Raw genomic sequence first — 57,671 nt, 5'->3', positions numbered from 1 at the left:
CTCTTCGGTGAAGCCGAACCTGCGGTAGAAGCCCGCCGCGTAGGTCTGCGCGCCGAGCGTCACCACCGCCTCCGGGCCCAGGAAATCCATCGCGGCACCGAACACCTTGGCGCTCAAGCCCGTACCGCGCGCGGGCAGCGCGCAGCAGACCCTCCCGATCTTCCAGCCGTCGCCGTCCCGCAGCACCCGCACGCACGCGACCGCCTCGGTCGGCGTCTCGCCCTCGACCCAGAAGTGCACGGTCTCGGCGTCCAGGTCGCAGTCGTCCAGATCCGGGTAGGCGCACGCCTGCTCGACCACGAACACCGCCTGCCGCAGCCGCGCCAGCGCGAACACCGTCGCGCCGTCCAGCTCGGCGAACTTCCCCCGCTTGATCCCGCTCATCTACACGCCTGCCCTTCCCGATGCGCTCCGCCGGCTACGCATATTCCTCCGCGATCTCCCGCGCCCGGTCCCGAGCGGCCTCGATCGCGTCGGTCACCGCCGAACGCGCCCGGTGATTCTCCAACTGCCGCACCGCACTGATGGTCGTGCCCGCGGGGGACTCCACGGCCTCCCGCAGCTCCACCGGCGAGGCGTCCGTCTCCCGCAGCATCCGGGCCGCGCCCAGCGCGGTCTGCGTGACCAGCTCCTTCGACACGGCCCGCGGCAGTCCCATGAGGACGCCCGCTTCGGTCATGGCCTCGGCCAGGTAGTAGAAGTACGCCGGTCCCGAGCCGGAGATCGCCGTGACCGCGTCCTGGTGCTTCTCGTCCACCACGAGCGTGCGCCCGAGCGGCTTGAACAGCTCCTCGACCGCGGCCAGGTGCGCCTCGCTGGCGTGCGTCCCGGGCGAGAGGACGGTCATCGCCTCGTCGACGAGCGCCGGCGTGTTCGGCATCGCCCGGATGACCGGGGTCGCGTCGGGCAGGCGCTTCTCGAAGAACGCCACCGGAAGCCCCGCGCAGATGCTCACGAGCGGCGTGCCGCCCTCGAACACCCCGGCCAGCTCCTCCAGGAGCGCCCCGGCGTCCTGCGGCTTCACCGCGACCACCACGACGTCGGCGTGCCGCACCGCCTCGGCGTTCGGCTCGACCCTGATCCCGTACGTCTCGCGCAGCTCGGCGGCGCGCTCGGCGCTGCGCGCCGTCGCCGTCACCGAGTCGCCCGACCAGCCGGCCCGCAGCAGGCCCGACACGATCGCCTGCCCCATCTTCCCCGCACCCAGCACCGCGACAGTCCGCATCAGTACCCCTCTCCCGTTCGACGGCCTCGGCAATTGTCCCTCGCGTTCCCCGAACCCGAAAAACCCGTGCACTCTCGCGTTTCAACCCGCTGAGACCAGTCGAAATGGCACGATAAGCGCACTCAGGCTCTCACGCGCGAACCATTGGGGCGATATGGACGTTCTCGACTTGGCCCGGATGCAGTTCGGAGTGACGACCGTCTACCACTTCCTCTTCGTACCCGTCACCATCGGCCTCTCGCTCCTCGTCGCGATCCTGCAGACCCTGTGGCGCACCACCCGCAAGACCTCCTACCTCCGCGCGACCAAGTTCTGGGGCAAGCTCTTCCTCATCAACATCGCCATGGGCGTCGTCACCGGCATCGTCCAGGAGTTCCAGTTCGGCATGAACTGGTCGGCCTACTCCCGGTTCGTCGGCGACGTCTTCGGCGCGCCGCTCGCGTTCGAGGCGCTGGTCGCGTTCTTCCTCGAGTCCACGTTCATCGGCGTGTGGATCTTCGGCTGGGACCGCCTCAAACCCTCCCTCCACCTCGCCTGCATCTGGCTCGTCGCCTTCGGGACCCTGGCCAGCGCCTACTTCATCCTCGCCGCCAACGCGTTCATGCAGAACCCGGTCGGCTACCAGCTCAACGAGACCGCCGGACGCGCCGAGCTCACCGACTTCAGCGCCGTGATCACCAATCCGGTGGCGCTCGCCGCCTTCCCGCACACGATCTTCGCCGCCTGGCTCACCGCGGGCACCATCGTCGTCGCCGTCTCCGGCTACCACTTCATGCACCGCCGCGACCTCGACGTGCACCGCCCGGCGATGCGACTGGGCATCCTCACCACGCTCGTGGGCGGCCTCGGCCTGATCCTCTCGGGCGACTCGCTCGGGAAGGTCATGACCGCGACGCAGCCGATGAAGATGGCCGCCGCCGAGGCGCTCTACCAGACCACGTACAACGCGCCGTTCTCCGTGCTCACCATCGGCACGCTCGACGGCAGCCACGGCACCCCGATCATCGAGATCCCGGGCCTGCTCTCGTATCTCGCCACCGGTTCGTTCAACGGCGAGGTGCAGGGCATCAACGACCTGAACGCCGAGTACCAGGCGCTGTACGGGCCCGGGCAGTACATGCCGTACATCCCGCTCACCTACTGGTCGTTCCGGGCGATGATCGGCTTCGGGATGCTCGCGGTCGCCATGGCCGTCATCGTCTGGTGGTTCACGCGCCGCGGCCGCCTGCCCCGGCACCGCCTGTTCTGGCCGGTCGCCATGTGGATGGCCGTGACCCCGTTCCTCGCCAACTCCGCCGGGTGGATCTTCACCGAGATGGGCCGCCAGCCGTGGGTGGTGTTCAGCCTCTACGAGACGAGCGAGGCGGTCTCGCCGCGCGTCGGGCTGCCCACCGTCGCCGTCTCGTTCATCGGCTTCACCCTCGTCTACCTGGTGCTCGCCGTCGTCGCTCTCAAGCTCTTCCTGAAGTACGCCAAGGCGGGCCCGCCGAGCGAGGAGGCCGCGCTCGCGGGCGTCGGCCCCTCGGACGACCCCGACAAGCCCATGGCCTTCGCCTACTGACCACCATCGACTGAGGACGCTCATGGAATTGACGACGATCTGGTTCACGGCCGTCGCGGTCCTGTTCACCGGGTACTTCATCCTGGAGGGCTTCGACTTCGGCGTCGGGACGCTGCTCCCGGTGCTGGGCCGCGACGACCGCGAGCGGCGGGCGCTGATCAACACGATCGGCCCGGTCTGGGACGGCAACGAAGTCTGGATCATCACCGCGGGCGGCGCCATGTTCGCGGCGTTCCCGCACTGGTACGCGAGCCTGTTCTCCGGGTTCTACCTGCTGCTCTTCGCGATCCTCCTCGGGCTCATCGTCCGCGGCGTCGCGTTCGAGTACCGCGGCAAGGGCGACACGGCCGAGTGGCGGCGCCGCTGGGACCGGTGCATCGTGTTCGGCTCGGTCGTGCCCGCGTTCCTGTGGGGCGTCGTGGTCGCGAACATCGTGCGCGGCGTCCCGCTCGACGCGGGCTTCGACTACACCGGCTCCGTCTGGGGCCTGCTCAACGGCTACGCGCTCCTCGGCGGCCTGACCACGCTGCTGCTCTTCACCACCCACGGCGCGTACTTCCTGCACCTCAAGACCTCCGGGGAGCTCTCCGAACGGGCCCGGACCCTCGGGCTCAAGCTCGGGGCCGCGACCGCGCTCCCCGCGCTGGCGTTCCTGATCTGGACGCAGGCCGCGCACGGGAACGGACTCACCTTGGCGCTCATCGCCCTCGCGGTGCTGGCGCTGCTGACGGGCCTCGCGCTCGACTACACGGGCCGCGGCGGCTGGGCGTTCGCGGCGACGGCGGTGACGATCGGCCTCGCCTCGACGGCCCTGTTCTGCGCGCTGTGGCCGAACGTGCTGCCGTCCACTTCTGACGTGGCGAACAGCCTCACCCGCGAGAACGCCGCCGCCACCGACAAGACCCTGGGGATCATGACCTGGGCCGCGGTGGTGTTCCTGCCGGTGGTCCTGCTCTACCAGGGCTGGTCGTACTGGGTCTTCCGCAAGCGCGTGAGCACGGAGAGCATCCCGGCATGACGACCCTCGCATCGAAACCCGCGAACCTCGACCGCCGCCTCCTGCACCGGGCGCGCGGCGCGACCCTCTTCATCGGCGTATGCGCCGCGCTCGGCATCGCCCGCACCGCGTGCGTCGTCGCCGGCGCCTGGCTCACCGCGAGCCTCATCGCGGGCGCGTTCGCCGGCGGCCAGAGCAACGGTTCCCTTGGGCCGCAACTGGTCGCGCTGGGCGCGGTCCTCGCCGTCCGGGCGCTGCTCGCCTCGGTGCAGGAAGCCGCCGCGCACCGCGCCAGCGCGGGCGTCAAATCCGGGCTGCGCCGCCAGGCGCTCCAGCAGCTCATGCGACTGCCATCGGGGAAGCGCCATACGGGTGAGACGGCGGCGCTGCTGGTGCGCGGGATCGACGCGCTGGACGGCTACTTCGCGCGCTACCTGCCGCAGCTGGTGCTCGCGGTGGTCGTGCCGGTGGGCGTCCTCGCGGTCATGCTCGCCGCCTACCCGCCCGCCGCGCTGATCGTCCTCGTCACGCTGCCGCTGATCCCGCTGTTCGGAGTCCTCATCGGCCTGTACACGCGCACCCGGGCGGAACGCCAATGGGAGTCCACGTCCCGTCTCGCGCACCACTTCGCCGACCTGGTGGCCGGGCTGCCGACGCTCAAGGCGTTCGGGCGGGCCGGGAAGCAGGTCGAGGCCATCGAGGTCACGACGGGCGCGTACCGCCGCCGGTCGATGGCGCTGCTGCGCGTGGCCTTCTGCTCGGCGCTGGTGCTCGAGCTCGCCGCGAGCCTGTCCGTGGCGGTCGTCGCGGTCACCGTGGGCGTCGACCTGGTCGACGGCGGCATGACCGGCGAGGCCGGGCTCCGGACCGCGCTGCTCGTCCTGATCCTCGCTCCTGAGGCCTACCTGCCGCTGCGCAATGCGGGCGCGCACTACCACGCCAGCGCCGAGGGCCTGGCCGCCGCCGAGCAGGTCTTCGCGATCCTCGCCGAGGCCCCGGAGGACGCGGAGGCCGAGCCGGAGCCGACCGCGCAGGGCGCGGGCGGGTTCGCGCAGTGGCTTGGGAAGCGAAGCGCCGCCCTCGCCGGCAAAGCCGGAGCAGCGGGCGTCGCGCAGCGGCATGGCAGACACGGCCCCACCGCGCTCACCACGTCCCCCGCCCTGTCGCACCCGCCTCTGGACCGTGCGCCCGCGATCATGTTCCGCCGCACCGTCTTCGCCTACCCGGGCCGACAACCGCTCCCCGAGCTGAGCCTGACGATTCCGGCCGGGCAGACCACGGTCCTCACCGCCAGGTCCGGGGCCGGGAAGTCGACGCTCATGGCGGCCCTCGTCGGATTCCGGCAGCCCGTCTCGGGCTCGATCGCGTTCGACGACACCGAACTGTCCGGCCTCGACCTCGCGGCGGTGCGCCGCTCGATCGCGTGGCTCCCGCAGCGGCCGGTCCTCATCGACGGCACGGTCGCCGAGAACGTGCGCCTCGCCGTCCCCGACAGCCGTGGCGGCGCTCGCGCTTCGGATCCCGCTGTGGCGAAGGCGATCGCCGCCGCGCACGCGCCCGCCGCGAACCGCACGGTCGCCGCCGACGGCTCCGGGCTCTCCGCCGGGGAGGCCGCCCGGGTCGGCCTGGCCCGCTTCCTGCTCCGCGTCGACCTCCTCGACCCGCCGGTGCTGCTCCTCGACGAGCCGACCGCGCACCTCGACGGCGACACCGAGCAGGCCGTCCTCGACTCGTTCGCCCCCTACCTCGCACAGCGAACCGTCCTGATCGCCTCCCACCGCTCCGCGGTGCGCGCGATCGCCGACAGGGAGGTGGACTGGTGACTTCCGCCCCCGGGTCAGAAACCGCACGCGGGAGCCCGGTTCGTGCGGCAAGCTCAACTGCTCTCCGGCTTACCGGCCGGGACAACGATCGGGAGGTCACGTGAAGCTGTCGCGCAACACGATCGCGTTGAGGCTCGGCCTCGGCGCGACCCTCGGCGCCCTCGCGCAGCTCTGCGCGCTGGCGCTCCTGGCCGTCTCCGGCTACCTCATCTCGCGCGCCTGGGAGCAGCCGCCGATCCTGTACCTGATGGTCGCGATCACCTCGGTGCGGCTGTTCGGCATCAGCCGCGGCCTGCTCCGCTACAGCGAACGCCTCGTCTCGCACGAGGCGGCCTTCCGCGGCCTGGAGCGGCTGCGGATCGCCGTGTGGCGCAAGCTCGTGCGCCTCGCGCCCGCCGGGGTCCCGGTGTGGCGCACCGGCGACCTCCAGGCCCGGCTCGTCGACGACGTGGACGGCGTGGGGGACCGGTGGCTGCGCGGCGCGCTGCCGCTCGCCTCCGCGATCATCGTGTCCGTCTGCGCGGTCGCCCTCCAAGCGACGCTCCTGCCCGCCGCCGGGGTCATCCTGGGCGCCAGCCTGCTCGCGGCCGCGCTCGTCGGCCCCGCGCTCGCCACCTGGTCCTCCCGGTACGCGGTGCGGGCCACCGCCCGCGAGCGCGGCGACCTCACCGAAGGCGTCCGCGCGTGCCTCCACGGCCGCGAAGAGCTCGTCGCCGCGGGCACCGACGCCGCCGCCCTGGAACGGGTCCTGGAAGGCGACGACCGGCTCCGCCGCGCCCACGCCCGCATCGCCTGGACCGGCGGCCTCGGGGAGGCCGCCGGTCTCCTCGCCCTCGCCGTCGCGCTCGTCGGCGCACTGTGGGCCGGCATCCCCGCGGTCGCCGCCGGGACCCTCGACGGCGTCCTCCTCGCCGTCGTCGCGCTCGTCCCGCTGGCCGCGTTCGAACCCGTGCTCGCACTGCCCGCCGCCGCCCAGCAGACCGCCGCCGCCAAAGCCTGCGACCGCCGCCTCCTCGAGATCACCTGGGCCGACGAACCGCGCCCCGACCCGGTCGAGCCCATGGAATACGAGCCGAACCCGCTCGGCGGGCCGCCCTACATCGAGATCAAGCGCCTCTCCGTGACCTGGCCCGGCGCCGAGACGCCCGCACTGCGCGGCTTCGACCTCACCGTCCAGCCCGGCGAGCGCGTCGCCATCATGGGCCCGTCCGGCTCCGGCAAGTCCACGCTCGCCGCCGCCCTCATGGGCTTCCTGCCCTATGAAGGGAGCCTCCGCTTCGGCGGCGTCGAACTCGCCGAGTACGACGGCGACGACCTCCGCCGCACCGTCGGCCTCTGCTCCCAGGACGCCCACGTCTTCGACACCACGCTCGCCGAGAACCTCCGCCTCGCCCGGCCCGCCGCCACCGACGAGGACCTCGCCCGCGCCCTCCGCTGGGCCGGCCTCCGCGACTGGCTCGAAGCCCTGCCCGACGGCCTTCAGACCCCCCTCGGCGAGCACGGCCGGGCCGTCTCCGGCGGCGAGCGCGGCCGCATCGCCCTCGCCCGCTGCCTCCTCGCCGACCGCGACGTGCTCGTCCTCGACGAACCCGACGCGCATCTCGACGCCGCCACCGCCGAACGCGTACTCCGCACCGCCGCCGCGGCTCTTGAAGGCAAGACCACCATCGTGATCACCCACCGGCCGCTCCCGGACGGCGTCGTCGACCGCGTCGTGCACCTGCGCGGCCCGGTCCCGACTCCCCGACGTGACGCGCCGGACAACCGACTATTCAGCGCGGCTCCTCCTGGGTAGACTCCCGAAACGGTGCCACCAGGACGCGTACTCCGTGCCGGTGGAAACGACCGACGGCGGCGCCCGCCCGGGCTCCCGCCGCACTCATCGCGCTAAGGCATTGATGCAGCCGTGAACACATCCGCACCCGCAACCGGACCGAAAGCCCCGAACTCGGGGCAGCGCTGGCCCGAGGGGTGGACCAAACTCCACGTGTACCTGACCGACCTCGACCAGGTCAAGGCGGTCGCCGAGTCCTACCGCGGGGTCATCGACCGGGCCGAAGGCGACCGGCACGTCCCGCTCGAATGGCTCCACGCCACCATCGCCTCCGTCGAATGCGACGCCGCGACGATCGACGACGCGACCCGCGAGAAGCTCATCAACCGACTCCGCGAGAAGACCGCCCAGATCAAGGCCTTCCCGCTCACCATCGGCCCGGCGCTCGCCGCGACCGGCGCGATCATGCTCGACACCTTCCCCGACACCGCGTTCCGGAGCCTCGTGGACGCCTGTGTGGACGCCGTCAACGAGATCGTCGAAGGCGACTACGGCCGCCCCTGCGGCGGTCCCGGGCACGTCTCGCTGTCCTACCGCTCCGCCGACGTCGAGGCCGACCCGCGCCGCGGCGCCATCCAGAACAAGCTCCGCGACGTTCGACCGGGTAGGACCGAAATCACCGTCAGTGGAGTGGATCTCGTCCGAGTCATCCAATCCGAGGACGCCTCCACGTACACCTGGGAACACATCGCGCGAATCCCCTTGGGGGAGTAGCGATCTCAATCTGTGAACGGGCGTCGCCGCGAGCGGCGCCCGTTGCGGTTGACGTCCCCGACGCGAATCTGACACGATGCTGTCACCGGCCTGTGGCCTACTGTTGGTAGCAGTGTCAATGTCCGGCCACGTGGCGTTCAGGCGTGGTCAGCGACGACCTGCCCGCGCCCGCCGGTCCCATCCCCGGTCCACCCCGGAACGGCGAAAGCCGTGAGTGTCAGGAGGTGTCGATTGTTCGCAGACAATGACCGTCGCATCGCAACCCGAGCGGCCGAATGCATCCCCCCGCTTCACGAAGCGGTGGAACTCACCGACCCCCGGCCCATGGAACCGCACAGCGCCCACGCGCGACCGAGTGCCAAGGCCCGCACCGAAGTCACCGAACCGTACGGCTACTTCTCCGACCTCGCCGCCGCCCATCTCCTCCACCAGGGCGAGATCCGCCCGGCCTACACGCTCGCCGAACCCACACCGCTCGAAGTCTGGCGCCGCAACCTCGAGATCGTCACCGCGATCCTCACCGCCGCCGGCGTCGACTCCTTCGCCGTGCCCGGCTTCAGCCTGACCCGGCCGGTGCTCGCCGTCAACGCCGCCGACCGCCAGCGCGTCCTCACCGCCCTCGCCATGCTCTGCGACTCCACCGGCGGACGCCTCGCCGCGCCCGAACCCGCTTTCCGCGAATCCGAGCTCGGCCTCAACCGTCCCCAGTGGGCCCGCCGCGCCGACATGGGCGACGTGCCGATGGTCCGCGCCTCCTGGCTCTGGACCGACGCCGCCCGCGAGCTCCTCTTCGGCGCCGACTACGGCTGCGACGTCGAGTTCTGGACGTCCACCGGCGACGGACACCTCCTGGCCCCCAGACACAACCGCATCAGTCCCGTCGTCCGCGACGACGGCGCCCGGGTCACCGCCCCCGGGCGCCTCTTCACGGCGCTGGCGGCCGGGCCGCGCGCGGGCCTGCCGCGCGTGTCGACGCGGCCGGAGTTCGCGCGGCCGGGGCTCGACCTGGTGGACTTCCCGATCGACGTGGTCTACACGTGGGTGGACGGCGCGGACCACGCCTGGCTGCGCCGCCGCGCCGAGGCCGACCAGTCGCCGTACCACGCCGAGTCCGCCAACGCGGCGCGCTTCCACGACCGCGAGGAGCTGCGGTTCTCGCTGCGGTCCCTGCACTTGAACGCGCCTTGGGTGCGGCACGTGTACCTGGTGACCGACCAGCAGCGACCGCACTGGCTCGACGCGGACGCCCCGGGGATCACGGTGGTGGACCACCGCGACCTGTTCGACGACCCGGACTGCCTGCCCACCTTCAACTCGCACGCGATCGAGACGCAGCTGCACCGCATCGAGGGGCTCTCGGAGCACTTCCTGTACTTCAACGACGACATGTTCGTCGGGAAGCCGCTCGACCCGCGGCTGTTCTTCGAGCCGAGCGGGATCGCGCGGTTCTTCCCGGCGCAGACGTTCATCGGGATGGACCCGGTGAGCACGGCCGACTCGCCGCCGAACGCGGCGTTCAAGAACGACCGGGCGCTGCTGGAGCGGGCGTTCGGGCGGACCATCTCGCGGATGATGAAGCACGTGCCGTACCCGTTGCAGCGCAGCGTGCTCGCCGAGGTCGAGAAGGAGTTCTCGGAGGACCTGACGCGCACCGCCCGGAGCTCGTTCCGGAACGTCACGGACGTCTCGACGGTGACCCTGCAGCACTACTACGCGTCCTTCACCGGCCGCGCGGTGGCGGGCGAGGCCCAGGACGCGTACGTGGAGCTGGGGATGCCCGACGTGGCCGAGCGGTTGGAGCTCCTGCTGGAGCGGCGCGACCGGGACACGTTCTGCATCAACGACGCCGGGCTCCCCGAGGACCTCGCGGACGAGCGCTCGGCGATGATGCGGCGCTTCCTCGAGTCGTACTTCCCGGTGCCCTCACCGTGGGAGAAGGCCATGGCGCTGTAGGCGAACAAACCCGCACGACCTCGGGGGAAGTCGTGCGGGCCTTTTCGTCTGCCTACTTCAGGCCCCTGCGCTCCAGCAGCGGTTCGATCTCGGCGTCCCTGCCTCGGAAGCGGCGGTAGGACTCCATCGGGTCGATCGAGCCGCCCTTGCTGAGCAGCGTGGCACGGAAGTGGTCGCCGTTCTCGCGGGTGAGGCCGCCGTTCTCCTTGAACCACTCCACCGTGTCGGCGTCGAGGATCTCCGACCAGATGTAGGAGTAGTACCCGGCGGCGTAGCCGATCGAGATGTGCGCGAAGTAGCCCGAGCGGTAGCGCGGGGCGATCTCCGGCAAGTAGATCCCGGCGTCCTCAAGAGCCTTGCGCTCGAAGGCCTCCACGACCGCGTGCGGGTCGTCGCCGCCGTCGGGCACGTCCTCGGGGGTGAGCCGGTGCCAGGCCTGGTCGAGCAGCGCCGCACCGAGGTACTCGGTGGACGCGAAGCCCTCGCCGAACTTGCCTGCGGCCTTCCACTGCGCGATCAGCTCGGCCGGGGCGGGCTCGCCGGTCTCGTAGTGGCGCATGTAGTTCGCGGTGACCTCCGGCCAGTCCTCCCACATCTCGTTGACCTGCGACGGGTACTCGACGAAGTCGCGCGGCGTCGAGGTCATCGAGGTCTTCGGGTAGCGGCAGGCCGAGAGCAGCCCGTGGAGGGCGTGCCCGAACTCGTGGAACAGCGTCGTCACGTTGTCGACGGTGACGAGCGCCGGCTGCCCCTCGGAGGGCTTGACCACGTTGAGGTTGTTCACCACGACCGGTCTGTCGCCCGTGAGGTCGGACTGGACGACGAGCGGGTTCATCCACGCGCCGCCCTTCTTCGAGTCGCGCGTGAAGAAGTCGCCCACGAACAGCCCCAGCGGCTCGCCGCTGTCGAAGACCTCCCACACCGTGGCCTCCGGGTGGTACCCGGCGAGGTCCTTGCGTTCTTCGAAGGTGAGGCCGAACTCCTGCTCGGCGGCGTAGAAGACCCCGTCCACGAGCACGCGGTCGAGTTCGAGGTACGGCTTGAGCGCTTCGGCGTCGAAGCCGTACTTGGCCTGGCGCACCTGCTTGGCGTAGAACGACCAGTCCCACGCGGCGAGCTGGAAGCCGTCGCCGTCGGCGTCGATGACCTCCTGCAGCTCGGCGGCCTCGCGGCGCGCGTTGCGCACCGAGGCCTCGGCGAGCCCGGCGAGGCGCTCGCCGATGATCCCGGCGTTCCCGGCGGTCTGGTCCGCGGCGATGTACGCGGCGAAGTGCTCGAAGCCGAGCAGCCGCGCCTTCTCGGCGCGCAGCCGCACCATCCGCAGCAGCGTCTCGGCGTTCCCGGCGCCGCGCCCGATCGTGGCCTTGTACAGCCGCTCCCGCAGGCCCCGGTCCTTCAGGTCCTCCAGGAGCGGGTGGCGCGAGAAGTTCGACTGCGTGATGAGCCAGCCGTCGAGGCCGCGCTCCTTCGCGGCCGCCGCGGCGGCCCCGATCTGGTCCTCCCCGAGCCCGTCGAGCTCGGCGCGGTCCGTGACGTGCACGGCCGCGTCGTTGATGTCGGTGAGGATCTGCTGGTTGAACTTGGAGGCGAGCTCGGCCAGCTCGGTGTTGATCGCCGAGAGCCGCTCTTTGCCGTCCGCGTCGAGCGCGGCGCCGCCGCGCACGAACTCGGTCCGGTACCGCTCGAGCAGCCGCTCGTCCTGCTCGTCGAGACCCAGCTTGTCCCGCTGCTCCCAGAGCGCCTCGATGCGCGCGAACAGCGCCGCGTTGAGCAGGATCTTGTCCGCGTGCGCGGCGAGCTTGGGGCTGATCTCGGACTCGATCGCGTTCAGGTCGTCGTCGGTGTCCGAGGAGAGCTTGTTGAAGAACACCAGGGCGACCCGCTTGAGCGTGCCGAGACCGGACCGCTCCAGCGCCACGACCGTGTTCGCGAACGTCGGCTCCTCGCCGTTCCCGGCGATCGCATCGACGGCCTTGAGCTGCTCGGCCATGCCCTGCTCGAACGCGGGCAGGTAGTGCTCGGTCGCGACCGCCGCGAACGGCGGGAGCTGGTAGGGGAGTTCGGAAGGGGACAGGAACGGGTTCTCGGTCACGGAGGCTCCTCGCTGCGGTCGGACCGGCGCTGGCATCAGCGGCGGGCGGGCCGGCTTCGCCGGCTCGCCGGCAAGGCCGCCGACGGTGCTGCCCAAAATGGCGGTGGCCGAATCCTATTCTGGGCCCTTGCCGGTCGGCAAGCGCAATGGGGCGGGCGACCCGCGGCGGATGCGGCCGGAGCAGAGAGCGGCCCGCAACTTCACCGAAGGGGTCCGCGCCGGATTAATATCGAGCCCATGTCTGATACCAGTCCGCTGTTCGTGGCCAGCGACATCCACGGCCACTACGACGCGCTCGTCGAGTCGCTGCGAGGTCACGGACTGGTGGACGAGAACGCCGAATGGGCGGGCGGCCCCGCTCGATTGTGGATTCTCGGGGACCTGTTCGACCGCGGCGAGGAGGGCGTGGCCGTCGTGCGGCTGCTGCGCAAGCTCGCGGACCAGGCGGCCGCCGAGGGCGGGCACGTCGACACGCTCATCGGCAACCACGAGGTGCTGCTGCTCGGCTCGCGCCGCTTCGGCGACGTGTCCTTCACCGACGTCGACGGCCAGGACCGGCAGTTCCTGCACTGGTGGGTCCTCAACGGCGGCTTCGAGGACGAGCTCGGCGACCTCACCGACGACGAGGTGAAGTGGCTCGAGACCCGGCGCGTGCTCCACGTCGCGAGCGACGTCCTCCTCGTGCACGCCGACACCGAGTCGTATCTCGCCTACGGCCGCAGCGAAGAGGCGGTGAACTCGGCTGTCCGCAAGATCATGGCCGCGGACGAGCCGGAGGAGTGGTGGCAGCTGTTCCGCGAGCTGACCCGCCGCCACGAGTTCATGGGCCCCGACGGGCCCGCGCGGGTGCGCGGGATGCTCCGCTCGTTCGGCGGCGAGGAGCTCGTGCACGGCCATTCAACGATCCCGGATACGACCGAGCTGGAGCCGAGCCAGGTCACGCAGGCCCGCCGCTACTGCGACGGACTCGTGCTCAACGTCGACGGCGGCGTCTACCAGGGCGGCAAGTGCCTGGTGGTCCGCCTCAACTGATCCAGACCGCGACGCGGCGGCCGCCTGGTGGAGCGGCCGCCGCTGTCCGTGCCCGGCCTTCGGGGAGAGCGGTGCCCGCGGGCCGGGAGGCGCCGATGGCCCGCGGGTCCGTTCTCAGTCGTCGCCCTGCTGCCCGAAGTAGTAGACGGGGGTGACCGGCGGGGCCGATACGGCCCGGCCGCGCGACTCCACCCAGAGGGTCGCGGCGACCGCCGCGGCGATGCCCGTCGTCACCCACCCGGCGAGCGGAGAGAAGGCGATCGCGTAGCCCAGCGCGGAAGCCGCCGCGGTGGCGATGGCGGCCGTCAAGAAGGCCCTGCGGAAGGCGCGTCGATGTTCGCGACGCGCGACGACTCGGTTGTGTCTCATATCTGACACAACGAGGGAGGCCCTTGAATCGACACGTTGCATGTGCAGATTTCCCGCGAACGGGCGACCGAAACCCGGCATAACCCCTGATAACCGGCTACTACGCGCTGCAGCCGAGTAACACTGTAAGCGTCTTCAAGCGCAGCGTGATATTGGCAGCTGGCGGCCGTTGTGCCGGAAGGTAAAAGACGGTAAACAGTTAGTGTCGGAACGCCAAAGGCGACAGACCCGGAGTCTCCAAAGGGCACGGCCCCCAAAGGACACCGGGCCCGTGCGGGTCAAGACAACCGAGCACAGCTGACAAGCGCAGGCGCTCCGACGAGGCGGCCGTGACTCATGGCCGGAGGAACGGCCGCCACACCGAACACCGAACGACACGGCCATCCGCATCCAACTCCTATATAGACGGTGGGGTCTGACATGGAGTCCGAAACACAACCGATGGGACGGCGCGTCGCCTATTGGCGACAACGCCGAGGCATGTCCCAGCAAGTCTTCGCCGACCGCATCGGCAAGTCCAAGAGCTGGGTCGACAAGATCGAACGCGGCGTCCGCCGCCTCGACAAGTACTCGGTCATCACCGAACTCGCCGAAGCCCTCAGCATCGACGCCGGGCAGCTGCTCGGCCGCGAACCCCGACGGCGCCCCGGCCTCGGCGGCTGCCTCGACCAGGTCGAAGTCGAATCCATCCGGCAATCGCTCGAACGCTACGAACGCCTCGGACGCTTCCTCGAAGCCGCACCGATCGAATCCACCCCGATCCCCGAACTCCGCGGATCCGTCAACTACTGCTGGCTCGCCTTCGAGAAGGGCCACTACCCGGTCGTCGCCCGCTCGCTCATCCAGCTCCTGCGCGACACTCCCGTCGCCGAAGACCGCCCCGTCGGCGGGAGCAGCGCCGACGCCGCCGAACTCATGACGCAGGTCTACCAGATCGCCTCGACCGTGCTCCGCAAACTCGGTGAGGCCCAACTCGCCTGGCTCGCCGCCGACCGCGCCATCTCCGCCGCCAACCGCGGCAACGACCCGCTCCTCGCCGGCATCGCCACGACACGGGTCGCCAACGCGCTCAGGGCACTCGGGCGCCACCAGGCCGCACTCGACCTCAACGTCCAAGTCGCCCACGGCCTCATCTCAGAGTTCGGCGGCGAGAACTCCACCCCTGCCCAGATCAGCGTCTACGGCGCCCTCCTCCTCCAAGGCGCCATGGCCGCCGCCCTCGCCGGCGACGGCACCACCAGCGGCGACCTGCTCGACAGCGCCTCGCGCGCCGCCAACATCCTCGGCCGCGACGCCAACTACTACTACACGTCCTTCGGTCCGACCAATGTCATGGTCCACCGCGCCGCCGCGTTCGTCGAACTCGGCGAAGGCGGCGACGCCCTCGCCGTCCACGACCGCATCCCGCCCGCCGCCTTGGCCGATCTCGTGGCCGAGCGGCGCGCGCACCACCACCTCGACATGACGCGCGCGTGCGTCCAGGTGGGGGACATGGAACGGGCCAGCCGCCACCTCGTGACGGCCGACCGCCACGCCCCGGCCGAGGTGCGCTGCCGCCCGGTCGCGATCGAGCTCATCGATCAGATCCTGCATCGCACCAAGGGCGAACCGGCCCAAGACCTGCGCCGCCTCGCCGAGGAGGTCGGCGCCCTGAACTAGTCGCCATCGGCTGCACCGGCAAGGTGCGTTGGACGGTGTCCGGAGCCAAGCTGCTCGAGCTCCGGGCACCGCCCTAAACTGCAAAGATGCGCACGCTCAGCGAGATCACCGCTGCACTCGACGACCTGTACCCGCGTCGCTGGGCCGAGGACTGGGACCGGGTCGGACTCGTCTGCGGCCGCGGCGGCAACTCCGTCCGCAGAATCCTCTGCGTCGTGGACGTCGTGCCCGCCACCGTCATCGAAGCCATCGAGAACGACTGCGACCTCATCGTCGCCCACCACCCCCTCCTCCTGCGCGGCGTCTCCAGCCTCGACCCCGCCGCCGACTACAAGGGCGACCTCGTCCACACCCTCATCGAGTCCGGCATGGGCCTCTACGTCGCCCACACCAACGCCGACGTCGCGAACCCCGGGGTCTCCGACGCCCTCGCCGACCGGCTCGGTCTCGTCGACCTCAGGCCCCTGCGGCCGCTCACCGACGCCGAGCACCACGGCTCCGGCCGCGGCATCGGCCGCATCGGGCGCCTCCCCGCCCCGCTCACCCTCGGCGCGCTCCTCGAACGCGCCGCGAAGGCCCTCCCTTCGACGGTCAGCGGCGTCCGCGCCGCGGGCGACCCCGACCGGCAGGTCAGCACCGTCGCCGTCTGCGGCGGCGCCGGCGACTCCTACCTCGCCGACGCCCTCGCGGCGGGCGCCAACGCCTATCTGACCGCCGATCTCCGCCACCATCCGGCGAGCGAGCACCTCGCCCGGAGCGGCCCGGCCCTCATCGACGCCGCCCACTGGGCCACCGAGCGACCGTGGCTCGATATCGTTGCCGAGCAACTGTCCCGTCTGGTCGACGACGTCCTCGTCTCCGACCTCGACACCGATCCGTGGACCATCCATCAGAAAACCGGGGTGAACTAGGTTGAAAGCCGACCTTTTCGATCAGCGCCGACTGCTCGAACTCCAGGCGGTCGACACCCAGCTCACCCAGCTGGGCCAGCGCCGCAAGAAGCTCGACGCCGACCCGGCCTACGCCACGGCCGTCCAGCGCCAGCGCGCCCTCGCCGACAAGGCCGCGAACCTCACGGGCGACCTCGCCGACCTCGACCGCGACATCGAACGCGTCGAACGCGAGGTCGAGCTCGTCACCAAACGCGCCGAAAACGACCGCGCCCGCATGGCGTCCGGCGCCGCCACCGCGAAGGAACTCGAAGGGCTGCAGAGCGAACTCGAGTCCCTCGCCCGGCGCCAGGGCAGCCTCGAAGACGACGAGCTCGAGCTCATGGAGCGCCGCGAAGGCCTCGAAGCCGAGCTCACCGACATCCGCCGCCAGGTCGAGGAGTCGCGCCAGGTCCTCGCCGACGCCGAGGCCGACCGCGGCCGCCAGCTCGGGGAGATCGACGCCGAGACCGCCGACGCGACCTCCACGCGCGAGGCGCTCGTCATCAACATCCCCGACCGGCTCGTGGAGCTCTACGAGCGCATCCACGCGAAGCAGCCCATCGCCGCCGCCGAACTCGTCGGCCGCCGGTGCGGCTCCTGCCGGCTCGAGAAGTCCCCGGCCGACATGATCCCGATCAAGTCCGCCCCGATCGACGAGGTCATCCGCTGCGAGGAATGCGGCTGCGTCCTCATCAGAACCGAACTGCCGCAATCCAAGCCGACCTCGCTCCCCTCCGAGGGCGAGCTCAAGAAGTACACGTAGCCGGACACGCGAAAAGGCGGGAGGCGCAATGCGCCCCCCGCCCTTGACGTTTCGCGTTACTGCTTGCTGAACTCGGCCCAGCGCTCGATCAGCTCGGTCGCCTTGCCCTCGTCGATGGCCTTCGCCGCCAGGACGAGGTTCGACTCCAGCAGGCCCTTGCGGGTCTTCACGTCATGCAGATCGACGCCATCGATCAGGCCCTGCCGCGACGCCAGGGCCGCCGCCGCGTTGATGAGCACCGCGTCCCGCACCGGTCGGTTCCCGCCCGCGAACACCTCGCGCGCCACCGCCGTGTTGAACACGATGTCGCCGCCGCGAAGCGCCTCCGGCCCGGCCTGCATCAGGCCGAACTCCTCGATGTCGATCGAGCCCTGCGAGACCCGCCCGCCCGACACCACCCACTCGGAGGTCGTCGCCGAGGTCGAGATCTCGTCCAGGCCGTCGTCGCCGCGCACCACGAACACCGAAGCGCCCCGCGCCGCGAACACCTGCGCCATGAGCGGCGCCTTCACCGGGTCCGCGCAGCCGATCAGGCCCGCCGCCGGCTGACCCGGGTTCGTCAGCGGCCCGAGCAGGTTGAACACCGTCGGAATACCCAGCGCGGCCCGCACCGGGCCCGCATGCCGCATCCCCGGGTGGAACGTCCGCGCGAACGCGAAGCCGATGCCGATCTCGCGCACCGAGGCCTCCACCCGCTCGGCCGTGGCCTCCAGGTCCACGCCCAGCGCCTCCAGCAGGTCCGCCGAACCCACGCTCGACGACGCCGAACGGTTACCGTGCTTGATCACCGGCACACCCGACGCGGCGACCACGATCGCCGCCATCGTCGAGATGTTCACCGAGTTCGACCCGTCGCCGCCGGTCCCCACGATGTCCACCGCGACGCCCAGGTCCGACAGGTCCAGACGCGTCGTCTCCGCCAGCATCCGGCCCGCGATCGCCCCGATCTCCTCGGGCGTCTCACCCTTTGAGCGCAGCAGCACCGCGAACGCCGCCAACTGCGCCGGATCGGCGTTCCCCGCCATGATCTGGGCCATCGCCCAGTCCGCGCTGGCCTCATCGAGATGGTCGCCGTTCGAAAGGCGGCCGAGAACGTCAGGCCAGGTCGCACTAGACATAAGGACTCCTGAAAAGGGGAGGTCAGGCGGCGCGCTGCGCCGGCGCCACGCCTTCTGCGCGGCTGACCAGCAAGTCTACAACCGTCTGCCCGGTTGTCACGGGGTTAAGGGGGTGCATGAGCACCGCATCCGCCCGCGACCACGCCGCCAGCCACCGGTCCGCGGCACGAGCCACCACGACGGCCAGCGTCGGCGGCTCGTCGAACTCGTCCCGCAGCTGCCGGGCGATCCCCAGCCCGCCCGCGGGCTGCGCCTCGCCGTCGAGCAGCACCAGGTCCACGGCGTACTTGTCGATCAGCGACACCGCCTCGTCGTACTCGCTCGCGACGGCGTACTCGATCTTCACCCCCTCCACCGGCTCCTCGCCGATCGCCGAGCGCATCTGCTCGATGACCGCGGGTCGATGGCTGTACAGCAGGACCGCGTACTCAGACGTTGAGGTAGTCACGCCTCGCATATTAAACCGGCCACACTGAAATGGGAAGACCGGCGCGGCCACTTCCCCCGAACCGAGTGCCCACATTGGCCGAACCTGGAATGACCTGGGCACTTGATGTGAGAAGCCTGGGAGCCTACAACCGCTCGACACGCGCGAAAAACACACCCCATGCGCAGCTTGGGCCCGCCGGACCGTAATAATGTGCGCGTGACTGCCGCCGAAGCAACTATCGACCCCAGCCGTATCCACTCACTGACGCGGCCCAACGTCGTCAGTGTCGGCACCATCGTGTGGTTGAGCAGCGAACTGATGTTCTTTGCGGGCCTGTTCGCGATGTACTTCTCCATCCAGGCCGCCGCCCCCGCGATGTACGAGGCCGGATACGAGCACCTGACGATCCCGTACGCGCTGGTGTTCACCGTGATCCTCGTGGCCTCCTCGATCACCTGCCAGCTGGGCGTCTTCGCCGCCGAGCGTGGCGACGTGTACAAGCTGCGGCTCTGGTTCGCGGTCACGTTCGTGATGGGGCTCGTCTTCGTCCTGGGCCAGGTGAACGAGTACCGGAACCTGGTCACCGAAGGCCACTCGATCTCGGCCGACGGCTACTGGACGATGTTCTACCTGACGACCGGCTTCCACGGTCTCCACGTGACCGGCGGCCTCGTCGCCTTCATCGTCTACCTCATCCGCACGACGATGGGGCGCTTCAACCCCGCCCAGGCCACCGCGTCCATCGTGGTGTCCTACTACTGGCACTTCGTCGACGTGGTCTGGATCGCGCTCTTCGCCGTGATCTACTTCCTTCCGATGGCCCAGTACTGAAACACCCCGGCCGGTTCGCCTGTGAACTGACCCGAAGCAAGTCAGGCTCCGGCCCCGCCGGAGCCGCATCCGAGAAATGCGACGGCCGCCGCCCGGAGGCGGCCGCCGGCCGAACCGGGACCGAACAGGGCCCCGTCCGGTCCGAGAGCTAGATAAAAGGTGAGGCAACAACCGTGGCTGCATCAGCGAAACGCCGGCGAGGCTGGCGCAAGCGCCTCGGCGCGCTGGCCAGGTTCACCGGCGCACTGGTCATCGTCGGAGGGCTCTACTCGGCGTTCTCCCCGAGCCTGTACGCCCAGGAGTCCGAGGCCAACGCGATCGACTCCGAGGCCGTCAAGGGCCAGGAACTCTACGACACCAGCTGCATCACCTGCCACGGCGATAACGGCGAAGGCGTCGAAGGGCGCGGACCGAGCCTCATCGGCGTCGGCTCCGCCGCCGTCGAGTTCCAGGTGAACACCGGCCGCATGCCGATGGCCGCGCAGGGCGCTCAGGCCCCCAGCACGAACTACCCGGTCTTCACCGAAGAAGAGGCCGCGTGGCTCGGGGCCTACATCGAGTACCTCGGCGGCGGCGCCGGGACCCCCGACGACCTCGACGCGATGGTCGAGGATGCCGACGTGGCCGCGGGCGGCGAGCTCTACCGCGTCAACTGCTCCTCCTGCCACGGCTACGCCGGCGGCGGCGGCGCCCTCTCCTCAGGTGCGCACGCCCCCTCCCTGGAGGGCGTCAGCAACGACGAGATCTACCAGGCGATGCTCACCGGCCCGCAGAACATGCCGGTCTTCGCCGACAACGAGCTCACCCCCGAGCAGAAGGCCGAACTCATCGCCTACGTCCAGTACCTCGTGAACGAGGACAGGGACCCGGGCGGGGTGTTCACTCTCGGCCGTTTCGGACCGGCCACCGAAGGACTGGCCATCTTCCTGGTCGGCATGACCGCGCTCCTGCTGACCACGCTCTGGATTGCAGGTAAATCGTGAGTGCCCACAACGACAGCAACCCGCCCGAACCGGTGGACCTGAGCAACCCGAAGCTCAGCCGCTTCGAGGTCTACAAAGAGGGCCTGCGTCGCGACGACATCGAGATCATTCACTACGAGCCGCGTTTCGCGAAGCCGGGGACCAAAGCCGAGAAGCGCATGGAGCGCATCGTCAGCGGCCTGTTCCTGTTCTCCGGCCTCTTCGCGACCGCGTTCGTGGCGGCCTACATCTGGTGGCCCTGGGAGTACGAGGGCGCGGCCACCTGGCGCGACCTCCAGACCTGGTACACGCCGGTGCTCGGCACCACGCTCGGACTCTCGCTGCTGTTCTTCGCCGTCGGCGTGCTCACCTGGGCGAAGAAGCTGCTCCCGGTCGAGGAGCTGATCCAGGACCGCCACGACGGCGGCTCGTCTTCGGACGACCGCAAGATCGCCGAGGCGACCGTGGACAACATGGTCGAGGACATGGGCCTCAAGCGCCGGCCGTTCCTGGTGAAGGCCGCCCTCCTGGGCGCCGCGCCGCTCGGCCTGGCCGCGATCGCCCCGCTGGGCGCGCTCATCAAGGACCCGGGCGACATGCTCACCGTCACCGGCTGGAACGCCGAGAAGCACAACGACGGCGAGCCGATCCGCTTCATGATGAAGGACGGCGCCCTGGTGCGCCCCGACATGGTCTCCGTCGGTGGTCAGATCACCGTCTACCCGGCGATCGACCACGGCGCGACCAACCAGCACCCGACCTCGCCGGTGCTGCTGATCCACCTGCGCGACGCCGACGCCGAAGTCCTGCGGGGGAACCTGTACCCGATGTACCAGGACGTCGACGCGCTCTGGGGCAACTTCGTGGCCTATTCGAAGATCTGCACCCACGTCGGCTGCCCGACCAGCCTCTACGAGCAGCAGAGCCAGCGGCTGCTGTGCCCGTGCCACCAGTCGCAGTTCAACGTGGTCGACAACGCCGCCCCCGTCTTCGGCCCGGCCACCCGGCACCTGCCGATGCTGCCGTTCACCGTCGACGAGGAAGGCTTCTTCATCGCGAAGTCGGACTTCCTGGTGCCCCCGGGGCCGGCGTTCTGGAACCGCCCGTCCCTCCCCGAGGAGGATGAGAAGTGAAACGCCGCAAAGGCACGAGCGACAGCCTGCTGACCAAGGCAGGCGGCGAGCTCGACGACCGGTTCAAGCTCGCGCTCCCGGCCCGGATCCTGTTCAACAAGGTCTTCCCGGACCACTGGTCCTTCCTCCTGGGCGAGATCGCGCTGTTCTCGTTCATCCTGCTGCTGCTCTCGGGCACCTTCCTCGCGCTGTTCTTCGAGCCGTCGATGGTCGAGGTGACCTACAACGGCGTGTACGTGCCGCTGCAGGGCGTCGAGATGTCGCAGGCCTACCACTCGGCCCTGGACCTCTCGTTCGAGGTGCGCGGCGGCCTCTTCATGCGCCAGCTGCACCACTGGTCGACGCTGCTGTTCATGGCCTCGATCCTGGTCCACATGCTCCGGATCTTCTTCACCGGCGCGTTCCGCGCGCCGCGCGAGACGAACTGGATGATCGGCATCGTGCTGTTCTGGCTCGGCTTCTTCGAGGGCTTCTTCGGCTACTCGCTGCCGGACGACGGCCTCTCGGGCACCGGCCTCCGCATCATGGAGGGCATGACCGAGTCGATCCCGTTCATCGGTCCCTGGGCCTCGGCGGCGCTGTTCGGCGGCCAGTTCCCGGGCACCAGCGTGATCTCGATGCTCTACATCATCCACGTCTTCGTGTTCCCGCTGCTGATCCTGGCGCTGATCACGGTCCACATCGGGCTCGTATTCGCGCAGAAGCACACGCAGTGGCCCGGCCCGGGCCGCACCGAGCACAACGTGGTCGGCTTCCGGATGTTCCCGAACTACGTCATGAAGCAGGTCGGCTTCATGCTGTTCATCTGGGGCGTCCTCGGGGCGATGGCGGGCCTGTTCCAGATCAACCCGATCTGGCTCTTCGGCCCCTACGAGGTCTCGGTCGTCTCCTCGGCCTCGCAGCCCGACTTCTACGTCATGTACCTGGACGGCCTGATCCGCCTGTTCCCCGCGTGGGAACTGCGCATCCCGCCGTACTTCACGCTGCCGCCGGTGTTCTGGCCGGGCATCGTGGGCATGGGCCTCTCCGTCATGCTGCCGCTGCTGTACCCGGCGCTGGAGCGGCGGTTCACGAAGGACCGCGGGCACCACAACCTGCTGCAGCGTCCCCGCGACAACGCGGGCCGCACCAGCCTCGGCGTCATGGTCGTGGTCTTCTGGATCATCGGCGTGATCTCCGGCGGCAACGACGTGTTCGCCGAGCAGTTCGACATCAGCCTGAACGCCATGACCTGGGCGGGCCGCATCGGACTCGTGGTCATGCCGATCATCGCGTACTACGTGACGTACCGGATCTGCCTGGGCCTGCAGCAGCACGACCGCGAGGTCCTCGCGCACGGCCTGGAGACGGGCATCCTGATGCGCGACCCGAACGGCCGCTTCTACGAGGTGCACCAGCCGCTGGCCGAGCCGGACGAGCACGGCCACACCGAGCTGGAGTACAACGGCTGGGTGGTGCCGAAGAAGATGAACCGCATCGGCGCGCTGCCGCCCGCCGACAAGGGCTTCTTCAAGTCGATCGAGGAGCCGTCGGAGGACGGCCGCGCCGAGCGGCGCGACGAGATCGAGTCGGGCAAGCACTAAGCGATTGCAAAGCGGGGCCGCACCGGAAGGTGCGGCCCCGCTTTGCTTTGCGTGTGCGTGTGATGCCTATGCGGGCGCGGTGTGAGGCCGGATTTGGATCGGGCAGCGACGAAGCGGTGGTGGGTTGGGCGGGGACTCGATTCGGCTGCGAGGTGCGAGCCGTGCGGAGTTCAAGCGGGCAGCGACAAAGGGGCGGTAGTCGGTCGGGGCGTGCCCTGTGGCCGCCTGGCAGCGTGTCGGCGCGAGCGGCGAAGGCCGGAGGATTCGTCGGTTCGCGTTGCCGCCCAGGCAGGTCGGGCACTCCCTGTGAGTGTCCCTCATGGAATGTTCACTCCATTGGGTGATGACACCGCCATCCTGGTCTGTCATTATTGAACTACCGAACAAGAAACCGAAAACAGCCAGATCATTCGAGAATGCGGAACGGAGGCGAAGGACCCATGAGCCACTGCACCACCACCCCGAACCCCTTCCCTCCCTTGGCCTCCGACCGGCCCTCCCAGGCCGCAGCCATCCGCTCCACCCTCGACGAGGCCGCCGCCCTCATCAACACCCAGCACGCCCAGGTCCTGTCGACGGTGATCGCGATGAAAGAGCAGAACCTCCACCGCTCCGCGTTCGGCTTCTCCGCCCTCCGCGATCTCCTGGTCTCCCAGTTCGACTTCACGTTCAACACCGCAGGCGCCATTGCGGCCATCGCCCGCCTCGCAAGCACGTTCCCCCTCCTGGCAGCGGCGGCAACGACAGGGGAAGCCCGGATCGACCAGGTCGCCTACGCTGTCCGCCAGCTCGAGAAGACCCCGGCGATGCGCCTGTTCGCCCGCACCCCCTTCAAGGCCCCGGTCGCCTCGCCCTTCGACGCCTCCGTCACGTGCGAGACACCCGAAGCGCTCATCGCCCAGTACTGCACCCACGCGCCCTTCAAGGACCTGCAACGCCACCTCGAAGAACTGGCCGCCAACCTGGCCGACGAATCCGAACTCCTCGACAGCCTCGGCGAGCAGTCCCTGCAGTGGATCGAACTGGGCGAACAGGGCAACGGCCTCTGGTCGCTCTCCGGGGAACTCTCCGATGAGACCGGGCGGCTCCTCGACAAGTACCTCAAGACCGCCTGCCCCCCGCCCCGCCAGGACGAGACCGACACCGACGGGGTGCTGCCCCCGCAGGCGAACCGCCACGCCGAGGCTCTGCACCAGCTCCTTGCCGGCTACGGTGCCTCCCCGCAGGCATCGACCCGGCACGGGCACACCGCCACCCTCAATTTGACGGTGGACATCGAGACGCTGCAGGGCAAGGACACCGGCCGCCTGCCCCTCCTCGAGGGCCAGCCGATCAGCGTCGCCCGGGCCCGCCTCCTCGCCTGCGAAGCCGCCATCATCCCCGCCGTCTTCAACTACCGCACCGGCGAAGCGGTCGAACTGGGCCGCGCCGAGCGCCTCCCCAACACCGCGCTCCGCCGGAAGCTCGAGCTCGAGCAGCCTGATGGTTGCGCCTGGCACGGCTGCGACCGGCCGGTTGCCTGGACCGAGGCCCACCACCTCCGGCACTGGTCTAAGGTCACGGATTTACGGCCCACGTTTTCCCAGGTCATAGCCTATCATGGCCCGTGAGCCCCTACATATTGTGATGTGTGACATAACTCAGGCCAAAAGCTACATCCGGCCCAGCATGGTTGCGGGTTCTTGTCGGAGATCTGTTGATGTCAGCTCGTTGGATGTCAGCAATCGCAACCAGCGGCCGAACGCCTCTCCCTCGACCAACGAGACGCCATCATCCGCGTCTTTACGATCGCCGGCACGATCCAATTCGCACCGACCTGACATCACGTCGTCAGCACCAGCGCCGTCAAGAGGTGCCTCAATTACGCTGGTGCAGCCGTGAATCCATAAAGGCAATCAACTCTCCGCTCCCAAAGCGGGTGCACCATTTCGTCACATGTATCCGTCTACCTGCGACAATGCCGCGAACCCACCGACCGTCGGGAAAACGTCGGCACGTAATCGGCACGGTCCGATCCTGCACGCCTATCTCGCTGCAGGCGGGAACCGATAATGTCCGGGAACGACTGAGTTCGGCCGCCGGTTTAGCAATCGCACAATTTTCTGAGCGAATAGGCCACAGCAGGGCAAAGGCGACGAGGTTCGCCACGGCGCCGAGGGAGCCCAGTAGCCCGAACTGATATTCGGCGACGTCGGTCAACCCGAGATATCAGCACGAGCGCATCGCCGGCCAGGAAGATGCCCGTAGCGAGGAATGCCCAGCGTCGGGCGTGCCCGCCGCGACGGATGATCTCGCAGGCGAGTTTGAAAAAGGCTCAGTGAATGGACCATTCCGAGGTCATGAAATTCACTCGATCCTTTAGTGGCTCTCTCAAGTATTCTAGACCAATATGTCTTGCAAGATCAGATAGCTGGATCTTAGTTTCGCTTGAGACGTTAGCTTGCCATTGCAGCAAGTCGTTCTGTGTAGACGATTCTGGAAACTCGATCACGGAAACCACGCTCCCACCATTGGCAACATAAATCAGGCCAAGGGAGATCAAATGATTTAGGCAAGCAATAGAACGACGAATCGTCTGCTTACGATTATCCTCCCACCAGCGATCGCGACATTCTACTATCGAGTCCAGTATTTGAGTTGGATCATTCACGATCTGCTCAGACAAACGTTGATGCAGCATGCTCCGGTCATCGTCGTCGAAGCCGTAAACCGTATTTCGATATGACACTTCAGTTGACATCAAGGTGGTTTCTCGATTTACACCCTCCGAAAGTATCAACTTTGATGCAATCATGAGCATGCGATTGTCATACGCCAAGATTCCCTTCTCCGTAATTTCCAGGTCAAACCAATCATCATGCGCATGGCAGGAAGCGAGCGAGAGCTCAATTTCATTCAAGGCATGTAGCCAGTCTTCCAGATTTCCAGGCCATGTGACAAATGGTGCAGTTACGCCTACATTTACAAGGCCCTGGCTGAGCATGGTGCGTGTGACATTGAAAACTTGAGAAATAATCTCAGCATCCCAATGTCCATATGCACTAGAAATTTTGCCATGGTCAGAGGAATCGTTGGTCTTTGAAAGAACGGTTGGATCTTCGATTTCATCTTTTCTCCGCGCAGCCTCCTCCGCAATACCGAGGATCTCATAGCTCGATGTCCAGTCGGCCGCGGCGCTTTGAAGCACGCCTCGGATAACCCATTTGTCGTTAGCCTTATGGGGCAAGATGCACCTTCCTCCACCTACCTGTTCCTCCGTACTGAAATTCGATTGTAACCCCTCCCGAACCCGACCAGTCTTTCCATTTTACAACTGTGCCATCGGTAAGAAGCCATTCTTGAATTGTTCCGTCTTTGTACGTCGCATTCTTCACGGCGCCGTTGCAGGTGCAGACATATTTATCAAAGAACGCCCTCATTTCATCCTCGCTGTCAACCAATCTGGTGTACTTGGAGTCCCCCTTGGCCAACTTGCCGAAAGCTGAACGAATACTATCCGCGCTGCAGTTATGAGTAAGAACATCGCTGCCTCCTACGCGGACAAGATAGTTGTGGGTATTCGGAACTGCGAGATTATGCGTGGCGACCGACTCGATAGATTGGCCGACTTCGACCGTCTGCACCCAACCGCTGCTGACTGATTTGATCAACGATCCTGCTGATAGCTCGCTCGCCAGCATCCAAGTACCTGAAGACAGCAGCCTGGAAGTATCACTCGAATCTATTGCCCAGAAAGCATGGCCTGCAGTGGACGAAATATCGCTTTCAGCCTCTCCGTCACCGTCATGATCGAAACCTAGGTTGACAATGTTTCGGAGTTGCTCGGGTGTAGTGAATGTATCCGAGACTGTTGCACTAGTCGCTTCGCCAGACTCCAAATCAATGGAACGCACCTGCTCGCCCGGCAGGATCTCCTCAATTGGCTTAGCAGTCCCATCGGCCATTACGACCAGTGTTCCGGCCTCAAAAGATTTGCAGGAGTTTCGGAAGTAAGACCTGAGACCGATAGTGCCTTTCATCCAAGGGGCCGTGAACGATGCGCTCCCCGCCTGCAAGATGCCCCCCGAGAGGTCTGCGATAAGCGCGCCTGCCATCGGGTTGCGTTCGGCGGCGTCGGTTGCCCATGCCTGGTCGAGCATCATTCGTTGGTCGTCGAGGGTTTCGAGGTACTCCATCTGACAGTTGTCGGCAACCATCGAATTGAAATCGGACCCGCCATGGCAGAGATCAGTAGTTGCCCAAGCAATTTGAGTTGGGTCAAAGGTTTCGGTGTATTGGTCGGGGTTCTCCCCAATTTCGTATAGATACTCCTCAACCTCGTTTACAAGGTCTTGGAGGTCGCCTTCCCACATGTCGCACGGAACGCCCACTGCTCCTTGGAGCACATAGACGCATCCCCCTTCATCCCCGTCGTATTGCTCTCCCCAGATCGTGTCGCCGTCACTTACCGCGACAGCGACGGGGTCGCTGGCGGGGCCTCCGCTCGGCTCGCTGCCGCCGGTGCTCGGCCCGGTTCCTGCACAAGGGCCTTGCCAGGTGTCGGGGTCAACACTGGGCCCGGTTGCGCAGAGCCCGGAGGGGTCAGAGAGATTGACGGGGTTGTTGTTGGAGTATGCGTAGCCGTTGAGCTGTTGCGGATTGGCGTAGTCAGCGATGGGGTCGACGGAGACGAATCGGCCGGTGGTGGGGTCGTATTCTCTGGCGCCGAGGGTGGTCAGGCCGGTGGTGGTGTTGTCGATGCCGCCGATGAAGCCGCGGTCGTCGGGCCAGGTGCCTTGGGTGAGACCTCGTTCGTTGCCGAAGGGGTCGAAGCGGCGCACGGTAGCAGTGAGGGTGCCTCCGTTGACGATCCATTGTCCGGTGCCGTGGTGGTCGCCTGCGACGAAGAGGATGTCGCCGATGCCGACGCGCTGGGCGATGACGTTGCCGCCGTGGGTGTAGTAGCGGGTGGCCTGTTTGGTGTTGGCGGTGGCGTCGTAGTGCAGCTCGTACCCGGCGACCCAGGCGGTGATGCTGCCATCGGGGTCCTTGCGGGCGAGCCGGTTGCCCTCGGCATCGTCATAGAAGCTCGTGGTTTTCTCGCCATTTTTGACAGCCTTAAGGCGGCCGGAGCTGTTCCATTCCAGGGTTGAGAGATCGCCGGCGCGGGATATGGAGGTCGCGTAGCCGGTTTCGTTGTAGGTGTAGTTGGTGCGGTCTGCGCCGTTCTCGGTGGTGGCTATCGAGGTGAGGGCGTGGCTGTCGGTCTCGTAGGTGTACGTGTCGGTGAAGCGCCCCGCGACGGTCGATCGAGTCTCGGCGGTGCGGTTGCCGGAGAGGTCGTACTGGTAGGAGGACCAGTATGCGCCGGGTCCGCCGACGGCCTCTTCGGTCGGGGTTGTGGCGCAGGCGTCGGCTCCGGATTGCGCCCATGCTTCGGTGAGACGGTTGAGGTAGTCGTACTGGAAGCACTGGGTTTCGGGTTGGAGCGCGTCGGCGTTGTGCACGGGCTGGTCGGTGATCGAGGTGATCTTGCCGGCCTGGTCGTATTCGTAGGAGAGGGCGGCGATGCCGTAGTTGGTGCCATCGAATTCACCGGCGGTGTCTTTGTCGAAGTAGAACTCCGCGAGCCGTCCGGTGCCTTCCTCGTAAATCCAGGTCTGCCACGCTTGTCCGGAAGTGCCGCCGACGTCGGCAGGGTCTCCGAGGCGCAGCTGCAGCAGTTGCCCGTACGGGGAGTAGAGGGCCTCGTCGACGTAGATCTGGGCCGCGCCAAAGGTAGAGCTGTTGCCTGCGACCCGCGAGGGCTGCCCCATGGCGTCGTAGCCGTAGGTCATGGTCTCGGACGTAAGTCCGGCGGTGGCACTGGCGACCGAGGTCTTCATGCTGCCGTCGGGGTGGTAGGTGAACGCCTCGTAGTAGGAGCCGGCGAGGCTGCCCGCGGCCGACGGCAGCGTGGTCAGGACTTGAGTGGGTTGCCCAGTGATGTCGTAGCGGCGGTACTCGGTGGTCCAGGCTTGGTTGTCGACGTAGTTAATCGACTTGTGCAGTGCGCCCTTCCCGTATGCAGAGGCGGTATCGTACGTCCACTCTGAGAGGAGCTTGTCGCCGTCAACTGCCCCTTCCCACTTCGCCGTCTTGCGGCCCAGGGCGTCGTACTCGTACGACAGTGTGGTCTCGGCGCTCGTCCCGGCATTGGCGGTGGTGGTGACCAGTTGTCCAGCGTCGTCGTAGGTCATGCTGGTGTGCCCGGTGTCGGGATCGTCGGCGGTGATTTGGCGGCCGCGCAGGTCGTATCCGAAGCTCCACTGCTGTCCGGCCGGGTCCGTCACGGATTCCAGCAGACCTGCAGGCGTGTAGGTGTAATGCGTCCGGTCCGGCTCACCTGCCGGGGTGTTGCCGTGGTACTGGAGGGCCTCGACGACGAGGCCGCGCGCGTCGGTGAGCGTGCCAGAGGCTGACGCCCCTTCAGGCGGTGTGACGGTCGTCTGCCAGTAGTCGTCGTTGCCACCGTAAGCGGTGGTGGTGCGCCATTGCTCCTCGTCCTTGACGACGAAGACCTCGGCCGTGACGCGTCCGGCGGTGTCGTAGACGTATTCGGTGCGGGCGACGTCGTTGGAACGGGAGATACGCACGAGGTCACCGGTGGGCCCGGAATCGTTATTGAAGTTCGCGCCGGAAGAGTAGACGACCTGACCGTAGGAGTTGTACTCACTCTGGTTGATCAACCGCCCGCCGTAAGTCTCGGCCTGGGTCTGACGGGGCCGCATGAGCGCGTCGAAGATCTTGATCTCGGTCAGATAGGACTGGTCCCAGATCATCGTCTCAGTGGTGGTGGTGCTGGGGGCCGTGTCGGAGACGGTGTAAGAGAATTTCAGGTTCGGGACCTCGGTCGGCGCGTCCTGACCGGGATACCAGACCGCTGTCGCACGACCGAGCGCGTCGTAGGTGAGCGTGGTCTTGCGACCGGCAGCGCTGGTCGCCGACGTTACGGACCCCCAGGCAGGGCTGATGGTGACCGCGTCGATGTGGCCGAGCGGGTTGGTCGTCGACACGGCAGTGACCGGACCGGCGCCCGTTGGGGTGTAGGCGGTCGTGGTGACATCGCCGAGCGCGTCGGTCGCGGTTTTCTCGCGGCCGAGCGAGTCGTAAGTGGATTCGGCGAGGGTCGCGTACTTCGGGCCCGCGTCCCAGCCGTCGATGGTCTCGGACTTCGTCATCCGGGCGTACGTGGGCACCGCACCGAAATCGTGCCCATCGTAGTAAGCGCGGACGTCGCTCAAGACATCGTCGGGCCTGGACACCGGCTGGTCGCAGGTGACGGCGACAGTCTCGATCCTCGAGGGGGCCTTGAGGATCCATTTGTCGGTGTTGTCGACGTACTCAGTTGTAGTGCACATCTCGTCACCGGATGTGCTGATGTCACCGTGGTTGCTGAGGGTTTCCACACGGCCGCGGGCGTCATAGGTGGTGTCGGCACGGACGGTCTGCCAGGACGTGTCGGAGAGTTTGGTGCGCGCCATGGTTTGATTTGGACCGGTCATCCAGGCTTTGAGCTCACCGCCGTCGTAGGCGCGAATGGCGGTGTTCTTCGTCCAGTACCGGGTGATGGTGGAACCGACGACCGTGGTGTTGTCGTAGGTGATCTGCTCCCAGGCCTGTCCCGCTAGCGCTTCATGGTCGGCAACGGTGTCGCCCCGGGTGCTGGTGAGCGTGACGTCGCGCTCGGTGCCGCCCGGGAGCGGTTCGCCGTCCATGCCCCGGTAGTACCGGGAGGCGGTTCGCAGTTGCGGTTCAGGGTCGGCGGGGTCGCCGACGAGGGTGGTCACCTGCGTGTAGCCGCGCCATTGGTTGTAGGTGCGGAGGTCGTCAGGAGTGAACTCGGAGTCGTTCCAGGCCCAGAGAACATTGGTGCCACCGCCAGAGGTGGAGTACTCGTAAAAGGTCCAGGCCGTGTCAGCACCGGCAGTGGTGTCGGTTTCGGCAACCGAGGTGACCACGTACTTATGGAAGTAGGCGTCAACAGCGTTGTAGGTACCTTCGGGGACCCATTTGGCCGGGTAGCACCGCTGGGTGTTCGACTCGCCGACAGTCGGCAGATCACCGACGCCGCAGTCGGGTGCGGAGTAGTTGACCGTGGTGACACCGCCGGTCTCGTTCTTGATCGAGGTCAGGCGGGGTCGTTGGATCATCGGGTCGGCCGAGCCGTCCTCGACCCGGTTGGGCATGAACGTGCCGCCGAATTCAACCGCAGGCGTGGACTGTTCCCCGTCGCCCACGTGCCCGGTGTGCCGGATCGCGGCCAGCCACATCACTACCTGGGACTTGTCCCCGTAGTCCTTGAACTCGTGGGTGAGCTTCCAGGTGTCGACGGTGTCGAACACACCTGCCCCGGTGTTCCAGACTTCAGCTTGGACTTCAGTGAGTCGCTTGGTGGAGAAGAACACCGGCGCGTACTGCTCGCAACCGGTCCCGGCCTTGCAGTTCAGCTCCCAAGGCGTGTCGGCCCACTTGCTTTCCTTTGGATCGCCTGAAGTGTCGTAGCAGTCCGACAGGCACCGGTCGCCGGCGACAAGTTGGACACGGCCGGTCGCCGACACTGCAGGATCGTCGGATCGCAGCCCGTACTCGATGCGCTTGAGCCAGCCCGAACGGGTGAACGCGACCGCGTCCTTCGTGCTGTCAGCGGCCGGTGAGTAGTAGCCGGTTTCGGTGCCGTAGACGTAGCGGGTCATGTTCCCGTTGAGGTCGACGACCTTGTCAAGCATCCACCGATACGCCTGGGTGCAGCGAGATCCCTTGAAGTCACCTGATTTGTAGCAGGCCTCGCCGGAGTGGTTGCCGAACACCGGGACCGTCCACCGAGATCCGGTCGTAGCCGGGTCGGCAGCGAAGAAGTACTGCGTGCCGTCGGTCCCGGTGACCTTCCATCGCTCCGAAGTCGCCGCAGTAGCCGATGCCGGAGTGCCGAGCTTCTCGATGTGCCAGTTCGCATCGCCAGCAGCGTGCCAAACCCCGGAATCATCGTCCAGGACCAGTGCGGTGTTGATGCCGCCCAAAGCCATGGTGACCGAGGGCGAGCCCCCGTCCCAGCACAGGTCGCCGGTCTGGTCGGTGCCGTTATTGCCGTCCTGTTCAAGTTCAGAGGCGCAGCCCGAGTAGGACCGTTCGATGAACCCGGGCGAGTATCCCCAGCCATCCCCGATCCACGACGCCTGGTTGTTCGTGCCGGATGTCAACCCATCATGCGCGGCCGAAGAATACGACAGCGCCAACGACGGGGTCGGACCGGCGGCCGGTGGCACGCGCATCGCGTAGGAGTACGAATACGCTCCGGATGAGCCTCCCTGCGACCATGACCCTGCCGAAGACAAGTCCGTCGCCGTCCACTGCCCCGCGCCTTCCCCCGTCTCGGTGGTGCCACCGGCCCAGTCGGCGGCATTGTCATCGAATGCCGACTCAGCCGCGCCCACGCTAGAGACGGGATTAGAGGCGAACGTCTGAGCACCGCGCTGGAAGTCAGCAGCCCAAGCCGGGCCGGTAGTCAGCCCGGCCATGGTCACCACCGCGGCGGCGGTCATGGCAAGCAGGAGGCGGATGCGGTGCCGCGGGGAGGTGTGCACGTAGGGGCTCCGAAGCAGGGTCGGGTCAGGCGTGATCGGGAGGCGTCTGGTCACGGTCAACACACCTCCTCGGGAAGGGTCGGCAAGAAGATGCTGGCGATGGTCGCGCATTCGAGGGCGCCTTGCCAGATTATGGTGTCGTCGACCGCGCCGATCAGCCCATCGCGGATGGTGCCATCAGCGTTGCCCTCAGCACCGATCACCACCGAGCCGGTCGAGGAGGGCATCACGACGTCCGTAGCGGTCGCTACGGGGGCACCGTCGATGTACAGCCGCAATTCGTTGGAGGGCAGGTCATACACCCCGACGAGAAAGAGGTACCCCATATGGGTATCTGACGGCGTAGCTGCGGCACCTGCCACGTGCCATGGGTGCTCGGCGGTTGGCGGGGCGGCGAATTCCCAACGGGCGTTCGCGACGGAGTACTTGACGACGATGGTGCTGCGGCTGCCGCCGGTGATGCTCACTGCGACGCCATCGCGAGTGACATCGTCGGCCCGCATCCATGTCGCGATCGTGAACGACTCGTCGGTCGCGATCACCGGTCCGGTGGTGCGGGCATGACTGGTGCCCTCGAAGAGCAGCGCATTGTCCGGGGCCTTGTTGTATCCGACAGGGTCGTAGAACTCGGTGCCGGTTATCGCGAGATCGTTGCCGTTGCCGGTGACATCTGCCCTCGGCGTGAGCGGCTCGTCAAAATTGTTGAAATCCCACCGCGCTGCAGTCTCGGCAGGTGGGGCGGCCATCATGTCGGCGAGCTCGTAGGATTCGACGGCACCGCGCCAGAACCTGACGTCGTGAAGTGAGCCGGTGAAGTACTCGCCGCGGGTGGCGTCGGATTCGGTGCCCGCGCAGCCGATGAGCGTGGCCCCGGTCGCTTGCCATTGCTTTCCGACGGTCAGAGATCCTTCAAGGACACCGTTGACATACAGGTGCATTTGTCCTACGGACGCGTCGTACACGCCGGCGATGTGGTACCACTGTCCCGCTTCAGCGGTCGTGGTGGAAGAACGCTGCCGAACTGTTGCGCCTGCGCCTTCGGCGGCGTCGGCAGAGACCAGCCGGAACTGGAAGACCCCGTTCTCCAAGTGCCGCAGGCGCAATCCCATGTTGTTCTCGCCCGCGATGGACATGATCGTCTCCAAGCGAGCCGGGTCTTCGATGTTGACCCAGGAAGCGACGGTGAACGACCGGTCAGTGGCCACGACAGATTCGGGGTATTCGAGGCAGGTCTCGCCGTTGAGTTCGATCGCTCCGGAGGGCCGGTTGTACGGGTCGGCGCCGACGGTAATGCCGTCGGTATTCAAGTCCCGTCCGTGACCGGAGTCGTCGGTGCCGTCGCTGCGGAAAGTCCACTGCGCCTGGACGCTCGCGGTGGGCAGGTCGGTCATCGCGGCTTTGATTTGGGCTTGGCTCAACACGCCCTGCCAGAGGCCGACCTGGTCGATCGCGCCCGAGACGTGGTACTGCGGCGTCCCGGCGTTCATCAGGCATCCGAGGCTGAAGACCTTGTCGGCGTTCCAGGGCGTGAAGTTGATGGTCTTCTCCCCGACCAGGTTGCCGCCGAGGTAGAGGCGGATCACGTTCTTGTCCGGGTCGTAGACCGCCCGGATGTGCTCCCACGAGCCAAGCGCGACGGTCGGGGCCGCGCCGATGCTGTTCCAGTTCTTGTTCGCGTCCAACACCGAGAAATACCAGAGGTCGGCGGTCGCCGAGTACCAGACTTGGAAGGCCGAGTGCGAATCGTTCACCTGCGTGATCGGCCGCTCGGTGGCCCCGTCGACCGCGTCCATGCGCACCCATGCCGACAGCGAATAGGCCGCGTCCGTGCGCATGATCGGATCCTGTGCCCGTCAGGCAGGTCGAGCCGTCTAGTGCCAGTGCCGCGTTGGCCCGCCCGTCGCGGTCGGCGGTGTAGGCAATCGAGGTGCCGCTGGCGAGCGCGAGGTTGTGGCGGTGGCCGGTGTCGTCGGCGGTGTCGCCTTCGAACCGCCAGGTCGCCATCGGGGTGGTGAGAATGTCCCGGCCGACGAAGAAGGTGTAGGTCCGCGGTTCGGATTCGTTGCCGGCGTTGTCGACCGAGCGGACGTACAGCACGTGCCTTCCGGCCGACAGGGTTCTGGTGATCGTCGCCGTCCCGGTCGAAGCGACTTCCTTGTTGTAGCTGTTGGTCTGCCAGGAGTACTCGAAGTGGTCGATCCCGGAGACGAAGCCGTTCACGGTCGGGTCGGTCGATTTCAGTGTCAGGTTGAGCGTGCCGTCGACCTCATATGGTGCCGCGCTCGCTGGGGTGACGGTCGGTGTCAATGGTTTCGTCCCGTCGACTTTGAACCGACAGGGGGCCGACCAGGCCGAGGCCAGGTCACTGTTGGTACTGGAGAAGCTTCGGGCCAGCCAGTAGTACAGCCCGTCACCCAGCGCGTACTTGGTCGGCAGCGTGTTCCCGTACTCCTTGTTGGCCGTCAGTGGCGCAGCAGAGGTGTAGTCGTAGACGATGGCGTCGACCGGGGTCGAGGAGCGCAGCCGTGCCTGGTACAGGAGCGAGGTGTCCTGCGACCGGTACAGTGCGCTCATTCGTGGAGTGCGACTGTTCGTCCACGGCGCATTCTCCACCGAGGTCGTGCAGAAGACGCCGTTGAGTTTCCGGTTCGAAACCGCATAGGGCATCACGTCGTAGTAGATCTCCAGCACCGCCGTGTAGGAGTCGAAGCGGTTCCACTCCAGTAGTTCTGGTGAGGGCGATTCGTCGGGTGCTCGCAGGCCGAGGGTGAGGTTCGCCCACTCGTTGTCGTCGGCCATCTTGACCATCGAGGTGACGTTGAACGACACGTACGCCGAGCCGTCGCATGTAGCCCCGTTGTTGGCGTTCGAGATCGTTACCGACTCATGCCACGCCGGCTGGGTGTCCCAGGTGTCGTTCGAGTTGTAGCCGCCGGTGCGGTAGACCCTCGCCGTCCCGTTCGAGCACGACGCCGAGTGCCGCTGGACGATCTTGAAGAGGCCCTTATTGGGGATCTTGTAGGCGTTCTGCGTGATGGTGTCGGTGTCCATCCGGAACATCGACCGCATGTCGTAGGTGCTGGAGTAGCAGTCCAGGCCGCTCCAGGAGTCGCAGGTCTGCCCGGCTCCGGCGTTACCCCAGGTGCTTGTGTTGGACATGAAGTAGTCGCCCGAGGTGTTCTTGCCCCGGTAGAAGACCGAGTCCGGGTACTTGGTGTTCACCAATCCCCACAGGTTGTCTTGGATGCCGCCGTTCCATTGCGGGTCGATCACCACCGGGTAGCGGGTATCCGCGCCACGCAGCAACTCCAGGTCCGGGCGCAGCACCAAGTCGTCAGACTCTAGAGTCACGTCGACCGGTGCGACTTCCTGATCCGGATCGGCGGGAGTGTCGGTGATCGCGGTCAGGTCCGGGACGGTCTCGGTCCCGTCGTGGGACGAGGGCGCCTCCCACATGAGCGCTTCCCCAGACGCCATCTCAGCTTGACCGGCGACCTTGACCTCGACCTCACCGGTCGCAGTTTCCGCTACCTCAACGCCCGCGGCCTCGACCGCGAACGCGATCGCCTCGAGATCCGGATTCCGCGCCGCCTCGGCATCAGCCACGACCAGGTCGTACCGGAAGCCCTGCGCGGTCGCCTCGACCACCTAGTCCACCCCGGCAAACACCTCGTTGTAGACCGCCAGCGGCCCTGAAAGAACCGGCACCGGCAACTCGCCCGGCCACGACAGGCTGAACGCACCTTCCGCTCCGTAGCCCACAGCGGCCAGAGGATCGGTGCCACCCGCCGAGAGGATCAAGTCCTCGGTGATGTTCACCGGCCGGATCGACCCGTCCTCGGCGACCTCAAGCGTGGTGTCGATCGGCGCCCACTGCCCGGACTCATCCTGCGCCTGGATCGGCTCCACACCGATTTCCGCTTTGAGCTCACCAGTAGGCAATGCCGTCACGGTGCCGAACTCATCGCGCTGGTCAATCACCTCGACCTCGCGCCCGCACGCCCCTGCCTGCTCGATCGCCGCAAGCTCACCTTCCAGTGCTGCAGTCTCACCGGTCGCGATCAGGCAATCAGCCGCCACACCATCCTCGGCAGCAGCCGGGACCGCCAACAGCACCGAACCGAGGGCAGCGACCGCCACAGCAGTCCACAAGCGAACCCTCCAACGCACCGCACCGGGACGGGAGTGGTTGCGTGGAAGGGCTGCGGCCGCGGGCCGACGACGGGTGCGCAACACCGCGATGGGGGGAAGATGGGGCTTCACAGGGGTCGCTTTCAGTTGTGGGCTCAGCGAGCAGTCGAACACCGACCGCAACGGTACGGAAAGTTAGCGGTTGCCGAACCGTCCTGTCAAGACCGAGTCCACCTACAACAACGATGCCAAAAAGGACAAACCCTATCGATCACTCAGTGCGAATCGCGTCAAAGCTTCCGGCCACAGCCACCGCTGTTGACCTCCGGCTTCAGCGCACGGCCAGGCCAGCGCCACAATCATCCGGATCTCGACCAGAGACCACCGGCCCCGAGCATCACCCGACATCAGGAAGCATCACAGTTCAATAACAAGCATGTCGATCTCGCCCACGCGACAGCGGGCACGGCTTCGGAGGCGAACTCAGGTTGGCCGCACGGCAACAAGACTGAGTAGAGAGCATGGCGACCTCGGGCTTCGACGCGCCAACGCCAGAAATGAGGCCCTTGAGCCCCTTGGTAAATGGTGCCGATCGCGCCACGCTTGATCTTGACGTACCGACTCCGTCATGGATTAGGCGTCACCAGGGAGAATCAAGTGATATATTCCGATATATGAGTACATCACATCTCGGAATGGGCCGACGGCGGACCGACCGTCGCTGAGAACCTGATCCTGCTGTGCCGCTTCCACCACGGCCGCATCCACACTCCCGGCTGGACGGTCGAGAAGACCGGCCCGGGCACTGCGGTCATCACCCACCATGAGGGCCATGACACCACTGACCGCAATGGCTGCGGGTGCTCAGACTGGCGCACCGATGCCGATCTGGATGCCGACCACCGGGCTGATGACTTCGACTACTTCCCGACCGGGCTGTACCGGTCGGAATGGTCACCGAACTTGAAGTTCGATCTCGACTCCAGAGCCGAGGCCATCGAACAGGAACGGTGCCTGGCGGCGATCAAGGCCGCCAAGGCCAAATGCCGAGAGCAGTTCGGAAGTCGATCCCCGGTGCCGGTCTTAGGCTGCCCCAGCGGGCGACCGCTGGGGGAAGCGCCGCAACGCCAAGCAGCGCAGCCCGAACCCGAACGGGTCCGGGCCCCTCAGCATGCCCAAGACAGTCCACCCACCTCAGCCCACACCCATCTGTCGCTGCCTGCCTGACCCGGGCCCGATCGGGCTGGGAAGCCGGAGAGGGACCCAAGCCCTGCCCCTGCCTTGTTGTCGCTGCCTGCCTGAGCCTGGACTCGATCGGGCTGGGAAGCCGGAGAGGGACCCAAGCCCTGCCCCCACCTCTCTCGTGTGGGTTGTTCCGCTGGGAACTGGCTCGGGAGGGCATGAGCAGTACTCGGGAGCGCACTTGGGCAGCGAATCGAAGGGTGAACTGCCAGAAGGGCGGGCCGGAGAACGAACGTAGCTAATTCGGCATCATCGGCGGGGCTTGAATGGGCGGCCTTGCGATATGGACCGGCGCGGGAGCGGGTCAGAAGCGGTCGACCGTGGTGATGAGCTTCTCGGCGAGCTCGTCGGGGTCGAGCTTCTCGCGGGCGAGGGCGAGATAGAGCGAGTCGAGGTCTGGGAAGCCAAGAGACGACGCGACGCCGTGGAGCGGTTGTTCCCCCGCGAGACCGCGCCCGCGGGCGATCAGGGAGCGCCACAGGCGGTTCTTTCCGGCCTTGAGTTCGTCCTCGAAGCGCTGCATCGGGATGATCGGGAGCTCGCCGGTCGAGTCGACGTCCTCGACCGAGCCGAACCAATCGTTGATGTGGAGCTGCGCTTCGGGGGTCTTGGCGTGGTCGAGCCACTGCTTCGAAGGGCCGTAGGGCTGTTCGTTGGTGAGGACGAGCTCGACGGTGTCGCCGTCGCGCAGGGCCTGGGCGAGCGGGGCGATCTCGCCGTTGACGTAGGCGGCGATGAGCCGGTGGCCCGTGGCCGGGCCGGAGCAGTACGCGACGTCGACGGGGGTGGAGGCCTTGGGGACCATGAGCTGGCCGCCGTCGCGGGTGAAGACGAGGATGTCCTGGTCGGCGAGGTCGCAGCGGAGCGAGTCGAGGAACTGGCCGGAGTCGGCGATCTCGTTCTGCCAGTCGAGGAGCCGTTGCAGCCAGGGGAGTTGGATCTCGACCGGGTTGGCGCCCGACTGGCGCAGGCCGGCGACGATGCCGACCTCGGCGGTCTCGTGCATCTCCTTGGTGCGGATCAGGAACTCGACGGGTGTGCCGCCGGGACCGACGACCGCGGTGTGGATCGACTGGTAGAGGTTGAACTTCTTGGCCGCGATCAGGTCGCGGAACTTGCCGCCGATGGGTTTCCAGAGCTTGTGGATCGCGCCGAGCGCGGCGTAGCAGTCGGTGGCAGGGCCCTCGACCACGATCACGAGGCGCGGCGGGTCGGCGGGGCCGGTGCCGGGGTGCTTCTGCATCTCGCGGTAGATCGAGTACGGGTGCCGGGGCCGGTCGTGGAGGGTCGCGGCGACCTTGAACTCGCGCAACGCCTTGCGGACCTGCGGGGCGATGACGGCGACCTGGCGCTTGCGGTCGGAGTCGGAGCCGAGGTGCTCGTGGATGCGCTGGAAGATCTCGGGTTCGAGGGTCTCGAGGACGATGTCCTCGAGCTCGCGCTTGATGACGTACAGGCCGAGGCGGTCGGCGAGGGGGATGAGGACGTCCTTGGTGGCCTCGGCGATGCGGATCTGGCTGGGGCGCTTCTTGAACTTGATGGTCCGCATGTTGTGGAGGCGGTCGGCGAGCTTGATGACCATGACGCGGATGTCGCGCCCGGCGGTCAGCACCAGCTTGCGGAACGTCTCGGCCTCGGCGGCGGAGCCGAGGTGGATCTTGTCGAGCTTGGTGACGCCGTCGACCATGACGGCGATCTCGTCGCCGAAGTCGCCGCGGAGGGCTTCGAGGGAGTAGCTGGTGTCCTCGACGGTGTCGTGGAGGAGCCCGGCCGCGATGGTGGCGGTGTCGACGCCGAGCTCGGCGAGGATGGTGGAGACCGCGATCGGGTGGGTGATGTAGGGCTCGCCGGAGCGGCGGGCCTGGCCCCGGTGCATCTGCTCGGCGATGCGGTAGGCGCGGCGGACGAGGAGCATGTCGGGCTGCTCGAAGTGCGCACGGTGAGCCGCTTCGAGCTGCGCCACCTTCCCCGCGAGGTCCCACGGATCGTCAGGTTTGGCAGACCGAGTAGCCGAAAGCAATGCGCGCAACATGAAAGCCTCCGATGCCCAAGGTTGACCGCATTCTAGATGTACAACGATTCTTGGAGAGAATCGACACTAGACACTGTCGGATTTCGGCAGGGCCGCCGCAATCGGCGGATGACACACAGTACCCGCGCTTGGCGGTCGGCGGAAACCCCAAGCGCCGCAAATGGATGCGAGACGACTCACGTCCGATTCGCCGGATTGGCCGCGTCTCGGCGGATGGCACGGTGGGTTCCGTTGGGACAGCGGAGGGTTCGCGGTCACGTCCCACCATGCGGTAAGCGTTCGCCGTTGGATCGGCGCCAAGGGGACGGGTCGTGCGGGATGGCGCCGTCCCAGCGTTCGGCGCCGTCGAGGCGGCTGGCCCATGCGCGCTCGACCATGACGAGGCGGACGTCGGGGCGGGCGAGCCATTCGAGGAGGAGCCGCGACTCGGCGGCGTGGGCGGCGTCGGCGACGTCGTCGAGCGCTTCGACGACCCGGGAGGTCTCGCGGAGTCTCGCGATGTGCGGCATCGGATCCGCCCTGGGCGGGGTGCGGGCGGCCCCGGCGAGCAGTCCGTGGCGGATCACGGCGATCTCCCAGCCGCCGCCCTTGGCCCGACCGGCGGCCACGATCTCCCCGGCCGCCACGAGGCTCCTGGTGCGGTGCGTGGCGGCGGCGAGTTGGAGGTACGCCCCGAGCTCGTCGCGGCGTTCGGCGGCGGTCTCGAAGCGCTCGGCCGCCGAGAGCTCGGCGAGGCGCTCGGCGACGGCCGCCGCGATCGGGGCCGGGTCGCCGTCCATCGCGCGGGCGGCGCGCTCGGCTACCGCCGCGTACTCCTCGACGCTCACGCTGTGGCGGCACGGCTCGACGCACTTGCCGATCTCGCCGAGCACGCACGAGGGCGACAACCGCTTGGGGGACAAGCGGGTCCGGCACGAACGGATCGGCAGGGCCGCCTCGATCGCGCCGATCGCGGCCTGCGCCTGCGTCCCCGAGGTCGGGCCGAGGCGCGGGGTGCCGGGGCCAGGCGGGTTGCGGGAGATCTGCAGGCGCGGGTACGGCTCGTCGGTGAGGCGCACCCAGGAGCGGTGCTCAGGGAACTTTGCGGCCCGGTTGTAGGGCGGTTTGCCGCCGGAGATGAGCCGCAGTTCGGCGACGCCCGCTTCGAGCCGGTGGGCGCATTCGACGACCTCGACCCGTTCGGCGGACGCGAGCATGTCGCGCAGCCGCCGCCGCTGCTCGGCCGCCGAGAAGTAGCTGCGGACGCGGGCGGCGACGTCGACGGAGACGCCGATGTACAGCGCCCGGTCGTCGGCGTCGCGGAAGATGTAGACGCCGGGGGCGTGCGGGAGCCCGTCGGCGAGGTGCTTCTTGCGGCGTTGCAGCTCAGAGGGAATGGCGCGGCAGAACTCGACGAGCTCGGCGTCGGTGACCACGCCGTGCCCGGAGGCGCGCTCGATGAGACCGTGCAGCACCGTGACGGTGGCGCGGGCGTCGTCGAGGGCCCGGTGGTTCGGGGTGACGGGCGAGCCGAAGAGCCGAGCGAGGGTGCCGAGCCTGCGGTTGGGCACCTCGCTCTTCTCGGTGAGGCGCCGGGCCAGGACGACGGTGTCGACGACCGGCGGGCGGGGCCAGCGGGTGTCGGTGAGCTCGCAGGCGTGGCGGAGGAACCCGATGTCGAAGCCCGCGTTGTGCGCGACGAGGGTCGCGCCGCGCGCGAACTCGAGGAACGCGGGGAGCACCGCCTCGATGCCGGGGGCGTCGGCGACCATCTCGTCGGTGATGCCCGTGAGGCGGGTGACGCGCGGATCGATGGACTCGCCGGGGTTGACGAGGGTCCCGAACTCGCCGATGACCTCGCCGCCCCTGACCTTGACCGCGCCGATCTCGGTGATGCCGCACGCGTCGGCGGCGAGCCCCGTCGTCTCGAGGTCGACGACGCAGAACGTCACCTCCGAGAGCGGGGTCCCCAGGCTGTCGAGGGTCGGCTGGCTGAAGCCTTCGGCATTGAACGCGCCGTCGGTGAGTGCACTGTCGCTCTCGGCGGCGCCGCTTCTGTACATGAAGCCACCCTAAGGGCGACCTGTGACAGACCGGTCCTTGCGGCTGTTCGAACGTCGCGGGCGCCGCACGGCCGAGCGGACCCGGTCCGTGGCGCGGGCCGAGCGCCGGGCCAGGCGGGCGCTTTCCTCGGCCTGCTTTGCGCTCGCCTTCGCGAGGAGCGACGCGGGCCAGAACATCGCCTGGTAGCGGCGGCGCGGTTCGGCGTTCTTGTCCAGTTCGGTGTGGAGGTCGCGCACGGCGTCGGCCAGGCCGGTCGGGTCGGCCCCGCTGGGGGAGTACCGGTGGCGGGCCATGGCCGAGCCGAGGACCGTCGCGGCTTCGCGCGCGCCCGGCGCGGCCTGGCCGAGCACTCCGGCGGCCTGCCGCGGAGTGAGCGAATCGCTCAGGCCCACACCGTAGTCGAGGGCCAGGTCGAGCACTTCGTCCCACGCGGTCTTGGCCGTGAGGCGGGCGGGGTCGAGCCGCCTGCGGCGCAGGAGCCCGCGCGCGAGCGCCGGCAGGAACGGCAGGGCCGCGACGATCAGGAGGAGCAGCCAGGCCGGGTTGAAGCCGGAACCGCCCTCGGAGCCGTCCTCGGCGCCCTGCAGGGAGGGGCTGTCGGTGGGCTGCTCCGCGCCGGCCGTCGGGCCGCCCTCGGCGGACGGGGTCGCGTCGCTGGGGGCTTCGCTGGGGTCGGCGGTCGCGTCGGGCTCCTGAGTCGGCTCGCCCTCCGGCGCGGGCTCGGTCGCCCACGGGGTCGACACCGCGCCGGGCACGCCCGCGGACGGCGTCGGGTCGTACATGACCCAGCCGGGCCCGTCGTAGTAGACCTCGACCCACGCGTGGTAGTCGTGGCTGGTGAGCACCCATTCGTCCCCGTCCCTGGAGCCCTGCGACATGCCGATGACGACGCGGGCGGCGACGTCGGCCTCGCGCAGCATCCACGCCATGGCGGCCGCGTACTGCTGGCAGTAGCCCTCCTTGGTCTCCAGGAAGTCGACGATCGCCTCGTCGTTGCCCGCTTCGGTGGTCTCCAGCGAGTACCGGAAGCCGTTGCCGATCGACAGGTACTTGTAGACGGCGAGGACCTTCTCGTGGACCGTGTCCGCGTCCCCGAGCGCCTCGTCCACGTGCGAGCTCACCTCGGCCACCTCCGGGTGCTCGGTGTTGGCCTCCCACCGCTCGTCCGAGGGGTCCATGCCGTCGGCGTTCGCGAGCGTCTCGGCGTCGGGCTCCTGGTCGGTATACGTGAGGGTGTACTCCTCCACGTCGCCCATGTCGCTGTTGTCGCCGATGATGACGCCGGTGTCGGCGTCGCGGTCCCAGTTCCCGTCGATCGACAGGTCCACCGGGGTCCCGTAGACGGGCACGACCGGCGCCTCCATGCGGAGGTTCTCGATGTCCGCGGTGAACGTCTCGCCCTCGGCCTCTTCCAGGTCGAGGGACTGGTGGTCGTCGTAGTCGTTGGGGCCGAAGCCGTCCGAATCGAGCTCGTCGAGCACGTGCATCCGCAGGTAGGGCGGGCTGGGGTCGTCGGTCGAGACGCGGAGGACGTCGACCTCCTCGGGCCGGTTGAGCGACCCGGACAGCTGCGCCCACGGGTTGACGTCGCCGAGCCCGGCGTCGCCGCCGCCCTCCCAGTCCTCGGCGACCCGGTCGATGAACCCGGAGGTGTTCGTCGGCACCACGGTCAGGGACACGAGCGTGAGAACGATGAAGCCGAGCGCCGACCAGCGCGCGGTGCGCGCCATCGGCGAGGGGAACTTCTGCGAGACGAGCTGGCCCGTGCCGGTGAACCGGTGCCCGAACGCGGACACGCGCCGCAGGTTGTCGTCCGCGAGCAGCCACAGGTAGGAGACGGCGGGGAGGATGAACCAGAACCAGGCCGTCGCGTCCGGCGCGACCGAGACCGGCACCAGGTACATCGTGAGGAGCGTCAGCCCGGCGAGCGCCGGGGTGCGCAGGCCGACCACGAACATGTCGTGCAGGACCGCGACGAGCCCGATCCCGAGCAGGGTGAGGAACAGGATGCCGCCCTCGGCGGCCACCGGCGGGGCCTCCGTGACGATCCCCGCGACGCCTTCACTGGCGAGCACGCCGAAATGCTCGAACGTGGCGGGCAGCGGGATGATGAACAGGAGCGCGGTGCCGTCGCCGAAGCCCGCCGTCAAGACCACCAGCAGCCCCGCGCACATGGCCACGGTCTGCAGGCCCTGCCCGCGCCCGGCCGCGCGGATGAGCGACCCGGCGGTGGCGATCACCGTGATGGTGAGCAGCACCGGGACCGTCCAGCCGACGCCTTCGAAGATGCCGATGAGCGGCGTCAGCGTCAAGGCCAGGGTGGCCGCCGCGACCATGGTGGCGTGCCGCTGTCCGCTCATGCGAGAGTCCTCCACGCGCCCAGGCGGGTCCACACCCGGCGCAGCTCGGTCCCGGCGACCACCGGGATCACCTGCCAGCCCGCGTTCGACAGCGTCGAGACGGCCGCGACGTGCTGCTCGGCGAACGCCCGCTCGCGCGGGTCGGAGCGGCTCGTCGGCGCCTTCGGGATCCACCGCACCGGGTCGACCACGAGCGCCGTGCATGCCCCGCCGCGCTTGGCGAGGCGCCCCAGCGAGGCCGCCTCCTCCGGGGTCACGTGCCCGAGGAACGCGATGATCCCCGAGACCGACCGCGACCGCTGCGCCTTCTCCACCAGGTGCGAGATCGGGGCCTCGGGGGCGGCGGCCACCGTCGCGAGGTACCGCATCACCTGGCTGTAATCGCCTTGGCGGCACTCGAAGTCGCGGTGCGCGGTGATGAGCCACGGGTCGATGCCGTCGCGCGAGAGCCGCACTGTCGCCGAAGCGGCCGCGTCCACCATCCACTCGAAGCTCGAGAGCTCCCCGCGGTGCGCGCCCCGGCGCACGTCGAGCAGCACCGCCGCGTTGTTCTCCCACGGCTGCTCCTCGCGGCGCACCATGAGCTGGCCGCGGTGGGCGCTGGCCTTCCAGTGCACGCGCCGCATGTCGTCCCCGTGCCGGTACTCGCGCACGGCGATGTCGTCGTTGCCGGTGATCGCGACCGCGTGCGCGGCGGACTCCCCTGAGGACATCCCGGCCCCGCCCGGCAGCAGCAGGCTGCGCAGCGGCTGGATGCGCGGGGTCACGATGAGCTCGGTCGTGAGCGGGAACTCCTGCACGGAGACCGCCAGGCCGAACGGGTCCGAAGTGCGCACCGTCAGCGGGCCGAGCTCGTAGGCGCCCCTCGTCCCGGGAGTGATCGTGTAGTTCACGACGCTGCGCGCGCCCGGCGCGAGCCGCTCCAGGACCAGCCGCGGGCGGTTGCCCAGCCGGTAGGGGATGCGGTCCTCCAGCATCAGCGCCGGGGGACGGCCCCGGCCGGTGTTCTGGATGCCCAGGCGCACCTGCGTGGACTGCCCCGCCTCGACCTGCGCCGGGTTCAGCACCCGGTTCGACTCCAGCGAAGGACGCGACCAGCGCAGCAGCACGAGCCCGCCCAAAGGCGCGATGAGCGCCAGGAGCGCCGCGCGCAGCAGATCGCCTTCGCCCACCATCAGCGCGACGAGGCCGACCACCACGCTCACCGCCAGCAGCGTCTTGCCGCGCCCGGTGAGCTCCACGCCTAGTACCTCCCCGGGTTGGACACCACCGGGACGTGCCGAAGGATGTCGGAGACGATCGCCTTCGTGTCGCCCCCGCCCATAGTCGTCTCCGTGGTGGGGATCAGCCGGTGCGCGAGCACCGGCACGGCCAGCTGCTGCACGTCGTCCGGCAGCGCGAAATCACGCCCGTCCATGGCCGCGAGCACCTGCGTGCACCGCAGCAGCTGCAGCGTCGCGCGCGGGCTCGCTCCCAAGCGGACCTGCGGGTTCGTGCGGGTGGCGGCCACCAGGTCGACCACGTACCGCTTCAGCTCCGGCGCCAGGTGCACCGCGCGCGCCGCCGCGATCATCCGCACGATCATCTCCGCGTCGGCCACCGGCCGCAGCGCGTCGAGCGGGTTGTACTCCTCGCGGCGGTCCAGCAGCGCCAGCTCCGCGTTGATATCCGGGTAGCCGATCGCCAGCCGCGCCGCGAACCGGTCGCGCTGGGCCTCGGGCAGCGGGTAGGTGCCCTCCATCTCCACCGGGTTCTGGGTGGCGATGACCATGAACGGGCTGCGCAGCTTGTACGTGTTCCCGTCGACCGTGACCTGCCGCTCCTCCATGCACTCCAGGAGCGCGGCCTGCGTCTTGGGGCTGGCGCGGTTGATCTCGTCGCCGAGGATCAGATTGCCGAAGATCGCGCCCGGCTTGAACACGAAGTCGCGCTTCTCCGGGTCGAAGATGCTCACGCCCGTGACGTCGGAGGGCAGCAGGTCGGGCGTGAACTGGATCCGCCGCACCGAGCAGTCGACCGAGCGGGCCAGCGCCTTCGCCAACTGGGTCTTGCCGACCCCCGGCACGTCCTCCAGCAGCAGGTGGCCTTCCGCGAGCATCACCGCGATCGCGAGTTTGATCGTGTGGGACTTGCCCTCGATCACCCACTCGACGTTCGTCAAGATGCCCTCGGCCGTCGCCTTGAACTCCTGCGGGGAGAGCGGCACCGGGGCCTGTGGCGGCTGGCCTGGGGACGACTCGAAGGTCAATGGTCCTCCCGGGGGAAGTCTGTGGGAATGCGCGACCTGACACGCCGTCCCGCGTTACGGTCGCCTGTCCGCCATCCTACTCGGACGCGCCCAGTGACCATGTCATGCGCCGCCGTAGGGGCCTCCGCTACACTGGGGGCATGTCCCGGGCGATCGCGCTCCTTAGATAGCCGTGCTGGAGAGAACCAGCACGGCCACCCCTGCATGCCAGGGGTTTTTTGCTGTCTAGGGTCTAACCCGGAAACCCGAGCCCGAACCCAGAGCCACCACCGGACCACAGGACGAGCCATGACCGAACCCGCACACCGCTACGACGCCAAGCTGGCCAACGAGATCGAACCGCGCTGGCAGGAGCGCTGGGAGGCCGAGCAGACCTTCCGCGCCCCCAACCCGGCCGGTTCGCTGGCCGAGCCGGGCCACCCGCGCGCCGGGGCGCCCAAGAAGTTCGTGATGGACATGTTCCCCTACCCGTCCGGGGCGGGGCTGCACGTGGGCCACCCGCTGGGCTTCATCGCCACGGACGCGTACTCGCGCTACCTGCGCATGGCCGGGTTCAACGTGCTGCACCCGATGGGCTTCGACGCGTTCGGCCTGCCCACCGAGCAGTACGCGATCGCCACGGGCCGCCAGCCCGCCGAGATCACCGCCGAGAACATCGACCGGTACCGGCGCCAGCTGCGCCTGGTGGGCATGGGCTACGACAACCGCCGCGCGTTCGCCACCACCGACCCGGACTACTTCAAGTGGACGCAGTGGATCTTCCTGCAGATCTTCAACTCCTGGTACGACACCGAGGCCGACAAGGCCCGGCCGATCGACGAGCTGATCGCCGCGTTCGAGTCCGGTGAGCGGGCCACACCCGACGGCCGCCCGTGGTCGGAGCTGGGCGCGGTCGAGCGCCGCCGCGTCATCGACGGCCACCGTTTGGCGTACGTCACCGAAGCGCCCGTGAACTGGTGCCCGGGCCTGGGCACCGTGCTGTCGAACGAGGAGGTCACCTCCGAGGGGCGCTCCGAGCGCGGCAACTTCCCGGTCTACACCCGCACGCTGAAGCAGTGGATGATGCGCATCACCGCCTACGCGGACCGCCTGCTGTCCGACCTGGACGGCCTGGAGTGGACCGAGTCCCTGAAGTCCATGCAGCGCAACTGGATCGGCAAATCCACCGGCGCGTACGTCGACTTCGGGACCTACGCGGGGGACATCCGCGTCTTCACCACCCGCCCCGACACGCTGTTCGGCGCCACCTACATGGTCCTGGCCCCCGAGCACCCGCTGGTCGAGGCGCTGACCGCCGAGTCCTGGCCCGCCGGCGTCCCGACCTCCTGGACCGGCGGGCACGACACGCCGGCCGGGGCCGTCGCCGCCTACCGCGCGTTCGCCGCCGCCAAGACCGATGTGGAGCGCCAGGCCGACGCCAAGGAGAAGACCGGCGTCTTCACCGGCGGCTATGCGACCAACCCGGTCAACGGCGAGACCGTCCCGGTCTTCATCGCCGATTACGTGCTGGCCGGCTACGGCACCGGCGCGATCATGGCCGTGCCCGCCCACGACGAGCGCGACTTCGCGTTCGCCAAGGCCTTCGACCTGCCGATCCGCCAGGTCATCTCCGGCGAGGCCCCCTGGGACGGCGAGGGCGCCTACACCAGCGACGGCGTCGCCGTGAACTCCGGCATCCTGGACGGCCTGCGCGTCCTGGAGGCCAAGGCCCGCATCATCGACTGGCTGGCCGAGCACGGCCGCGGCGAGGGCGCCACCACCTTCCGCCTGCGCGACTGGCTGTTCAGCCGCCAGCGCTACTGGGGCGAGCCCTTCCCGATCGTCTACGACGAGACCGGCCTGCCGGTGGCCCTGACCGACGAGCACCTGCCCGTCGAGCTGCCGCAGATGGACGACTTCTCGCCCAAGACCTTCGACCCCGAGGACGCCGACTCCGCCCCGGAGCCGCCCCTGGGCCGCGCCAAGGACTGGGTCGAGGTCGAACTGGACCTGGGCGACGGGCCCAAGACCTACACCCGCGAGCTGAACACCATGCCCAACTGGGCCGGCTCCTCCTGGTACGAGCTGCGCTACACCGACCCGGAGTCGGCCGCGGCCCTGGCCGACCCGGCCAACGAGTCGTACTGGATGGGCCCGCAGGACGCTGAGGACGTCGGCGGCGTCGACCTGTACATCGGCGGCGTCGAGCACGCCGTCCTGCACCTGCTGTACGCCCGCTTCTGGCAGAAGGTCCTGTTCGACCTGGGCCACGTCTCCAGCCGCGAGCCCTTCCGCCGCCTGTTCAACCAGGGCTACATCCAGGCGTACGCCTACACCGACGACCGCGGCGTCTACGTCCCGGCCGAAGAGGTGCAGGAGGAGTCCGAGGGCGTCTACACCTACAACGGCCAGAAGGTGAACCGCGAGTACGGCAAGATGGGCAAGTCCCTGAAGAACGTCGTCACCCCCGACGAGGTCTGCGCCTCCTACGGCGCCGACACCTTCCGCGTCTACGAGATGTCCATGGGGCCCCTGGCCGACTCCAAGCCCTGGGAGACCCGGGCGATCGTGGGCTCCCAGCGGTTCCTGCAGCGCCTGTGGCGCAACATCGTCGACGAGGAGACCGGCGAGGTCACCGTCGCCGACACCGCGCCCGACGCCGCGACGCTGCGCGAGATGCACAAGGCCATCGCCGGCGTCCGCGAGGACTACGAGCACCTGCGGATGAACACCGCCGTCGCGAAGCTGATCACGTTCAACAACCACCTGACCGGCGTGAACCCGGTGCCGCGCGAGGCGGCCGAGGCGCTGGTCGCCATGGCCGCGCCGATCGCCCCGCACATCGCCGAGGAGCTGTGGGAGCGGCTGGGCCACGAGGGCGGCATCGCCTATGTGGACTTCCCGGTCGCCGACGAGCGCCACCTGGTGGAGGACACGGTCACCTACCCGGTGCAGATCAACGGCAAGGTCCGCGGCCGCGTCGAGGTCGCCGCGGACGCCGGCGAGGAGGCCGTGAAGGCCGCCGCGCTGGCCGAGGAGAAGGTCGCCGCGAACCTGGCGGGCAAGGACGTCAAGAAGGTCATCGTGGTGGCGGGCAAGATGGTCTCCATCGTCGCCAAGTAACGCAGAGGGCAAGGGCGGGACCGGAATCGGTCCCGCCTTCGTCAGTCCTGGGACGACCTCAGGCCGACCCTTGTAGGTGTAGGCCTTGGACGCGTCGCTGCCGAGCAGGAAGATCATGCCGAGCGAGAACGCGACGCTCGCGGCCGTCAACGCGGCGATCGGCCCGAGAGCGGCGAACGCCACGGTGAGCAGTACGGCGATCAGGATGTTGACGAGGTTGAACGCCATCGCGAGGTTCCGGGCCCTGTCCAGGCGCGCGGCGATGCACACGCCGAGCGCGATCCAGATGAGGGCCGACAGTGCCGCCACGACCGAGAACGTCAGTGCCGCCGTCATGGCGGAGGACAGGACGTCGAGGCCGATGAGCACGAGTGCGGCGATGATCTGCCAAGGCATAGGGCGCTGGTAGACGGGTTTGGTCCCAGGGGGATCTTCGATTGCCGGGTTGTCCATACCGGGGATATTAGAGTTCTCCTCCGCTTCGCGAGGTACACCGAACGGTGAGCATTGACCAACATCGATGCATTCGCTAGGCTGTGCTCACCTCGCTGGGAGCGCTCCGCTCCCCGCGGATCCCATCCTTCCTACAGCCTCGTTCCCTCACGGCGCGGCACCACCTTGAGGAGTTCTTCGTGCTGCTTAACCGTCAACGCCGTCGCGCGGTGATCGCGGGGGCCGTCACCCTCGCGACCGCGGCGCTCGGCATCGGGCTCTCGACCCAGTTCGCAGGCGCCCAGGCCACCACGCTGCGCGCCGCGGCAGACGCCATCGGCAAGGACATCGGCGTCGCAGTGGACGTGAACAAGCTCCAGAACAATGCGCAGTACCGCAACACCATCGCCACCGAGTTCAACTCCCTCACCGCCGAGAACGCGATGAAGTGGGACGCGACCGAACCGCAGGACGGCAACTACACCTTCTCCCAGGCCGACACCCTCGTGAACTTCGCGGAGGACAACGGCCAGTCCGTCCACGGGCACACCTTCGTATGGCACGCTCAGACCCCCAGCTGGGTGCAAGGCCTCAACGCCACGGCCATGCGCACCGCCATGGTCGACCACATCAACACCGTCGCGAACCGCTACGAGGGCCGGGTCGACTCCTGGGACGTCGTGAACGAGGTCGTCAGCGACAACAACGGCGCCATGCGCGACTCGTTCTGGCTGCGCACCATGGGCGAAGGGTTCATCACCACCGCGTTCCAGACCGCCCGCGCGGCCGATCCGAACGCCGACCTCTACATCAACGACTACTCGATCGAGGGCGACAACGCCAAGTCCGACACGATCTACCGGATCGCGCAGGGCTTGAAGTCGCAGAACATCCTCGACGGCGTCGGCTTCCAGTCCCACCTCATCCTCGGTCAGGTGCCCTCCACGATGGAGGCGAACCTGCAGCGGTTCGTGGACCTGGGCCTGAAGGTGCGCATCACCGAGCTGGACATCCGGCTCAACACGCCGGCTGACGCCAATGAACTGGCACAGCAGGCGGAGGACTACCGGCGCGTGACCGAGATCTGCGCCGAACTCGCCGACTGCTCCGGCATCACCGTCTGGGGCCTGCGCGACAACGACTCGTGGGTGCCCGGCACCTTCCCCGGCACCGGTGCGGCGCTGCTGTTCTTCGAGGACTACGCCAAGAAGCCCGCCTACACCGCGGTGCTGAACGCCCTCGGCGGCGGCGGCACCGGCAACCCGACCACGACTCCGGCCACTTCGGACCCGGCGACCACCTCGCCCCCGCCCACCGGCTCGGGCTGCACCGCGACGCTCTCCGTCTCGAGTCCGTGGAACACCGGTGCGACCTACTCGGCCACCGTCAAGGCCAACCAGAACCTGAACGGCTGGAAGGTGACGTGGACCTGGCCAGGCTCGGAGCGGATCTCCAACGCCTGGAGCGTGACCGGGACGCTCACCGGTGCGACGGTGAACGGCGCGAACGAGAGTTACAACGGCACGCTCGCCGCGGGCCAGTCGACCACGTTCGGCTTCAACATCACCAAGGCCGACGGCTCGACCGCGTCGACCCCCACGGTGACCTGCACACCCGCCTAGACCTCACTCTTCGCACAGGTCGGGGCCGGGTCGCCGCAAGCGTCCCGGCCCCGACCGCGAGTACCGCTAGGCCAGCTCGGCCTGGAACATCCAGCTCTGCTTCTCGAGTTCGGCGGTGACGCCGATGAGGAGGTCCTGGGTGACCGGGTCGGCCGACTCGGTGACCTCGATGCGCTCGCGCATGTTGGCGATGATCGCGGTGTAGGCCTCGATGAACAGCGAGACGACCTCGGTGTCGCTGATCTGGCCGTCGTGGATCTTGGGGACCGAGGAGGTCTCGGCGACGGTGCCCGCGCGCCCGTCCGCGCTGACGCCGATCGCGATGGCCCGCTCGGCGACGAGGTCGGTGGCGTTGCGCGCCGACACGACGATCTCGTCGAGCTGGAGGTGGAGCGATCGGAAGTTCTTGCCGTAGACGTTCCAGTGCGCCTGCTTGCCGACGAGGGAGAGGTCGATGAGGTCGACGAGTGCGCCCTGGAGGGCCTTCGCGGTGGTCTCGCGGTTCTCGTCGGAAAGGCTGGAGCGGACGGTGGACATCTCGGTACCTCGCATCGGACTGTGCTTGTGGCTGCGGCTGGTGGCAGTGCTTCTTGAACGCGGTGTGCGACAGTGAGCTTCGGGCGGTCGCACCGCCCAGGGTAGCTTTCCCGCGCCCGCGGCGCTGGCGACTCGGCGCACGGAGTGGACGCGCGCGAGGAAACCGGCGAATTGCGGAGTGGAAAGTGAGCGGTTGCCGCCGACCCGGCGGAAAATGGAAAGCCGGGTGGAATCCTGTGGACCCCGGTCGCAATTTGTTGGGATAGTCGATAAACTAATAGTCGTCGTGCCGCCCCACCGGCTCGCGCGCTGTCGTACGAACCCTCAACAGGCAGGAGCATCCAATGCCTTACCGCCCGCCGCTGGTCGCCCGCGAGTTCTTCGTCGCCGACCCCCCGGAGCTTCCCCAGCGAGCCGTCGGCGAGCAGGGTCTGTCCGCCGTCACGAGCGCCGAGGTCGCCGAGACCGGCCCCGCTTCGGTCCTCCTCAAGGCCGTGACGAGCGCGGGGGAGGAGCTGTACATCGGGCTCGCCGCCGTCGCCGAGGGCGTCATCCGCGCCCGGCTGTCGGCCGACCGGGCCGCGCGCCCCTCCGTCGAGAAGATCATCGAACTGGTCCACGCCGGCGCTTACGGCGACGCGAAGGTCCTGGTCGAGGACGGCACCGTGGTCGTCGACGCCGGCTCGGTCCGCGCCGTCGCCACCCTCGACACCTGGTCCCTGACGTACACCGACGCCGCCGGGAAGCGCCTCGTCTCCCAGAACCCCGGCGAGACCGACATCTCGGGCCGCCTGCGCTCGCTCCCCTTCGGCCGCTCCCTCGTCGACGGCCAGCCGGTCGCCTACCACGAGTCGTTCACCGCCGCGCCGGACGAGGCCTTCGCCGGGTTCGGCGAGCGCTTCGCGCCGCTCAACGCGCGCGGCCAGCGCCCCCTCATGTGGAACTTCGACGCCTTCGGGTCCGAGTCGATCCGCATGTACAAGAACGCCCCGATCTACGTCTCCGACCGCGGCTACGGGATCGTCGTCAACTCGGGCGCCCCCGTCGAGTTCGACGTGGCCCAGCAGACCCACGCGGCCGTCGAGTTCATCGTGCCCGACGACGCGCTCGAGTACTTCGTGCTGGGCGGCACGCCCGTCGAGGTCCTGGACCGCTTCGACGGCCTCACCTCCCGGCCCTCGCTCCCTCCGAAATGGGCCTTCGGCACCTGGATCTCCTCGGGCTTCTTCGTGGACTCCGAGGAGCGGGTCATGGAGCGGGCCAAGAAGATCCGCGAGCGCGGCATCCCCTGCGACGTGCTGCACCTCGACACGTTCTGGCAGCACGAGCCGCACTGGTCCGACATGCAGTGGGACCGCGAGAACTTCCCCGAACCCGAGCGGATGCTCGCCGAGCTCACCGCGCAGGGCTTCAAGGTCTGCCTGTGGATGAACTCCTACATCTCCCACAAGTCGCCGGTCTTCGCCGAGGGCGACGAGCGCGGCTACTTCCTGAAGAACGCCAAGGGCGAGACGTACGTGGCGGACGTCTGGCACGGCTCGCACCAGGCCAGCGGCATCGTCGACTTCACCAACCCCGACGCGGTCGCGTGGTGGAAGGACCTGCTGCGCGGTCCGCTGCAGGCGGGCGCGGCCCTGTACAAGACCGACTTCGCCGAGGGCGTGCCCGCTGACGCGGTGGCGCACAACGGCATGACCGGCACCGAGCTGCACAACGCGTACACGCTGCTGTACAACGACGCGGTGGTCGAGGTGACCCGCGAGATCAACGGCCACGAGCTCGTCTGGGCGCGCTCGTCGTTCCTCGGCGGCCAGCGCCACTCCGCGCAGTGGTCGGGCGACGTGCAGACCACGTGGGCGGGCCTGGGCGGCACCATCCGCGGCGGGCTCTCGCACGGCCTGTCGGGCGTCCCGTTCTGGTCGCACGACACCGGCGGCTTCAACGGCACCCCGACCGACGACCTGTACATCCGCTGGGCCCAGTTCGGCGCCTTGTCGCCGCTGCTGCGCTACCACGGCACGACGACCCGCGAGCTGTGGGAGTTCTCCGAGGAGGCCGAGCGCCTCGCGGTCGAGTCGCTGAAGCTGCGGTACTCGCTGATGCCGTACATCTACTCGGCGGCCGTGCACGCCTCGCGCACCGGTGAGCCGGTGCTGCGCGCGCTCAATGTGGACAACCCGGGCGACCCGGTGGCGTGGAACGCCGACCAGGAGTACCGCTTCGGCAAGGACCTCCTCGTCGCCCCGGTGAACGACCCGTCGGGCGAGCGCAAGGTGTACCTGCCCGAGGGCCGCTGGATCGACTTCTGGACCAAGGAGGTCCACGAGGGCGGACGCTACATCGACACGAAGCACGGCCTGGAGACCTTCCCGGTGTTCGTGCGCTTCGGCGCGATCCTGCCGCGCGTCGAGCCCGGCCTCCAGATCGGCGACGGCGCATTCGAGGGCATCACCCTCGAGGTGTGGGGTACGCCGGACCGCGGGATCACGATTTCCGACGTCGACGGCGACACTACCGTGTCTCTTGAAACAGTTTCAGAAACTGTTGTGACCCTGGTGTCGACAGGCCCGGCGGACATCGCTAATGTGAGCGTCGTAGATGTTGCGGGCAAGCCCGCGAACGTGGAGCTGGAGCGTAACTAGATGACCTTGGTGGCCGGAGTCGACTCATCGACGCAGTCGACGAAAGTGTTGTTGGTCGAAGCCGAGACCGGCGAGATCGTCGACTCCGGTCGCGCCTCCCACCCGGACGGGACCGAGTGCCCGCCCGAAGCCTGGTGGGAGGCGCTCCAAGAGGCCGGCAAGGGCCTGCTCGAACGCGCCGAGGCCGTGGCCGTCGCCGGGCAGCAGCACGGCATGGTCGCCCTCGACGCGGACGACCAGGTCGTGCGGGACGCGCTGCTGTGGAACGACACCCGCTCGGCCCCGCAGGCCGGGCGGCTCACCGCCGAGCACGGCGGCCCCGAGGCCTGGGCCGCCGACACCGGCCTCGTCCTCGCCGCCTCCTTCACCGCCACGAAACTCGCCTGGATGGCCGAGAACGAGCCTGAGAACGCGGCGAAAACTGTTTCAGTCATGCTCCCGCACGACTGGCTCACCATGAAGCTCCGCGGGGTCTCCGCCGCCGAAGCCGCGACCGACCGCTCGGACGCCTCGGGCACCGGCTACTGGTCGCCCGCCACCGGCGACTATGTGCGGAGCCGCCTCGTCCAGGCCTTCGGCCGCGAACTCGCGCTCCCGCGCGTGGCCGCCCCGAACGAGGTCGTCGGGCGCACCGCCTCCGGCGCGGCCGTGGCCCCCGGCACCGGCGACAACGCCGGCGCCGCGCTCGGCCTCGGCCTCGGACCCGGCGACGTGGTCGTCTCCCTCGGCACCTCCGGCACCGTCTTCGGCGTCTCCGACGTCCCCGCCGCCGACCCCTCCGGGCTCGTGGCCGGGTTCGCCGACGCCACCGGCCGGTACCTGCCGCTCGTGTGCACCCTCAACGCCGCCCGCGTCCTCGACACCTTCCGCGCGCTCCTCGGCGTCGACCACGCCGAGTTCGACCGCCTCGCGCTCGCCGCCGAGCCCGGCGCCGGAGGCCTCACCCTCCTGCCGTATCTCGACGGCGAACGGACCCCCAACCGCCCCGACGCGACCGGGGTCCTCTCCGGGCTCACGACCGGTGCGACCCGCGAAGACCTCGCCCGCGCCGCCGTCGAAGGCATGCTCTCGGCCCAGGCCGACGGCCTCGCCGCCCTCGCGGCCCAAGGGCTCCAGGCCCAGCGCGTACTCCTCATCGGCGGCGCGTCCGCCTCCGAGGCCGTGCGCCGCATCGCCCCGAGCGTGTTCGGCGTCGACGTGGACGTGCCCCCCACGGCCGAATACGTCGCCCTCGGCGCCGCCAAGCAGGCCGCCTGGGCGCTCACCGGCTCCAAGACCCCGCCACAGTGGAAGACAGGCGACACCGCGCGGCTCACCGGCACTGCCGCCGCAAACGTGTCCGAGCAGTACGCGAGCCTCCGGGACGAGACCTCGTCCTGGGCCGCACACCAATGAGAAAAGGATCGATCATGACCGACAAATACGCACCGGTGCCCGAGGACAAGTTCTCCTTCGGCATCTGGACGGTCGGCTGGGCGGCTCAGGACGTCTTCGGCTCGGCCACCCGCGCCTCCATGGCCGCCGACCGCGCCGTGCGCAAGCTCGCCGAGCTCGGCGCCTACGGCGTCAACTTCCACGACAACGACGTGTTCGACTTCGACGCCTCGGAAGCCGAGCGCGACGCCAAGGTCGGCGCGTTCCGCAAGGCCCTCGACGAGACCGGCCTCAAGGTCACCACCGCGACCACCAACCTCTTCAGCCACCCGATCTTCAAAGACGGCGGCTTCACGCACAACGACCGCGACGTGCGCCGCTTCGCGATCAGCAAGGTCATGCGCAACATCGACCTCGCCGCCGAACTCGGCGCCGAGATCTACGTCGCCTGGGGCGGCCGCGAAGGCGCCGAGTTCGGCGGCTCCAAGGACATCCAGTCCGCCATGGCCCGCATGAAGGAAGCCTTCGACACGCTCGGCGACTACGTCACCGAGCAGGGCTACGACATCCGCTTCGCCATCGAGCCCAAGCCGAACGAGCCCCGCGGCAACATCCTGCTGCCGACCCTCGGCCACGCCCTCGCGTTCATCAACGAGCTCGAGCGCCCCGAACTGGTCGGCATCAACCCCGAGATCGGGCACGAGGAGATGGCCGGGCTCGACTACGCCGCCGGCATCCGCCAGGCCATGTGGCACGGCAAGCTCTACCACATCGACCTCAACGGCCAGACCGGTCCGCGCTTCGACCAGGACCTGCGCTTCGGCGCCGGCAACGTCGGCGGCGCGTTCTGGACCGTCGACGCCGTCGAAGAGGGCATCGCCAAGGGCCAGTACACCGGCCCCGTCCACTTCGACTACAAGCCCCCGCGCGTCGAAGACGACAACGGCGTGTGGGTCTCGGCCGCCGCCTGCATGCGCAACTACAAGATCCTGCAGGCCAAGGTCCGCGCCTTCCGCGCCGACCCCGAAGTGCAGGAGGCCCTGAAGGCCGCCCGCGTCGACGAGCTCGCGACCCCGACCCTGAGCGAAGGCGAGACCTGGGCCGACCTCAAGGACGTCAAGGTCGACGTCGAAGGCCTCGCCGCCAAGGGCATGGCCTTCGAGCACCTCGACCAGCTCGCCCTCGAGCACCTCTACGGCGTTCGCTAGACCGTGAAAATGCGATCGGGCCCGGCGCGTGCGCGCCGGGCCCCCACGCGACCCCACCCCCCACAAATGGTTTTGACACCCCGTG

39 protein-coding genes and 1 pseudogene (1 of these 40 only partly in view) are annotated in these 57,671 nt (G+C 68.2%); 23 read left to right on the top strand and 17 right to left on the bottom strand.

What is annotated here, in order from left to right; genetic code table 11:
* Together O1R50_RS04160 and proC are read right to left on the bottom strand one after the other, a co-directional pair.
* Positions 1-384 carry the 5' portion of a GNAT family N-acetyltransferase gene (locus O1R50_RS04160; protein ID WP_270108617.1) on the bottom strand. 60 nt of this gene lie to the left of the window's left edge, so the window shows 384 of its 444 coding nt (coding positions 1-384); its start codon is at positions 382-384; its stop codon lies beyond the left edge, outside the window.
* Positions 385-418: 34 nt separating this feature from the next.
* On the bottom strand, positions 419-1,225 hold the full coding sequence (proC, locus tag O1R50_RS04155) for a pyrroline-5-carboxylate reductase (protein ID WP_270108616.1): 807 nt from the start codon (positions 1,223-1,225) through the stop codon (positions 419-421).
* A gap of 154 nt (positions 1,226-1,379) precedes the next feature.
* Between proC and O1R50_RS04150 the strand changes: the two genes are divergently transcribed.
* From O1R50_RS04150 to O1R50_RS04125, 6 genes are all read left to right on the top strand, one after another.
* Complete coding sequence (locus tag O1R50_RS04150) at positions 1,380-2,786, top strand: cytochrome ubiquinol oxidase subunit I (RefSeq protein WP_270108615.1); 1,407 nt, start codon at positions 1,380-1,382, stop codon at positions 2,784-2,786.
* 22 nt (positions 2,787-2,808) lie between these two features.
* Positions 2,809-3,804, top strand: a complete 996-nt coding sequence (cydB, locus tag O1R50_RS04145; protein ID WP_270108614.1) for a cytochrome d ubiquinol oxidase subunit II — start codon at positions 2,809-2,811, stop codon at positions 3,802-3,804.
* Positions 3,801-5,606 (top strand): thiol reductant ABC exporter subunit CydD, encoded by a 1,806-nt coding sequence (gene cydD / locus O1R50_RS04140; protein WP_270108613.1) that lies wholly within the window; start codon positions 3,801-3,803, stop codon positions 5,604-5,606. Before cydB ends, cydD begins: the two co-directional genes overlap by 4 nt.
* A 100-nt stretch (positions 5,607-5,706) precedes the next feature.
* Complete coding sequence (gene cydC / locus O1R50_RS04135; protein ID WP_270108612.1) at positions 5,707-7,401, top strand: thiol reductant ABC exporter subunit CydC; 1,695 nt, start codon at positions 5,707-5,709, stop codon at positions 7,399-7,401.
* A 111-nt stretch (positions 7,402-7,512) separates the two neighbouring features.
* Complete coding sequence (locus O1R50_RS04130) at positions 7,513-8,154, top strand: 2'-5' RNA ligase family protein (RefSeq protein ID WP_270108611.1); 642 nt, start codon at positions 7,513-7,515, stop codon at positions 8,152-8,154.
* A 324-nt stretch (positions 8,155-8,478) separates the two neighbouring features.
* Positions 8,479-10,107: a stealth family protein gene (locus O1R50_RS04125; RefSeq protein ID WP_270108610.1), complete on the top strand. Its 1,629-nt coding sequence runs from the start codon at positions 8,479-8,481 to the stop codon at positions 10,105-10,107.
* Between the two features lie 52 nt (positions 10,108-10,159).
* Here the strand turns inward: O1R50_RS04125 and O1R50_RS04120 are convergent, their stop codons facing one another.
* The gene (locus tag O1R50_RS04120) at positions 10,160-12,235 is read right to left on the bottom strand and encodes a M3 family metallopeptidase (RefSeq protein WP_408612598.1); all 2,076 of its coding nucleotides are present in this window, start codon (positions 12,233-12,235) and stop codon (positions 10,160-10,162) included.
* Positions 12,236-12,436: 201 nt separating this feature from the next.
* Here O1R50_RS04120 and O1R50_RS04115 point away from each other — a divergent pair, with 201 nt between their 5' ends.
* Complete coding sequence (locus O1R50_RS04115) at positions 12,437-13,231, top strand: metallophosphoesterase (protein ID WP_270108608.1); 795 nt, start codon at positions 12,437-12,439, stop codon at positions 13,229-13,231.
* 114 nt (positions 13,232-13,345) lie between these two features.
* Here O1R50_RS04115 and O1R50_RS04110 read toward each other — a convergent pair whose 3' ends face one another.
* On the bottom strand, positions 13,346-13,600 hold the full coding sequence (locus O1R50_RS04110) for a hypothetical protein (protein WP_270108607.1): 255 nt from the start codon (positions 13,598-13,600) through the stop codon (positions 13,346-13,348).
* A 420-nt stretch (positions 13,601-14,020) separates the two neighbouring features.
* Between O1R50_RS04110 and O1R50_RS04105 the strand changes: the two genes are divergently transcribed.
* From O1R50_RS04105 to O1R50_RS04095, 3 genes are all read left to right on the top strand, one after another.
* Positions 14,021-15,259 (top strand): helix-turn-helix domain-containing protein, encoded by a 1,239-nt coding sequence (locus O1R50_RS04105; protein WP_333490251.1) that lies wholly within the window; start codon positions 14,021-14,023, stop codon positions 15,257-15,259.
* Positions 15,260-15,345: 86 nt separating this feature from the next.
* Positions 15,346-16,170 carry a Nif3-like dinuclear metal center hexameric protein gene (locus O1R50_RS04100; protein ID WP_270108606.1) on the top strand — a complete coding sequence of 275 codons (825 nt, stop codon included), beginning with the start codon at positions 15,346-15,348 and terminating at the stop codon, positions 16,168-16,170.
* A gap of 1 nt (position 16,171) precedes the next feature.
* On the top strand, positions 16,172-16,954 hold the full coding sequence (locus tag O1R50_RS04095; RefSeq protein WP_270108605.1) for a zinc ribbon domain-containing protein: 783 nt from the start codon (positions 16,172-16,174) through the stop codon (positions 16,952-16,954).
* A 56-nt stretch (positions 16,955-17,010) separates the two neighbouring features.
* Here the strand turns inward: O1R50_RS04095 and trpD are convergent, their stop codons facing one another.
* Both trpD and O1R50_RS04085 read right to left on the bottom strand, forming a co-directional pair.
* On the bottom strand, positions 17,011-18,072 hold the full coding sequence (gene trpD / locus O1R50_RS04090; RefSeq protein WP_270108604.1) for an anthranilate phosphoribosyltransferase: 1,062 nt from the start codon (positions 18,070-18,072) through the stop codon (positions 17,011-17,013).
* Positions 18,073-18,094: 22 nt separating this feature from the next.
* Positions 18,095-18,454: a hypothetical protein gene (locus O1R50_RS04085; protein ID WP_408612601.1), complete on the bottom strand. Its 360-nt coding sequence runs from the start codon at positions 18,452-18,454 to the stop codon at positions 18,095-18,097.
* A gap of 264 nt (positions 18,455-18,718) precedes the next feature.
* Between O1R50_RS04085 and ctaE the strand changes: the two genes are divergently transcribed.
* The 5 genes from ctaE (at position 18,719) to O1R50_RS04060 (ending at position 24,621) form a co-directional block, all read left to right on the top strand.
* Positions 18,719-19,333, top strand: coding sequence for an aa3-type cytochrome oxidase subunit III (gene ctaE, locus O1R50_RS04080; protein WP_270108602.1), 615 nt, complete (start codon positions 18,719-18,721; stop codon positions 19,331-19,333).
* Positions 19,334-19,506: 173 nt separating this feature from the next.
* Positions 19,507-20,316, top strand: a complete 810-nt coding sequence (gene qcrC / locus O1R50_RS04075) for a cytochrome bc1 complex diheme cytochrome c subunit (RefSeq protein WP_270108601.1) — start codon at positions 19,507-19,509, stop codon at positions 20,314-20,316.
* On the top strand, positions 20,313-21,428 hold the full coding sequence (gene qcrA / locus O1R50_RS04070) for a cytochrome bc1 complex Rieske iron-sulfur subunit (RefSeq protein ID WP_270108600.1): 1,116 nt from the start codon (positions 20,313-20,315) through the stop codon (positions 21,426-21,428). Before qcrC ends, qcrA begins: the two co-directional genes overlap by 4 nt.
* Positions 21,425-23,011 carry a cytochrome bc1 complex cytochrome b subunit gene (qcrB, locus tag O1R50_RS04065; protein WP_270108598.1) on the top strand — a complete coding sequence of 529 codons (1,587 nt, stop codon included), beginning with the start codon at positions 21,425-21,427 and terminating at the stop codon, positions 23,009-23,011. Before qcrA ends, qcrB begins: the two co-directional genes overlap by 4 nt.
* 440 nt (positions 23,012-23,451) lie before the next feature.
* Positions 23,452-24,621, top strand: coding sequence for a DUF222 domain-containing protein (locus O1R50_RS04060; RefSeq protein WP_270108597.1), 1,170 nt, complete (start codon positions 23,452-23,454; stop codon positions 24,619-24,621).
* 704 nt (positions 24,622-25,325) lie between these two features.
* Here the strand turns inward: O1R50_RS04060 and O1R50_RS04055 are convergent.
* The 4 genes and pseudogenes from O1R50_RS04055 to O1R50_RS26260 form a co-directional block, all read right to left on the bottom strand.
* Positions 25,326-26,237: a hypothetical protein gene (locus O1R50_RS04055; RefSeq protein WP_270108596.1), complete on the bottom strand. Its 912-nt coding sequence runs from the start codon at positions 26,235-26,237 to the stop codon at positions 25,326-25,328.
* A complete protein-coding gene (locus tag O1R50_RS04050; RefSeq protein WP_270108595.1) occupies positions 26,227-32,667 on the bottom strand; it encodes an RHS repeat-associated core domain-containing protein in 6,441 nt (2,146 codons plus the stop codon). Before O1R50_RS04050 ends, O1R50_RS04055 begins: the two co-directional genes overlap by 11 nt.
* A 2-nt stretch (positions 32,668-32,669) precedes the next feature.
* On the bottom strand, positions 32,670-33,920 hold the full coding sequence (locus O1R50_RS04045; RefSeq protein ID WP_270108594.1) for a LamG domain-containing protein: 1,251 nt from the start codon (positions 33,918-33,920) through the stop codon (positions 32,670-32,672).
* A gap of 150 nt (positions 33,921-34,070) precedes the next feature.
* Positions 34,071-34,406: pseudogene (locus tag O1R50_RS26260) on the bottom strand (LamG-like jellyroll fold domain-containing protein); the annotation flags it as partial.
* Between the two features lie 1,690 nt (positions 34,407-36,096).
* On the opposite strand from O1R50_RS26260, the gene O1R50_RS26255 reads away from it, so the two are divergent.
* On the top strand, positions 36,097-36,309 hold the full coding sequence (locus O1R50_RS26255; protein WP_408612597.1) for a hypothetical protein: 213 nt from the start codon (positions 36,097-36,099) through the stop codon (positions 36,307-36,309).
* Here the strand turns inward: O1R50_RS26255 and O1R50_RS04035 are convergent.
* Positions 36,262-36,765 (bottom strand): hypothetical protein, encoded by a 504-nt coding sequence (locus O1R50_RS04035; RefSeq protein ID WP_270108592.1) that lies wholly within the window; start codon positions 36,763-36,765, stop codon positions 36,262-36,264. The genes O1R50_RS26255 and O1R50_RS04035 overlap by 48 nt on opposite strands.
* 666 nt (positions 36,766-37,431) lie before the next feature.
* Between O1R50_RS04035 and O1R50_RS26250 the strand changes: the two genes are divergently transcribed.
* Positions 37,432-37,971, top strand: coding sequence for an HNH endonuclease signature motif containing protein (locus O1R50_RS26250; protein WP_408612600.1), 540 nt, complete (start codon positions 37,432-37,434; stop codon positions 37,969-37,971).
* 319 nt (positions 37,972-38,290) lie between these two features.
* Here the strand turns inward: O1R50_RS26250 and O1R50_RS04030 are convergent, their stop codons facing one another.
* From O1R50_RS04030 to O1R50_RS04010, 5 genes are all read right to left on the bottom strand, one after another.
* Positions 38,291-39,949 (bottom strand): RelA/SpoT family protein, encoded by a 1,659-nt coding sequence (locus O1R50_RS04030; RefSeq protein ID WP_270108591.1) that lies wholly within the window; start codon positions 39,947-39,949, stop codon positions 38,291-38,293.
* 323 nt (positions 39,950-40,272) lie between these two features.
* Complete coding sequence (locus tag O1R50_RS04025) at positions 40,273-42,060, bottom strand: DEDD exonuclease domain-containing protein (protein ID WP_270108590.1); 1,788 nt, start codon at positions 42,058-42,060, stop codon at positions 40,273-40,275.
* Between the two features lie 9 nt (positions 42,061-42,069).
* Complete coding sequence (locus O1R50_RS04020) at positions 42,070-44,421, bottom strand: transglutaminase TgpA family protein (RefSeq protein WP_270108589.1); 2,352 nt, start codon at positions 44,419-44,421, stop codon at positions 42,070-42,072.
* A complete protein-coding gene (locus tag O1R50_RS04015) occupies positions 44,418-45,662 on the bottom strand; it encodes a DUF58 domain-containing protein (protein ID WP_270108588.1) in 1,245 nt (414 codons plus the stop codon). Before O1R50_RS04015 ends, O1R50_RS04020 begins: the two co-directional genes overlap by 4 nt.
* A gap of 2 nt (positions 45,663-45,664) precedes the next feature.
* The gene (locus tag O1R50_RS04010; protein ID WP_270108587.1) at positions 45,665-46,669 is read right to left on the bottom strand and encodes an AAA family ATPase; all 1,005 of its coding nucleotides are present in this window, start codon (positions 46,667-46,669) and stop codon (positions 45,665-45,667) included.
* Between the two features lie 288 nt (positions 46,670-46,957).
* On the opposite strand from O1R50_RS04010, the gene leuS reads away from it, so the two are divergent.
* The 3 genes from leuS (at position 46,958) to O1R50_RS03995 (ending at position 51,825) form a co-directional block, all read left to right on the top strand.
* On the top strand, positions 46,958-49,771 hold the full coding sequence (gene leuS / locus O1R50_RS04005; RefSeq protein ID WP_270108586.1) for a leucine--tRNA ligase: 2,814 nt from the start codon (positions 46,958-46,960) through the stop codon (positions 49,769-49,771).
* A gap of 85 nt (positions 49,772-49,856) precedes the next feature.
* Positions 49,857-50,180, top strand: a complete 324-nt coding sequence (locus tag O1R50_RS04000) for a hypothetical protein (protein ID WP_270108585.1) — start codon at positions 49,857-49,859, stop codon at positions 50,178-50,180.
* 223 nt (positions 50,181-50,403) lie between these two features.
* Positions 50,404-51,825 carry an endo-1,4-beta-xylanase gene (locus O1R50_RS03995; protein WP_270108584.1) on the top strand — a complete coding sequence of 474 codons (1,422 nt, stop codon included), beginning with the start codon at positions 50,404-50,406 and terminating at the stop codon, positions 51,823-51,825.
* 66 nt (positions 51,826-51,891) lie between these two features.
* On the opposite strand, the gene O1R50_RS03990 is transcribed toward O1R50_RS03995, so the two are convergent.
* A complete protein-coding gene (locus O1R50_RS03990) occupies positions 51,892-52,362 on the bottom strand; it encodes a Dps family protein (protein ID WP_270108583.1) in 471 nt (156 codons plus the stop codon).
* Positions 52,363-52,706: 344 nt separating this feature from the next.
* Between O1R50_RS03990 and O1R50_RS03985 the strand changes: the two genes are divergently transcribed.
* The 3 genes from O1R50_RS03985 to xylA are packed head-to-tail and all read left to right on the top strand — an operon-like array spanning position 52,707 to position 57,586.
* Positions 52,707-55,004, top strand: a complete 2,298-nt coding sequence (locus O1R50_RS03985) for a TIM-barrel domain-containing protein (protein WP_270108582.1) — start codon at positions 52,707-52,709, stop codon at positions 55,002-55,004.
* Positions 55,005-56,399, top strand: a complete 1,395-nt coding sequence (xylB, locus tag O1R50_RS03980) for a xylulokinase (RefSeq protein WP_270108580.1) — start codon at positions 55,005-55,007, stop codon at positions 56,397-56,399.
* A gap of 14 nt (positions 56,400-56,413) precedes the next feature.
* Positions 56,414-57,586, top strand: a complete 1,173-nt coding sequence (gene xylA / locus O1R50_RS03975) for a xylose isomerase (protein ID WP_270108579.1) — start codon at positions 56,414-56,416, stop codon at positions 57,584-57,586.
* The last annotated feature ends 85 nt before the right edge of the window (positions 57,587-57,671 follow it).

It is taken from the genome of Glycomyces luteolus (genome assembly GCF_027622875.1).
Lineage (GTDB): Bacteria > Actinomycetota > Actinomycetes > Mycobacteriales > Micromonosporaceae > Glycomyces > Glycomyces luteolus.
This window is presented reverse-complemented; position numbering and strand designations above follow the sequence as displayed.

Excerpts from the sequence above, each read along its gene's own strand:
- O1R50_RS03985 (WP_270108582.1), top strand. The coding sequence starts at position 52,707 with ATGCCTTACCGCCCGCCGCTGGTCGCCCGCGAGTTCTTCGTCGCCGAC.
- leuS (WP_270108586.1), top strand. The coding sequence starts at position 46,958 with ATGACCGAACCCGCACACCGCTACGACGCCAAGCTGGCCAACGAGATC.
- O1R50_RS04100 (WP_270108606.1), top strand. The coding sequence starts at position 15,346 with ATGCGCACGCTCAGCGAGATCACCGCTGCACTCGACGACCTGTACCCG.
- O1R50_RS04120 (WP_408612598.1), bottom strand. The coding sequence starts at position 12,235 with ATGCCAGCGCCGGTCCGACCGCAGCGAGGAGCCTCCGTGACCGAGAAC.
- O1R50_RS03990 (WP_270108583.1), bottom strand. The coding sequence starts at position 52,362 with ATGTCCACCGTCCGCTCCAGCCTTTCCGACGAGAACCGCGAGACCACC.
- O1R50_RS04110 (WP_270108607.1), bottom strand. The coding sequence starts at position 13,600 with ATGAGACACAACCGAGTCGTCGCGCGTCGCGAACATCGACGCGCCTTC.
- O1R50_RS04025 (WP_270108590.1), bottom strand. The coding sequence starts at position 42,060 with ATGTACAGAAGCGGCGCCGCCGAGAGCGACAGTGCACTCACCGACGGC.
- xylA (WP_270108579.1), top strand. The coding sequence starts at position 56,414 with ATGACCGACAAATACGCACCGGTGCCCGAGGACAAGTTCTCCTTCGGC.
- cydD (WP_270108613.1), top strand. The coding sequence starts at position 3,801 with ATGACGACCCTCGCATCGAAACCCGCGAACCTCGACCGCCGCCTCCTG.
- O1R50_RS04085 (WP_408612601.1), bottom strand. The coding sequence starts at position 18,454 with ATGCGCTCGGCGATCGGCGAGGAGCCGGTGGAGGGGGTGAAGATCGAG.
- proC (WP_270108616.1), bottom strand. The coding sequence starts at position 1,225 with ATGCGGACTGTCGCGGTGCTGGGTGCGGGGAAGATGGGGCAGGCGATC.
- xylB (WP_270108580.1), top strand. The coding sequence starts at position 55,005 with ATGACCTTGGTGGCCGGAGTCGACTCATCGACGCAGTCGACGAAAGTG.
- cydB (WP_270108614.1), top strand. The coding sequence starts at position 2,809 with ATGGAATTGACGACGATCTGGTTCACGGCCGTCGCGGTCCTGTTCACC.
- O1R50_RS04150 (WP_270108615.1), top strand. The coding sequence starts at position 1,380 with ATGGACGTTCTCGACTTGGCCCGGATGCAGTTCGGAGTGACGACCGTC.
- O1R50_RS04105 (WP_333490251.1), top strand. The coding sequence starts at position 14,021 with ATGGAGTCCGAAACACAACCGATGGGACGGCGCGTCGCCTATTGGCGA.
- O1R50_RS04020 (WP_270108589.1), bottom strand. The coding sequence starts at position 44,421 with ATGAGCGGACAGCGGCACGCCACCATGGTCGCGGCGGCCACCCTGGCC.
- trpD (WP_270108604.1), bottom strand. The coding sequence starts at position 18,072 with ATGTCTAGTGCGACCTGGCCTGACGTTCTCGGCCGCCTTTCGAACGGC.
- O1R50_RS04125 (WP_270108610.1), top strand. The coding sequence starts at position 8,479 with ATGGAACCGCACAGCGCCCACGCGCGACCGAGTGCCAAGGCCCGCACC.
- O1R50_RS04060 (WP_270108597.1), top strand. The coding sequence starts at position 23,452 with ATGAGCCACTGCACCACCACCCCGAACCCCTTCCCTCCCTTGGCCTCC.
- O1R50_RS04115 (WP_270108608.1), top strand. The coding sequence starts at position 12,437 with ATGTCTGATACCAGTCCGCTGTTCGTGGCCAGCGACATCCACGGCCAC.